The sequence below is a fragment of the Streptomyces sp. NPDC030799 genome, assembly GCF_055572255.1.
The window spans coordinates 56,635-112,587 of record NZ_JBVIDS010000013.1; the positions used below are offsets into that span (position 1 = coordinate 56,635).

At 72.0% G+C, this 55,953-nt stretch carries 52 protein-coding genes, 1 tRNA gene and 1 riboswitch (2 of these 54 cut by a window edge); of the genes, 20 read left to right on the forward strand and 33 right to left on the reverse strand.

Features of this window, described 5'->3' with window-relative positions:
• From ACZ41I_RS29740 to ACZ41I_RS29760, 5 genes are all read right to left on the reverse strand, one after another.
• A protein-coding gene (locus ACZ41I_RS29740; protein ID WP_468515509.1) for a COG1470 family protein crosses the window boundary here: on the reverse strand, positions 1–49 show its start. Its footprint begins 941 nt before the window's first position; the window shows 49 of its 990 coding nt (coding positions 1–49); it begins with the start codon at positions 47–49; its stop codon lies off the left edge, out of view.
• 99 nt (positions 50–148) lie between these two features.
• Positions 149–865 (reverse strand): LPXTG cell wall anchor domain-containing protein, encoded by a 717-nt coding sequence (locus ACZ41I_RS29745; RefSeq protein ID WP_468515510.1) that lies wholly within the window; start codon positions 863–865, stop codon positions 149–151.
• A gap of 176 nt (positions 866–1,041) precedes the next feature.
• On the reverse strand, positions 1,042–2,325 hold the full coding sequence (gene serS, locus ACZ41I_RS29750) for a serine--tRNA ligase (RefSeq protein WP_468515511.1): 1,284 nt from the start codon (positions 2,323–2,325) through the stop codon (positions 1,042–1,044).
• Between the two features lie 341 nt (positions 2,326–2,666).
• Positions 2,667–3,227 carry an ATP-binding protein gene (locus ACZ41I_RS29755; protein ID WP_363216462.1) on the reverse strand — a complete coding sequence of 187 codons (561 nt, stop codon included), beginning with the start codon at positions 3,225–3,227 and terminating at the stop codon, positions 2,667–2,669.
• A gap of 313 nt (positions 3,228–3,540) precedes the next feature.
• Positions 3,541–3,918, reverse strand: a complete 378-nt coding sequence (locus tag ACZ41I_RS29760; RefSeq protein WP_363216461.1) for an STAS domain-containing protein — start codon at positions 3,916–3,918, stop codon at positions 3,541–3,543.
• Between the two features lie 245 nt (positions 3,919–4,163).
• Here ACZ41I_RS29760 and ACZ41I_RS29765 point away from each other — a divergent pair, with 245 nt between their 5' ends.
• Both ACZ41I_RS29765 and ACZ41I_RS29770 read left to right on the forward strand, forming a co-directional pair.
• Positions 4,164–5,060: an RNA polymerase sigma factor SigF gene (locus ACZ41I_RS29765; RefSeq protein ID WP_399774009.1), complete on the forward strand. Its 897-nt coding sequence runs from the start codon at positions 4,164–4,166 to the stop codon at positions 5,058–5,060.
• Between the two features lie 300 nt (positions 5,061–5,360).
• Entirely contained in the window at positions 5,361–6,950 is a 1,590-nt protein-coding gene (locus ACZ41I_RS29770) for a ricin-type beta-trefoil lectin domain protein (RefSeq protein WP_468515512.1), read from the forward strand.
• A 29-nt stretch (positions 6,951–6,979) separates the two neighbouring features.
• On the opposite strand, the gene ACZ41I_RS29775 is transcribed toward ACZ41I_RS29770, so the two are convergent.
• The gene (locus tag ACZ41I_RS29775; RefSeq protein WP_363215505.1) at positions 6,980–7,201 is read right to left on the reverse strand and encodes a hypothetical protein; all 222 of its coding nucleotides are present in this window, start codon (positions 7,199–7,201) and stop codon (positions 6,980–6,982) included.
• Between the two features lie 115 nt (positions 7,202–7,316).
• Here ACZ41I_RS29775 and ACZ41I_RS29780 point away from each other — a divergent pair, with 115 nt between their 5' ends.
• On the forward strand, positions 7,317–8,963 hold the full coding sequence (locus ACZ41I_RS29780; protein WP_468515513.1) for a helix-turn-helix domain-containing protein: 1,647 nt from the start codon (positions 7,317–7,319) through the stop codon (positions 8,961–8,963).
• Between the two features lie 16 nt (positions 8,964–8,979).
• Here the strand turns inward: ACZ41I_RS29780 and hutI are convergent, their stop codons facing one another.
• From hutI to hutU, 4 genes are all read right to left on the reverse strand, one after another.
• Positions 8,980–10,155 carry an imidazolonepropionase gene (hutI, locus tag ACZ41I_RS29785; RefSeq protein WP_468324430.1) on the reverse strand — a complete coding sequence of 392 codons (1,176 nt, stop codon included), beginning with the start codon at positions 10,153–10,155 and terminating at the stop codon, positions 8,980–8,982.
• Positions 10,156–10,175: 20 nt separating this feature from the next.
• Positions 10,176–11,534, reverse strand: coding sequence for a formimidoylglutamate deiminase (locus ACZ41I_RS29790; protein ID WP_468515604.1), 1,359 nt, complete (start codon positions 11,532–11,534; stop codon positions 10,176–10,178).
• The gene (locus tag ACZ41I_RS29795; RefSeq protein ID WP_399774267.1) at positions 11,525–12,727 is read right to left on the reverse strand and encodes an allantoate amidohydrolase; all 1,203 of its coding nucleotides are present in this window, start codon (positions 12,725–12,727) and stop codon (positions 11,525–11,527) included. The genes ACZ41I_RS29790 and ACZ41I_RS29795 overlap by 10 nt, the downstream gene beginning before the upstream one ends.
• Positions 12,728–12,846: 119 nt before the next feature.
• Positions 12,847–14,511, reverse strand: a complete 1,665-nt coding sequence (hutU, locus tag ACZ41I_RS29800; RefSeq protein WP_399774024.1) for a urocanate hydratase — start codon at positions 14,509–14,511, stop codon at positions 12,847–12,849.
• 147 nt (positions 14,512–14,658) lie between these two features.
• Between hutU and ACZ41I_RS29805 the strand changes: the two genes are divergently transcribed.
• The 5 genes from ACZ41I_RS29805 to ACZ41I_RS29825 all read left to right on the forward strand — a co-directional run bounded on the left by ACZ41I_RS29805 (position 14,659) and on the right by ACZ41I_RS29825 (position 18,376).
• Positions 14,659–16,041 (forward strand): type III PLP-dependent enzyme domain-containing protein, encoded by a 1,383-nt coding sequence (locus ACZ41I_RS29805; RefSeq protein ID WP_468515514.1) that lies wholly within the window; start codon positions 14,659–14,661, stop codon positions 16,039–16,041.
• Positions 16,042–16,220: 179 nt separating this feature from the next.
• Positions 16,221–16,604 (forward strand): hypothetical protein, encoded by a 384-nt coding sequence (locus ACZ41I_RS29810; protein WP_363215500.1) that lies wholly within the window; start codon positions 16,221–16,223, stop codon positions 16,602–16,604.
• Positions 16,601–17,419, forward strand: a complete 819-nt coding sequence (locus ACZ41I_RS29815) for a transcriptional regulator (RefSeq protein WP_399774030.1) — start codon at positions 16,601–16,603, stop codon at positions 17,417–17,419. The genes ACZ41I_RS29810 and ACZ41I_RS29815 overlap by 4 nt, the downstream gene beginning before the upstream one ends.
• Positions 17,420–17,450: 31 nt before the next feature.
• A complete protein-coding gene (locus ACZ41I_RS29820) occupies positions 17,451–17,972 on the forward strand; it encodes a roadblock/LC7 domain-containing protein (protein WP_363215498.1) in 522 nt (173 codons plus the stop codon).
• A gap of 29 nt (positions 17,973–18,001) precedes the next feature.
• On the forward strand, positions 18,002–18,376 hold the full coding sequence (locus ACZ41I_RS29825) for a roadblock/LC7 domain-containing protein (protein ID WP_363215497.1): 375 nt from the start codon (positions 18,002–18,004) through the stop codon (positions 18,374–18,376).
• Here ACZ41I_RS29825 and ACZ41I_RS29830 read toward each other — a convergent pair whose 3' ends face one another.
• A complete protein-coding gene (locus ACZ41I_RS29830) occupies positions 18,377–18,961 on the reverse strand; it encodes a hypothetical protein (RefSeq protein WP_399774035.1) in 585 nt (194 codons plus the stop codon).
• A gap of 98 nt (positions 18,962–19,059) precedes the next feature.
• Complete coding sequence (locus tag ACZ41I_RS29835; RefSeq protein ID WP_363215495.1) at positions 19,060–19,965, reverse strand: MurR/RpiR family transcriptional regulator; 906 nt, start codon at positions 19,963–19,965, stop codon at positions 19,060–19,062.
• 273 nt (positions 19,966–20,238) lie between these two features.
• Between ACZ41I_RS29835 and ACZ41I_RS29840 the strand changes: the two genes are divergently transcribed.
• Positions 20,239–20,679: a hypothetical protein gene (locus ACZ41I_RS29840; RefSeq protein WP_399774038.1), complete on the forward strand. Its 441-nt coding sequence runs from the start codon at positions 20,239–20,241 to the stop codon at positions 20,677–20,679.
• Positions 20,680–20,685: 6 nt separating this feature from the next.
• Here the strand turns inward: ACZ41I_RS29840 and ACZ41I_RS29845 are convergent, their stop codons facing one another.
• Positions 20,686–21,447, reverse strand: a complete 762-nt coding sequence (locus tag ACZ41I_RS29845; RefSeq protein ID WP_363215493.1) for an SDR family oxidoreductase — start codon at positions 21,445–21,447, stop codon at positions 20,686–20,688.
• A gap of 149 nt (positions 21,448–21,596) precedes the next feature.
• Here ACZ41I_RS29845 and ACZ41I_RS29850 point away from each other — a divergent pair, with 149 nt between their 5' ends.
• A complete protein-coding gene (locus ACZ41I_RS29850; RefSeq protein WP_399774041.1) occupies positions 21,597–22,448 on the forward strand; it encodes a helix-turn-helix transcriptional regulator in 852 nt (283 codons plus the stop codon).
• A 296-nt stretch (positions 22,449–22,744) separates the two neighbouring features.
• On the opposite strand, the gene ACZ41I_RS29855 is transcribed toward ACZ41I_RS29850, so the two are convergent.
• Positions 22,745–24,136: a cystathionine beta-synthase gene (locus ACZ41I_RS29855; RefSeq protein ID WP_363215491.1), complete on the reverse strand. Its 1,392-nt coding sequence runs from the start codon at positions 24,134–24,136 to the stop codon at positions 22,745–22,747.
• A 160-nt stretch (positions 24,137–24,296) separates the two neighbouring features.
• Between ACZ41I_RS29855 and ACZ41I_RS29860 the strand changes: the two genes are divergently transcribed.
• From ACZ41I_RS29860 to ACZ41I_RS29870, 3 genes are all read left to right on the forward strand, one after another.
• Complete coding sequence (locus ACZ41I_RS29860; protein WP_363215490.1) at positions 24,297–25,316, forward strand: SGNH/GDSL hydrolase family protein; 1,020 nt, start codon at positions 24,297–24,299, stop codon at positions 25,314–25,316.
• 143 nt (positions 25,317–25,459) lie between these two features.
• A complete protein-coding gene (locus tag ACZ41I_RS29865; protein WP_363215489.1) occupies positions 25,460–26,677 on the forward strand; it encodes an acetyl-CoA C-acetyltransferase in 1,218 nt (405 codons plus the stop codon).
• Positions 26,678–26,960: 283 nt separating this feature from the next.
• A complete protein-coding gene (locus ACZ41I_RS29870; protein ID WP_363215488.1) occupies positions 26,961–27,743 on the forward strand; it encodes a hypothetical protein in 783 nt (260 codons plus the stop codon).
• An 84-nt stretch (positions 27,744–27,827) separates the two neighbouring features.
• Here the strand turns inward: ACZ41I_RS29870 and ACZ41I_RS29875 are convergent, their stop codons facing one another.
• Complete coding sequence (locus ACZ41I_RS29875) at positions 27,828–28,139, reverse strand: hypothetical protein (RefSeq protein ID WP_363215487.1); 312 nt, start codon at positions 28,137–28,139, stop codon at positions 27,828–27,830.
• 99 nt (positions 28,140–28,238) lie between these two features.
• On the opposite strand from ACZ41I_RS29875, the gene ACZ41I_RS29880 reads away from it, so the two are divergent.
• Positions 28,239–28,469 (forward strand): DUF4287 domain-containing protein, encoded by a 231-nt coding sequence (locus ACZ41I_RS29880; RefSeq protein WP_020940491.1) that lies wholly within the window; start codon positions 28,239–28,241, stop codon positions 28,467–28,469.
• A 56-nt stretch (positions 28,470–28,525) separates the two neighbouring features.
• On the opposite strand, the gene ACZ41I_RS29885 is transcribed toward ACZ41I_RS29880, so the two are convergent.
• Positions 28,526–29,386, reverse strand: a complete 861-nt coding sequence (locus ACZ41I_RS29885) for a Bax inhibitor-1/YccA family protein (protein ID WP_363215486.1) — start codon at positions 29,384–29,386, stop codon at positions 28,526–28,528.
• Between the two features lie 266 nt (positions 29,387–29,652).
• Positions 29,653–29,739: transfer RNA gene (locus ACZ41I_RS29890), tRNA-Leu, on the reverse strand.
• 439 nt (positions 29,740–30,178) lie between these two features.
• Here ACZ41I_RS29890 and ACZ41I_RS29895 point away from each other — a divergent pair.
• Positions 30,179–30,949 (forward strand): ABC transporter ATP-binding protein, encoded by a 771-nt coding sequence (locus ACZ41I_RS29895; RefSeq protein ID WP_468515515.1) that lies wholly within the window; start codon positions 30,179–30,181, stop codon positions 30,947–30,949.
• A complete protein-coding gene (locus ACZ41I_RS29900; RefSeq protein WP_399774050.1) occupies positions 30,949–33,477 on the forward strand; it encodes an ABC transporter permease in 2,529 nt (842 codons plus the stop codon). Before ACZ41I_RS29895 ends, ACZ41I_RS29900 begins: the two co-directional genes overlap by 1 nt.
• Before the next feature lie 72 nt (positions 33,478–33,549).
• On the opposite strand, the gene ACZ41I_RS29905 is transcribed toward ACZ41I_RS29900, so the two are convergent.
• From ACZ41I_RS29905 to ACZ41I_RS29970, 14 genes are all read right to left on the reverse strand, one after another.
• Positions 33,550–34,842 (reverse strand): class I SAM-dependent methyltransferase, encoded by a 1,293-nt coding sequence (locus ACZ41I_RS29905; protein ID WP_399774052.1) that lies wholly within the window; start codon positions 34,840–34,842, stop codon positions 33,550–33,552.
• Positions 34,843–35,004: 162 nt separating this feature from the next.
• Positions 35,005–36,396: an NAD(P)/FAD-dependent oxidoreductase gene (locus tag ACZ41I_RS29910; protein ID WP_363215482.1), complete on the reverse strand. Its 1,392-nt coding sequence runs from the start codon at positions 36,394–36,396 to the stop codon at positions 35,005–35,007.
• A gap of 445 nt (positions 36,397–36,841) precedes the next feature.
• Positions 36,842–37,783: a Ppx/GppA phosphatase family protein gene (locus tag ACZ41I_RS29915; protein ID WP_363215481.1), complete on the reverse strand. Its 942-nt coding sequence runs from the start codon at positions 37,781–37,783 to the stop codon at positions 36,842–36,844.
• Entirely contained in the window at positions 37,780–38,316 is a 537-nt protein-coding gene (locus ACZ41I_RS29920) for a DUF501 domain-containing protein (RefSeq protein ID WP_363215480.1), read from the reverse strand. The genes ACZ41I_RS29915 and ACZ41I_RS29920 overlap by 4 nt, the downstream gene beginning before the upstream one ends.
• Positions 38,317–38,369: 53 nt before the next feature.
• Positions 38,370–38,846, reverse strand: a complete 477-nt coding sequence (locus tag ACZ41I_RS29925) for an FtsB family cell division protein (RefSeq protein ID WP_363215479.1) — start codon at positions 38,844–38,846, stop codon at positions 38,370–38,372.
• A 118-nt stretch (positions 38,847–38,964) separates the two neighbouring features.
• The gene (gene eno / locus ACZ41I_RS29930) at positions 38,965–40,272 is read right to left on the reverse strand and encodes a phosphopyruvate hydratase (protein WP_363215478.1); all 1,308 of its coding nucleotides are present in this window, start codon (positions 40,270–40,272) and stop codon (positions 38,965–38,967) included.
• A 307-nt stretch (positions 40,273–40,579) separates the two neighbouring features.
• Positions 40,580–41,293 carry a transglycosylase family protein gene (locus ACZ41I_RS29935; protein WP_468515516.1) on the reverse strand — a complete coding sequence of 238 codons (714 nt, stop codon included), beginning with the start codon at positions 41,291–41,293 and terminating at the stop codon, positions 40,580–40,582.
• Between the two features lie 4 nt (positions 41,294–41,297).
• Positions 41,298–41,471: riboswitch (cyclic di-AMP (ydaO/yuaA leader) on the reverse strand.
• A 182-nt stretch (positions 41,472–41,653) separates the two neighbouring features.
• On the reverse strand, positions 41,654–42,805 hold the full coding sequence (locus ACZ41I_RS29940) for a transglycosylase family protein (RefSeq protein ID WP_468515517.1): 1,152 nt from the start codon (positions 42,803–42,805) through the stop codon (positions 41,654–41,656).
• Positions 42,806–42,955: 150 nt separating this feature from the next.
• The gene (locus ACZ41I_RS29945; protein WP_399774067.1) at positions 42,956–44,278 is read right to left on the reverse strand and encodes a cytochrome P450; all 1,323 of its coding nucleotides are present in this window, start codon (positions 44,276–44,278) and stop codon (positions 42,956–42,958) included.
• Entirely contained in the window at positions 44,275–45,354 is a 1,080-nt protein-coding gene (locus ACZ41I_RS29950) for a nucleoside triphosphate pyrophosphohydrolase (protein WP_468324460.1), read from the reverse strand. The genes ACZ41I_RS29945 and ACZ41I_RS29950 overlap by 4 nt, the downstream gene beginning before the upstream one ends.
• 110 nt (positions 45,355–45,464) lie before the next feature.
• Complete coding sequence (locus ACZ41I_RS29955; protein WP_399774270.1) at positions 45,465–46,115, reverse strand: SurA N-terminal domain-containing protein; 651 nt, start codon at positions 46,113–46,115, stop codon at positions 45,465–45,467.
• Between the two features lie 179 nt (positions 46,116–46,294).
• Positions 46,295–47,788: a serine/threonine-protein kinase gene (locus ACZ41I_RS29960; RefSeq protein ID WP_399774273.1), complete on the reverse strand. Its 1,494-nt coding sequence runs from the start codon at positions 47,786–47,788 to the stop codon at positions 46,295–46,297.
• A 38-nt stretch (positions 47,789–47,826) separates the two neighbouring features.
• Entirely contained in the window at positions 47,827–48,471 is a 645-nt protein-coding gene (locus ACZ41I_RS29965) for a hypothetical protein (protein ID WP_363215474.1), read from the reverse strand.
• 173 nt (positions 48,472–48,644) lie between these two features.
• Complete coding sequence (locus ACZ41I_RS29970; protein WP_468515518.1) at positions 48,645–50,924, reverse strand: N-6 DNA methylase; 2,280 nt, start codon at positions 50,922–50,924, stop codon at positions 48,645–48,647.
• A 188-nt stretch (positions 50,925–51,112) separates the two neighbouring features.
• On the opposite strand from ACZ41I_RS29970, the gene ACZ41I_RS29975 reads away from it, so the two are divergent.
• From ACZ41I_RS29975 to ACZ41I_RS29990, 4 genes are all read left to right on the forward strand, one after another.
• Positions 51,113–51,814: a hypothetical protein gene (locus tag ACZ41I_RS29975; RefSeq protein ID WP_468515519.1), complete on the forward strand. Its 702-nt coding sequence runs from the start codon at positions 51,113–51,115 to the stop codon at positions 51,812–51,814.
• 130 nt (positions 51,815–51,944) lie between these two features.
• Entirely contained in the window at positions 51,945–52,637 is a 693-nt protein-coding gene (locus ACZ41I_RS29980; protein ID WP_468515520.1) for a hypothetical protein, read from the forward strand.
• 71 nt (positions 52,638–52,708) lie between these two features.
• Positions 52,709–53,452 carry a hypothetical protein gene (locus ACZ41I_RS29985; protein ID WP_468515521.1) on the forward strand — a complete coding sequence of 248 codons (744 nt, stop codon included), beginning with the start codon at positions 52,709–52,711 and terminating at the stop codon, positions 53,450–53,452.
• A gap of 77 nt (positions 53,453–53,529) precedes the next feature.
• Positions 53,530–54,654 carry a hypothetical protein gene (locus ACZ41I_RS29990; protein WP_468515522.1) on the forward strand — a complete coding sequence of 375 codons (1,125 nt, stop codon included), beginning with the start codon at positions 53,530–53,532 and terminating at the stop codon, positions 54,652–54,654.
• A gap of 58 nt (positions 54,655–54,712) precedes the next feature.
• Here ACZ41I_RS29990 and ACZ41I_RS29995 read toward each other — a convergent pair whose 3' ends face one another.
• Positions 54,713–55,432 (reverse strand): HNH endonuclease family protein, encoded by a 720-nt coding sequence (locus ACZ41I_RS29995; RefSeq protein ID WP_468515523.1) that lies wholly within the window; start codon positions 55,430–55,432, stop codon positions 54,713–54,715.
• Between the two features lie 186 nt (positions 55,433–55,618).
• On the reverse strand, positions 55,619–55,953 hold the 3' end of the coding sequence (locus ACZ41I_RS30000; RefSeq protein WP_363215467.1) for an SCO6745 family protein. The gene runs 580 nt beyond the window's last position; only the last 335 of its 915 coding nucleotides appear in the window; the start codon falls outside the window, past its right edge; it ends in the stop codon at positions 55,619–55,621.

Genomic DNA, 55,953 nt, shown 5'->3' on the forward strand with positions numbered 1-55,953 from the left:
CCGGGGGCAGGCGCCGGTGGCGGATCAGGGCGCGGGCGGCGGACGGCATGGGCGGCTCCGGCGGGGCCTCGGTGCAGTGGGGCCTCGGGTCGAGTGGGGCCTCGGTTCGCGGGGTTCGGTGGGGCTCTGCTTCGGCGGGGCCCGGGCGTCAGCGCCGCACCGTCTGCCCCCGTCGGGTCAGCCAGAGCGCGCCCGCCGTGCCGGCGAGGAGCACCGTGCCGCCGAGTGTGCCGAGGGCGACGGCGGAGTCCTCGGGGCCGGTCTGCGGGAGCTGTCCGCCGGAGGAGGCACCGGAGGAACCACCGGAGGCCGAGGACGAAGAGGAAGACGACGAGGACGTGGACGAGGAGCCGCCGGCTGCGGTCACGGCCAGGGTCAGGCCCGGTTCGGGGCTGTTGGCCGGCGTGCAGGTCGTCGTCGTACCGAGCGCCTTGATGACGAGCGTGCCCGGCGTGAAGGTGACCTTGCCGGACTTCTTCGGCGTGTACGTGCCGCTCAAGTCGCTGATCCTGATGGGGGTGTTGGCGGGGATCGCGGCCGCGTTCGGGGGCCCGCTGACCGCGAGGGTGCCGCTGTCGGCACCGCCCAGCCTGATGGTGGCGCTCGGACTCATCGCGCCCTTGCCCAGCTCGACCGGGCTGGAGGAGACACCCTTCTGCCAGGTCATGGTGATCTTGTAGCCGCCGCCGCTCCTGACGCCCGTGATGTCGATGGGCGAGACGGCGCTCTTGACGCCGATCGGGGTGTGACAGCGGTAGTCGACGTCGACCACGTCGGCGTGGGCGGCCGGCGCGGACAGCAGCACCGCCGAGCCGGCCAGGGCCGCGGCGGACGCGAGCGTGGCGGTTCGTTTCGGGTACGACACGGTCGGTCCACCCCATTCGTTGCGGATTCGCTCCGGCGAGCAGTTCCTGACGGCACATCAGATTCGGCCGTCAAGGTACGCCCGGCGCCGTGAGGAGGGAAGACGCATCACACGCCGGAGTTGTGACGATCCGGCGTGTGTGACGGGTGGCCGGAGTGGAGGGTGGGCCGGGCCCCCTACGGCCGGCGCAGCACCTCCGGCAGCCCCCAGCGCCGTAGCACCTCGGGAACGACGACGGTGCCGTCGGGCCGCTGATGCTGTTCCAGCAGGGCCGGCACCAGGCGGCTGGTGGCCAGGCCCGAGGCGTTCAGGGTATGGACGTGGACCGCCCTGCCGCCGCCGGCCGGGCGGTACCGGATGCCGCCGCGCCGGGCCTGGTAGTCGCGGGCGTTCGACACCGAGCTGACCTCCGTGTAGGCGCCCAGGCTGGGCAGCCAGACCTCGACGTCGTACGTGCCGGCCTGGGCGGCGCTGGTGTCCCCGGCGGCGAGCCGGGTGACCCGGTAGTGCAGGCCCAGGCCGGCGACCGACTCCTCCGCCCGGGCGAGCAGTTCACGCTGGGCCGCCTCCGAGTCGGCGGGCCGGGTGAGCTGGAACAGTTCGACCTTGTTGAACTGGTGGCCGCGCAGGGTGCCCCGCTCCGCGGTGCGGTACCCGCCCGCCTCCTTGCGGTAGCAGGGGGTGTAGGCGACGTACTTGAGGGGCAGCTCGCGCTCGTCCAGGGTCTCGCCGTGGTGCAGGGCGGCGAGCGCGGTCTCGGCGGTGGGCAGCAGGAAGCGCTCGGGACGGCCGTCGGGCCCGTGGTCGGTGACGAAGACGTCGTCGGTGAACTTGGGGAACTGGCCCGCCGTGTAGCCGGCCTGCCAGGTCAGCAGGTGGGGCGGCAGTACGAAGGTGTAGCCGGCCCGGCGGTGGCCGTCCAGGAAGTGGTTGAGCAGCGCCCACTCCAGTGCGGCGCCCTCGCCCCGGTAGACCCAGTTGCCGCTGCCGGCGAGCGCGGCGCCGCGCCGGTGGTCGACCAGCGCGAGGTCCTCGGTGAGGCGGACGTGGTCGAGGGGCGGAAAGCCGAACTCCGGGCGGGCGCCCTCGGTACGGACGACCTGGTTGCGCTCCTTGCCGCCCGCGGGCACGTCCGGGTCGGGGAGGTTCGGCAGGCCGTCGAGGAACGCGCGGTGCCCGGCCTCCAGCCGGCCGTGCGCGGCGGTGGCCTCCGTGACCCGGTCGGCCAGTTCCGCCGCCCTGCCGAGGAGTTCCCCCGCCGGTTCGCCGGCCCGGCGCCGGGTCGCGATGTCCGCCGAGACGCGGCGCCGTTCCCCACGCAGCCGCTCCAGGGCCGTGCGGGCCTCGCGCAGCTGTCGGTCGAGGGCGAGGAAGGCGTCGAGGTCGACGTCCAGGCCGCGTTTGGCGAGGCCTTCGCGGACGCGTTCGGGGTGCTGCCGGATGAGGGTGATGTCAAGCATGGTGCTGCCCAACTGTGCGGCGGGGCGGCACAGTCCGCCCCGGGTCGGTTCCCTCGGGGCGTGGGCGAGAGGGTGCTCGCGGTGCCACCACGCCTTCGCCGTCGTACGACGGCCTCGTCGGGCCCGATGACGGGGGCCGGCCGGCGGGGCATTTCCTCCCCGCACTCGGGAGGGGATTCACCCCGGGGTGCGAGGCCGCCTTCACAGCGGGTGGCGGCTCTCTCGGCTCGCCGGCCCCGGGCTACTTGTCTCCGTCAGCGCGTTGCGCCCAGGCTAGGGGGTGCCGTACCCGGCGAAAACCGAATTTTCCGCGCGCCACGTACGGACGGGAACCCGATGGCCTACGCCGGTGCGCCCAGCTCCGCCCACACCGTCTTGCCCGGCCGGCCCGCGGCGCGGACGACGCCCCAGTCCAGGCACAGCCGCTGCACGATGAACATGCCGTGCCCGCCCGGGCGGCCGGCGCGGTGCGGGGTGCGGGGTGCCGGCTGGCCGGTGCCGCGGTCCGAGACCTCGACCCGGATCACCTTGTTGTCGCAGGCCAGGAGCAGCTCGTCGGGCCCCTCGGCGTGCAGGCAGGCGTTGGTGACCAGCTCGGAGACGACGAGCAGCACGTCCTCGGCGGCGGCCCGCTGGTCGGCGCCGGCGGCGGGCAGCCAGCCCCACGCGTACAGCGCCTGGCGGGCGAAGTCGCGGGCGAGCGGGACGACGCCGCTCTCGCCGCGCAGGCCGAGTCTGCGGACCTGCGGGCCGCCGGTGCCCTGAGTGCCGCCGGCAGGTCCGGACGGTGCGGCTGCCCCCGTGGGCACGCCTGCGACAGGCGCGCCCCCCTCGGACGCCCCGGAAGCGCCGCTGGGCTCCGGGCCGCGGTCGCCCGGCGAGTAAGGCCGGGTGGTGCTCATCAGCGCTTCACCTCACCGATTCACCAGTTCACGATTCAAAAGGCCGGCACCGGTCCGTGCCGACCGGTCCATAGGTCGTCCGCCCGGCGTCCGCCCGCCGCCCGCGCGGGGTGTTCTGCTCGCCCGTCCGTCGCACGTACGTCCTGTCCAGTCGTTTCGCCGGTCCCGGGGCGGTCCGGGGGCCGGCGGTCGTCGGGGGTCTCCCGCTTCCTGCCCTCTCCTGCCCGGCCGATCCGGCGCGACACCCCTGTCTTCGGCGTGACGAACGCAACGACCGGGGGCCGGCGGCACACGGGAGGGCGGGACGGCGGGCTCAGTCGGCGCCGTCGGTCAGGGCCGCCTCCACGGAGTCGTGCACGGTGAAGACCGCCTCGGCACCGGTGATCTCGAACACCCGGGCGACCACCGGCTGCATCCCTGCCAGATGGACCCCGCCACCGGCGGCCTCCGCCTTCAGCCGGGCGCCCAGCAGGACGTTCAGGCCCGTGGAGTCGCAGAACTCCAGGCGCGAGCAGTCCACGACGAGGCGCGAGAAGCCCTTGTCCAGGAGGTCGTCGAGGGGCTCACGCAAAAGATCGGCGGTGTGGTGGTCGAGTTCACCCGCCGGTGTCACAACGGCGCTGGAGCCCTCTTCCCGCACCTCCACCAGAAGCCGGCCCGACTGTGCGCTGCCGACCGTCCCGTGGTCCATGCCGTCTCTCTCCCGAGGTCGTGGACGCTGACTGCTCTCGAACATTACGCCCTCCATGCACACTCCGGCACCCGAAGAACCTCACAGAACCGGACATACCTGAACAGAACGCACTTGCGATCGTCTCGGTGAAGCGGGTAGGGCTAGTAAGGACACCTACCCCTACACGCCGGCTTCGGAGGCGCCGCACACCGCAGTGCACGCACGGCTTCGGCAGCCATATGCCGAGAACGATGGAGGACACCATGTCACCCCGGCTCGACGCATCGCATACCCCGTTCGCGACGTCGACACCCCCACCGGAACAACTGGATCATCCCATCGACGCCCTCGATGCCTTCGAGGGACTCCCGGAGATCCCCCCGTACGACGAGATCGGCCCGGTCGACGCGCGGGCCCTGTCCAAGACCCTCTTCGAGCGTCTGGAGTCGCTGGAGGAAGGGACGCACGAATACTCGTACGTCCGCAACACCCTCGTCGAGCTGAACCTCGCGCTCGTCAAGTTCGCCGCCTCCCGCTTCCGCTCCCGCAGCGAGCCGATGGAGGACATCATCCAGGTCGGCACCATCGGCCTGATCAAGGCGATCGACCGCTTCGAACTCGCCCGCGGTGTGGAGTTCCCCACCTTCGCGATGCCGACCATCATCGGCGAGATCAAGCGTTTCTTCCGCGACACCTCGTGGTCCGTGCGCGTGCCGCGCAGACTGCAGGAGCTGCGCCTGGACCTGGCCAAGGCCGGGGACGAGCTGGCCCAGCGGCTGGACCGCGCGCCGACGGTCGCGGAACTGGCCGAGCAGCTCGGCATCTCCAACGACCAGGTCGTCGAGGGCATGGCCGCCTCGAACGCCTACACGGCCTCCTCGCTGGACGCCCAGCCCGAGGAGGACGAGACGGAGGGCGCGCTCGCGGACCGCATCGGGTACGAGGACCACGGCCTGGAGGGCATCGAGTACATCGAGTCGCTCAAGCCGCTGATCGCCCAACTCCCGCAGCGGGACAGGAAGATCCTCTCCCTGCGTTTCGTGGCGAACATGACGCAGTCGGAGATCGGCGAGGAGCTCGGCATCTCCCAGATGCACGTCTCCCGGCTGCTGTCGCGCACCCTGGTACGGCTGCGCAAGGGGCTGACGCTCGAGGAGTGACCGGCGGGTCCCCGCCGCGGTGACGCCACCGGAAGCGGCCCGGCCGTCGGTGCCGGGCCGCTTCCGCGTGTGCGCCGCCCACCTCTCCAAGTGCGTGGGTATCCACGGTCCGTGCGGCCATTCCCGGATTCCGGCCGCAGCCCGGCCCAACTCGCCCTGAGGTCCCAACCGTTATGCGGTTACCCACGGAAACCCCTTTTCCCGGCCGTCCCCCTCGACCACTATGGCCCCCCATACCGGCTGGTTGGCCGGGCCGGGGCCGTGACGGCACGGTCGCCCGTGGTGCGAGGAGGCTGGACGATGGCTCAGGGGGACGGGGCCGGGACGGGCGGAACCGAGGCGGGCGCGGAGTACGAGGACGTACCGGACGCCCGGCTCACCGAACTGCTGCGCTCCTCGGCCGCGACGGCGTACCCCGCGCTGCAGGAACTGCGCCGCCGGCACCACCCGGCGGTGCTGGCCTACGCCCGGCTGTGCGCGGCGAGCGAGCCCGCCGCCCGTCGGCTGGCGGCCGAGGCCGTCACCACGGCGGCCCGCGAGACGGCCCGGGGGGTCGAGCCCGTCGTCCCGCTGCGCCACCGGCTCCTGCTGCTGACCGCCGGGCTGGCGGCCGCCTGGGCACGCGACGAGCGCGCCACCGGCCTCGACCCCGGACTGCTGCTGATACTGAACGCGTCCGGCCTGCCCGACGGCCCCACTCCGCCCCTCCTGCCCGCGTTCCAGTCGCTGCCGTCCCGCACCCAGGGCCTGATCTGGTACGGCGCGCTGGAGGAGGAGCCGCAGGAGCGGACCGCCGCCCTGCTCGGGCTGAGCCACGCGGACGTGGCCTACGGCACCCCGCAGGCCCTCAAGGCGCTGGCCCAGGCCTGCCTCCGCCTGCGCCTCGCCGGCTCCGACGACCCGCGCTGCGCCGACTTCCGGCGGCTGATCGAGGAGGCGGTACGGCCGGACGGGCCGCGCTACAGCACCGACCTGGACGCCCACATGGCCCGCTGTCCGCACTGCACGGCCGCGTTCGAGGAACTGCGGGCCCTGCGGGACGCGCCCCGGCAGACCCTGGCGGAGGGCCTGCTGCCGTGGAGAGGGACGGCGTACACAGGCGACGACGTCCGCACCGAGGAGCCGCCGGCCGTCCCCGCTCCGCCCGCCGTACGGGGGACCCGGCCGCCCCGGCGCCGCGTCCTGTTCACCTCGGCCGCCCTGGGCGTCGCCCTGACCCCGCTGCTGGTCTTCCTGCTCACCCCGGCGCACGGCGACGACCGGCAGCCGACGGCCGCGACACCCACGCCTCCCCCGGTGACGGTGACGGCGACGGTCTCCGTCACCCCGTCCCCCACCCCCTCCCCCACGAAGTCCCCGTCGAAGCCGTCGTCGAAGCCGCCGTCGAAGTCGCCGTCCCCGACGCGGACTTCGGCCCACCCGACGACCGCGCCCCCGTCACCCCGGCACACCACCACCCCCGGGCCGCCCCCCTCCTTCACGCCCCCGGGCACCTCCTTCGCCCAGGTGGTGAACGTGGCGACGGGCCGCTGCCTGGACATCCGCGACGGCGATCTGTCCGAGGGCAACGACGTCATCACGGCCCCCTGCTCCTTCGCCGACACCCAGCGCTGGCGCTTCGACCCCTACCTGGGCGTGCTCCGCTCGGCAGCCGACGACCGCTTCTGCCTGGACAGCCGGGGCTCCGTGGACCGGGGCGTCGGCATCTGGGAGTGCGACGCGGTCTACAGCGGCAACGGCGACAACCTGCGCTTCGCCATCGACCCCGACGGCACGATCCGCCCGGACATCGCCATCGAGACGGCGGTGACCCCCTACGGCCGGCACGGGGTGGCCCTGCAGCCGCTGGACGACAGCGAGGACCAGCGCTGGCGGGCCGGGGCCCGGTAGTGCCGGGACGGCTCGGGGAAGCCGGCGGGTCACCGGCTCCGGCTGGAGACCAGGGCGGTGCGGGTCCAGTGGATCAGCTGCTGGACGATGCCCCGGGCCCGGGCGCTGTGCTGCGGGAAGAACGGGAGCAGCATCAGCGCCGGCGCCGAGGCCACGGTGACCACGAGCAGCGGCACCAGCGCGAACAGGACGATCAGAACACGCTGTACCCAGCGGGCACCCGCCGTCAGAAACGTCCCCGAGGAGTGCATGGATGAGCAGTCCTTTCCGTGAGTGACGACCTGCCCACCACCCTCCGGCGGCTTCGGTAGGTTGCGGAACCGGCAACCGTTGCCATTCCAGGGCCAAGCACCGGGGGGATCACCGATGACCGAACTCGCCTGCCCGGCGGGGGTTTCCGGCGCCGTCGAGCGAGGAGTCGTACGCGAGGTTGCCGCGCTGGGCAACGCGTTGACCGAGCTGTTCAACACCCTGGGCCTGTCGCAGAACGCGTACGCGGTGCGGGTGTCCCTGGACAAGTCCGTCGTCTCCCGCTTCCTGCGGGGCCGCCGCATCGCGACGCAGGACTTCGTCGACCGGCTGGTGCGCGAGGTCGAGGAGAACCGGGGTGCTCCGGTCAAGCCCGAGGCCAAGGACCGCTTGGCCGAGCTCCGGCTGGCGGCACTCCGTGCGTGCGATCCGGATGTCTACGAACTGGAGTCCCTGCGCGCCGAGATGAGGAAGTCGCGGCGCGAGGTCGAGATGCTCGTGCGGCACCAGGAAGCCCTGCACGATCTGCTGGACAAGCGGGAGTCCGAGATCGACGCCGTCCAGGGCGAGTTGGAACGCGTCCGGCGCGACGGCGTCACGGAATACGTGCGCGCGGAGCGGGCGGAGGTGGAGCTGCGCGAGGCCACCGAACACCACTCGGCGGAACGGGGCCGGCTGGTTGACGAGGTCGCCCGGCTGAAGCGGGAACTCGCCGAGGTCGCCGCGATGAAGGAGCAGGCGGAACAGCGCTGCGAGGACCTGGAGACGCGCGTCCGGGAGATGGAGGAGGAGCTCGCCCGCAGCCGCGAGGGGGCCGGGGAGGCGTCACATCTGCCTTTCGAGGCGTTTCTGGCTCAGCTGGAGCACCAACTCGACGTGGGGGACCAGCGGGGGGTCACACTGGAGGCGACCCAGGCGGCATGGGAACGGCCGATCAAGGAAGTCGTCCGGCTCATGGCCTGGTTCGGGCAGCGGCAGGACTTCTCCCGGCGGGACCGCATCGTGGTGGACGTCGTTCACTCCCGCTCCCTCGACGACCTCGCCGCGTTCGGAACGGCGCTGCGCCCACTCGGCTTTCCGCGCCCCAGAAGCCGTGTGCTCACCCCGGCTGCGATCGTGCTGCTCAACGAGGAGGTGGTGGCCATCCGATCGGTCGAGGAGATCGCGACACTCCACACCCGCTGGGCGGAACCCGACCGGAAACGGCGCGTCACCAGGAGGGACCTGATGGCGACGCTGGTCAAGTCCGACAGGAGCGTGGGCGATGTGGCCCGGGTCATCGCCCGGCTCGGCCCCGACGACGAGCTGTCGAACCGGCACATCACCCAGGCCGCCGAAACGGTCGAGCCTGGGCGTCTCGCCGCCCTCATCCCCCTTCTCGCCGGGAGCGATCGGGAGGACCTGGTGGCTCCGCTCTGCCGTGCCCTGACCCAGCAGCTCCCCCTCAGGTCTGCGATCGCACTGGACATGCGGGGTCTGGAGAACATGAGCGAGGAGCACGCCGAGCTTCTCGTCAGGGCGCTGCTGCGGGCGGTCACCCTCGACGCGGTCGTCGTGTTTCTGGCGAGGATCTGTGACGCCTACGACGAGGGGCGTCGGGCAGAGCCCGTGGTGACCGCCTTCTTCGACGCCCTGAAGTCGGCCGGCGGACTCGCCGACGTGGCGTCGTTCGTGGCCAAGAACAAGGGGAGGCGGCTGGGCCTGCCGAGCGCGTGCACTCAGCTGCACATGCGCTTGAGGGCGTGGTCGGCCACCGGGAGCTGAGCCGGCTCGCTCCCTGTCACACCACCCGCACCCCGCGTCGCCACACCCCGCCGACCAGCGGCACGCCCGGCCGGTAGGCCAGGTGGACGTGGCTCGGGGCGTCCAGGAGGACGAGGTCGGCGTAGGCGCCGGGGGTGAGGTGGCCGATGTCGGTGCGGCGCAGGGCCGCCGCGCCGCCCGCCGTGGCCGACCAGACCGCCTCGTCCGGAGTCATCCGCATGTCACGGACGGCCAGAGCGATGCAGAAGGGCACGGAGGAGGTGAAGGAGGAGCCGGGGTTGCAGTCCGTGGACAGGGCGACCGTGACACCCGCGTCCAGCAGACGGCGGGCGTCCGGCCACTCGGCGCGGGTCGAGAACTCGGCGCCCGGCAGGAGCGTGGCCACCGTGCTGCCGCTCGCCAGGGCGTCCACGTCCGCGTCCGTGAGGTGGGTGCAGTGGTCGGCGCTGGCCGCGTCCAGCTCGACGGCCAGCTGGACGCCGGGGCCGTAGGAGAGCTGGTTGGCGTGGATGCGCGGGTGCAGGCCCTTCGCCTTGCCTGCGGTGAGGATCGCGCGGGCCTGGTCGCCGTCGAAGGCGCCCTTCTCGCAGAAGACGTCGATCCAGCGGGCGTGCGGCGCGCAGGCGTCCAGCATCTCGCCGGTGACGAGGGCGACATAGGCGGCCGGGTCGTCGGCGTAGTCCGGGGAGACGATGTGCGCGCCGAGGTAGGTCACCTCGTCGGTGTGCTTCGCCGCGAGGCGCAGCGCCCGGGACTCGTCCTCGACCGTGAGGCCGTATCCCGACTTGGTCTCGAAGGTGGTGGTGCCCTGGCGGAGGGCCTCGTCGAGGTAACGGGTCAGGTTCGCCTCCAGTTCCGCGTCCGTCGCGGCGCGGGTGGCGGCGACCGTGGTGCGGATGCCGCCCGCCGTGTAGGAGCGGCCGGACATGCGGGCGTTGAACTCCTGGGTGCGGTCCCCGGCGAAGACCAGGTGCGAGTGCGAGTCCACGAAGCCCGGCAGCACCGCCCGGCCGCCCGCGTCGACCCGATTGTCAGTGGCGGGTGCTTTGCTGGCTTCACCGGTCCACACGACGCGGTCGCCGTCGATGACGACGGCCGCGTCCTGGATCAGACCGAGGGGGGAGCTGTCACCGAGGGAGGGGTCATTGGTGACCAGCGTGGCGATGTTGGTGATGACGGTGCTGCTGCTCATGGTGTCCTCGTGGGTGGTCGTCAGGCGCGGAGGGCTTCGACTGCGCGCGCGAGAGCTTGCGGCACATCGGGTACGAGGGCGTGCGCGCCGTCGCGTACGACATGCCGGCCGCCCACGACCGTGTGCCGTACGTCTGCCGCCGTCGCCGCGAATACGGCCGTCTCGGCGCCGAGGCGCGGCACCGGCCCCGCTGTTCTGACGGAGTCCAGGGCGATGGTCGTGAAGTCGGCCAGTGCTCCCGCCTCCAGGGTGCCCGCATCCTCCCAGCCGAGAGCGGCGTGGCCGTCGGCGGTGGCGGCCCGCAGCAGCGCGGCAGCCGTCCAGTGTCCCCGGGTGCGGGTGCGCAGCCGCTCGTTCAGCTCCATGGCGCGCGCCTCTTCGAGCAGGTCGATGACGGCGTGGCTGTCGGAGCCCAGGCAGAGCGGTGAGCCGGCCCGCTGCAGGGCAACGGCCGGACCGATGCCGTCGGCGAGGTCCCGCTCGGTCGTCGGGCACATGCAGGTGCCGGTGCGGGAGCCGCCGAGCAGAGCGATGTCCTCGTCGGTGAGGTGGGTGTTGTGCACACCGGTGGTGCGCGCACCGAGGACACCGTGGTCGGCGAGCAGCCGGGTGGGCGTGCAGCCGTGCGCGGCGAGGCAGGCGTCGTTCTCGGCCGTCTGCTCCGACAGATGCACATGCAGCGGCGCCCGCCGCTCCTCGGCCCACCCGGCGACGGTCGCCAACTGGTCGGCCGGTACGGCCCGTACGGAGTGAATCGCCGCCCCGATCCGCGCGTGGTCCCGCTCCTTGAGAACTGCACAGCGTTCGGCCCAGGCCTCCGCGCTGCCGTCGGAGAAGCGCAGCTGGTGGGAGTTCGGGGCCTCGCCACGGTGCTTGTTCACGATGGCGGAGGAGAGATAGCAGGTGTCGAGGAGGGTGATCCTGATGCCGGCCTCGGCGGCGGCCGCGATCAGTGCCTCCCCCATGGCGTTGGGGTCGGCGTAGGGGGTGCCGCCGGGCGCGTGGTGCACGTAGTGGAACTCGCCGACAGCGGTGATGCCGGCCAGGGCCATCTCGGCGTACACCGCGCGCGCCAGGGCGTGGTAGGTGTCCGGGGTCAGGCGGTCGGCGACGGAGTACATCACCTCGCGCCAGGTCCAGAAGGTTCCGGAGCCGACCTGGACGGTGCCGCGCAGCGCACGGTGGAAGGCGTGGCTGTGGGCGTTGGCGAGCCCCGGCAGGGTGAGCCCGCGCAGTACCTCCGCACCGGGCGGCGCCATGGGCGTCCCGGTGCGGACCGCGCCGATCCGCCCGTCCTCGGCCTCCAGCACGACCCCCGGCTCGACGTGCGTGCCGAGCCAGGCGTGCTCCAACCAGTAGGTCCGCTTGGTCACCTGCAGGCCAGCCCTTCCAGTACGTCGGCGAGCGCGTGCACCCCGGCCACGCAGTCGTCCTCGGCTGCGAACTCGGCCGGGGAGTGCGAGACCCCGGTGGGGTTGCGTACGAACAGCATGGCGGTGGGGATGCTGCCGGAGAGGATTCCCGCGTCGTGTCCGGCCCCGGTTCCGAGCACGGGCACCTTCAGGCCGGTGTCCTTGCCCAGGATGCGGCCGAGTTCGTCGCGCAGGGCGTGGTCGAACTCGACGACCGGGGTGAAGGACTCGCGCACGACGTCCAGGTCGATGCCGTGGGCGTCGGCGTACTCGCGTGCGGCCTTCTCGATGCCGCCGACCACCGTGTCCAGGGTCTCCTGGTCGGCGGCGCGGGAGTCGAGCCACCCGCGCACGAGGGAGGGAATCGCGTTCACGCCGTTGGGCTCCACCGCGATCTTCCCGAACGTGGCGACGGCACCGGCGAGCGCGGCCTCCCGGCGGGCGGCGAGCACGGTCTCGGCATAGGACAGCATCGGGTCGCGCCGGTCGACCAGCCGGGTGGTGCCGGCGTGGTTGGCCTCGCCCCGGAAGTCGAACCGCCAGCGGCCGTGCGGCCAGATGGCACTGGCGATGCCCACCCGGTCGCCGGACAGGTCCAGCGCCCGTCCCTGCTCGACGTGCAGTTCGACGAAGGCGCCGATCCGGGCCAGCCGCTCGGGGTCGGCCCCGATGCCCTCGGGGTCGTGTCCGGCGGCCTCCATGGCCTGCGGGAGGCTGACCCCGTCCCCGTCGGTGAGCCGGTGGGCCTGCTCGACGCTCAGCTGCCCGGCGGTCAGCCGGGACCCGACACAGGCGAGCCCGAACCGGGCCCCTTCCTCGTCGCCGAAGTTGACGATGGCGAGGGGTTTGGTGAACCGCGCGCTCCTGCTCCGCAGCTCGTCCAGGGCGGCGAAGGAGGACACGACCCCGAGCGGCCCGTCGAAGGCCCCGCCGTCCGGCACGGAGTCGAGGTGCGACCCGGTGACCACCGCGTCTCCGGCCGCCGGGTCCCCGAGCCAGGCCCACTGGTTCCCGTTCCGGTCGACCTCGTACGCCAGCCCACGCCCCTCGGCCTGCTGCCTGAACCAGGCCCGGCAGTCGGCGTCGGCGCCGGTCCAGGCGTAACGGCGGTAGCCGCGGGACTCGGCGTGCCGCCCGATGGGGAGCAGCTCGCGCCACATCTCGTGGAAGGAACGCGAGCCAAGCTGAGAGTGGGGGAGGGTGGGCACGGCCGAACCCGCGGACGGCGACGAGGCCTCAGCCCCCACCGAGGAGGTGCCGTGCCCGACCTGGTCCTGCGTCACGCGCCGTCACCCTCGCGCATCGGCACTCGCACCCCGCGCTCGGCCGCGACCGACTCCGCGATGTCGTACCCGGCGTCGACATGCCGGATGACACCCATACCGGGGTCGTTGGTGAGAACGCGCCGGATCTTCTCGCCACCCAGCTTCGTACCGTCGGCCACGGTGACCTGACCGGCGTGGATGGAGCGGCCCATCCCCACACCGCCACCGTGGTGGATGGACACCCACGACGCACCGGAGGCCACGTTGACCATGGCGTTCAGCAGCGGCCAGTCGGCGATCGCGTCGGACCCGTCGAGCATGGCCTCGGTCTCGCGGTACGGCGAGGCCACCGACCCGCAGTCCAGGTGGTCGCGGCCGATCGCCAGCGGTGCCGCCAGCTCACCGGAGGCCACCATGTCGTTGAAGCGCTCGCCGGCCTTGTCGCGCTCGCCGTAGCCGAGCCAGCAGATACGCGCGGGCAGACCCTGGAAGTGGACGCGCTCGCCGGCCATCTTGATCCAGCGGGCCAGGGACTCGTTCTCCGGGAACAGCTCCAGGATCGCCTTGTCGGTCTTGGCGATGTCGGCGGGGTCGCCGGACAGGGCAGCCCAGCGGAACGGGCCCTTGCCCTCGCAGAACAGCGGGCGGATGTAGGCGGGCACGAAGCCGGGGAAGGCGAACGCCCGGTCGTATCCGGCCAGCTGGGCCTCGCCGCGGATGGAGTTGCCGTAGTCGAACACCTCGGCGCCGGCGTCCATGAAGCCGACCATGGCTTCCACATGGCGCGCCATGGACTCCCGCGCACGCGTGGTGAAACCGGCCGGGTCCTTCGCGGCGGCATCGGCCATGTCCTCGAAGGCCACGCCCACCGGCAGATAGGACAGCGGGTCGTGGGCGGAGGTCTGGTCGGTGACGATGTCGATGGGGGCGTTCATCGCGAGCAGCTGCGGGACCAGCTCGGCCGCGTTGCCGAGGACACCGATGGACAGCGGGCGGCGGGCGTCACGCGCCTCGGTGGCCAGCTGCAGCGCGTGGTCGAGCGAGTCGGCCTTCACGTCCAGGTAGCGGTGCTCGATGCGGCGCTCGATGGCGCGCGGGTCGCAGTCGATGCAGATGGCGACACCGTCGTTCATCGTCACCGCGAGCGGCTGGGCGCCGCCCATGCCGCCGAGGCCGGCGGTCAGGGTGATCGTGCCCGCGAGGGTGCCGTTGAACTTCTTCGCGGCGACGGCGGCGAAGGTCTCGTAGGTGCCCTGGAGGATGCCCTGGGTGCCGATGTAGATCCAGGAGCCGGCGGTCATCTGGCCGTACATGGTCAGACCGAGGGCCTCCAGGCGGCGGAACTCCTCCCAGTTGGCCCAGTCGCCGACGAGGTTGGAGTTGGCGATGAGGACGCGCGGGGCCCACTCGTGGGTCTGCATCACGCCGACCGGGCGGCCGGACTGGACCAGCATGGTCTCGTCCTGCTTGAGGGTCCTCAGCGTGCGCACCATGGCGTCGAAGGAGCGCCAGTCACGGGCGGCCTTACCGGTGCCGCCGTAGACGACGAGCTTGTCGGGGTGCTCGGCGACCTCGGGGTCGAGGTTGTTCTGCAGCATGCGCAGGGCGGCTTCCTGCTGCCATCCCAGGGCGCTGAGTTCCGTGCCGCGCGGTGCTCGTACGGGGCGGGGTCCCGACATCGTCTGCCTCCTGCTGTTACTACGTCTATTCACATCCTGAAGGTCTGAATAGAACTAGTCAATACATCGGGGCGCACCCGTCCGCGCGCCGTCGGTGTTTGGCTGGATGTACGCGAGACCGGCACGGGGGAAACGAGGGGAGAGGTTGTGGAGCAGGACATCGAGACGCAGCCCGGCGAGGCGCGGGAGCGCGCCGCCCGGCGGGACGACGCGGTGCGCGCCGCCGTCGAGCAGGGCCTGCTGGGGCCCGACGCCGCCGTGGTGGGGCTGCTGGACGTGACCGGGATCCGGGAGTCGGCGGCGGCCCTGCGGGCGGCGTTCGACGCGGTCCTGCCGCCCGGGACGCCGGTGCTGCACGCCTTCGCGGTGAAGGCGACCCCGCTGGTCCCGGTGCTGCGGCTGCTGCACGAGGCGGGGATCGGCGCGGAGGTGGCCAGCCCGGGGGAGCTGGCGCTGGCCCGCGCGGCCGGGGTGCCGGCCGCGCGGACCGTGCTGGACTCGCCCGCCAAGACCCCGGCGGAGCTGCGCGAGGCGCTGGCGCTGGGCATCGCGGTGAACGCCGACAATCCGCAGGAGCTGGACCGCCTGGACACCCTGGTGCGGTCCGCCCCGACCAGGTCCCCGCTCGGCATCCGGGTGAACCCGCAGATCGGCGGCGGCACGATCGGGGCGACCTCGACGGCGACCGAGACCTCGAAGTTCGGGGTGGCGCTGCGCGACGAGGGGGCGCGCGAGTGGGTCGTACGGGCTTACCTGGACCGCCCGTGGCTGACCCGGCTGCACGCGCACACCGGCTCGCAGGGCATTCCTCTGGCACTGCTGGCGCGGGGCGCGGCGGAGGCGTACGCGCTCGCGGAGGAGATCAACGAGCGGGCCGGGCGGCGGCAGATCGACACGCTCGACATCGGCGGCGGACTGCCGGTGAACTTCGCGGCCGAGGCGACGGCACCGTCGTACGCGGAGTACGCCCGGCTGCTGGCCGGTCAGGTGCCGGGGCTGTTCGACGGGCGGTACGGGCTGGTGACCGAGTTCGGGCGGTCGCTGCTGGCCAAGCACGGCACGGTGGTGGCCCGGGTGGAGTACACCAAGAGCGCGGGCGGGCGGCGGATCGCGGTGACGCACGCGGGCGTGCAGGTGGCGACGCGGACCGTCTACGCACCGGGGGCGTGGCCGCTGAGGATCGGCGCGTACGACGCCAAGGGGCGGCCGAAGCCGGGGCCGGACGTGGTGCAGGACGTGGCCGGGCCGGCCTGCTTCTCGGGGGACCTGCTGGCGGAGGGCCGCGCGCTGCCCCTGCTGGAGCAGGGCGACTACGCGGCGGCGCTGGACACGGGCGCGTACTACTTCGCCCACCACTACGCCTACAACTCCCTCGCCCGGCCCGGCATCCACGGTTTCGCACCGGACGGTTCGGGAGGGGTCGCCTTCGCCACCGTGCGGGAGCCGCAGACGGTCGCCGAGGTGGTCGCGGAGTCCGGCGGGGCGCACGCGTCGGCGCTCACCACCCTCCGGGCATCCGGAAGCCGTTGACGCACCTCCGGCACCTTCGAACAAATGGGCCAACCAGCCGGAGACACACGTCAGTTGACCCACTCTAGTACGCCGCATGCATGTTCCACTGGAAAATGCCAAAGGCTCCTCCTTTCGCGCGCACGGTGCGTAGTGTCACTGTCACTCAGCCGGAGGCCCAGGCGGGAGGGGAACCCACGGTGCCCGGAATCGACGAGTGCCTGCTGGAAGCGATGCGGTTACCCGGTGCGCGGGGAGCGGCACTGGTGGACTGGACGAGCGGACTGGCGCTCGGCACGGTCGGGGAGGCGCCCGGCGGCGATCACGAGACGACCGCCGCGGAGGCCGCCGAACTGGCCCGGATGGCCGCCGAGCACGGAGCCTTCGCGGCCCACGGGGACGGACACCCGCCGGTCGAGGACGTGATCGTCAGCAACCACGACAGCTATCACCTGCTGCGGTTCGTGGACACGTCCTTCGACAGCAGCGTCTTCCTGCACCTGTGGCTCGGCCGCGAGGAGGGCAATCTCGCGCTGGCCCGCATCCGGCTCGGCGAGATGGCGGCCAGGCTGGTGCTGGGATGACCGTGGTGCAGACACCCCCGCCGCCGCTGCCCGTGCGGGACAGGTCGGCCACCCGTGCGCTGTCGCCGATGCTGACCCGGCTCGCCGAGGAGCGGGCCACCGGCGTCCTGGTGCGCGAGCACGGCACCCTGTACCTCGCCGAGGGCCGGGTCGTGCACGCGGAGAGCCCGCTCGCCCCCGGTCTCGACGTGCTCCTCACGGCCCACGGCACCCTCGCGGCCGCCGCCTGGCAGCGGGCCGCCGCCCAGGCCGCCGGCTCGCTGCAGGCGGCCGAACTCCTCCTGGAGGCCGGGCTGTTACCGGCCGGCGCGCTGGAGCTGTGCCATCTGGACGCGTTGTACGACGCCGGGTACTTCACGCTGGCCCCGAGCAGCACCCCGGGACGCTTCCGCTACGACAACGCGCCCCGCATCGGCCCGCTGCCCTCGGTCCCGGTCGTCGCCCTGGAACGCGAGACGCTGCGCCGCCGCCTGATGCTGCACCGGCTGTGGCCGGACCCGGCCGCCGACAGTGCCCCGCTGATCCGCGCGGACCCGGTCGCCCGTCCGGCCGCCACCGCGCCCGTCACCCCCAGGCAGCGGGCGGTCCTGGACCGTGTGGACGGCGTCCGCACGGCCACCGCGATCGCCCGGAACCTGGGCCGGCAGGCCTTCCACACGCTGGTCGACGTACGCCGGCTCGCGGCGGCCGGCCAGGTCGCCCCCCTGGCACCCGTCGTCACGGAACCCGCCCTGCCGCCCCCACCCCCACCCCCGGTCACCGACCCCGACATCGCGCTGCTGAAGAGGCTCAGGGATGCGCTGGAGGCGCTTTGAACGGCACCGCCCCGCCGAGAGGAGAGAGCTGATGGTGTCCGAGGAGGACCTCCAGGCCGTCCTGGACGAGCTGCACCGGCTGCGCACCAGGGTGCCGCAGCTCACCGGTGCCCTGGCGGCAGGCGTCGACGGACTCGTCGTCGCCCACGACACTCCCGGAGTCGACCCGGAGGGCCTGTCCGCGCTCACCGCCGCCGCGCTCGGCGTCGCCGTGCGGATCACCGACGCAACCGGCAACGGCGGCTTCCGGGAACTGCTGGTGCGCGGCGAGCGCGGCTACATCGCCGGCTACGCGGCCGGCCGCACCGCCGTCCTGACCCTGCTCGCCGAGGGCCGGGTCAACGTGGGCCGGCTGCACCTGGAGGGCCGCCGGGCCGGCGCCCGCATCGGGGAGCTGCTGGACGCCGCCGAGGCCGCCGCACAGGAGGCCCGGCGGCCCGTGCGGCCCCTGGGCGCCGTCAGCGCCGCACCCCCGGCCCGTACCCGCACGGCCCGCACACCCCGCACGCCCCCTGTCACGAGTGCCGATACGCACACCCCGACCGACCGCTGAGACAACCCGACCGTTCCGAAAGGACCACCATGGCCAACACCGAGACCGCGCTGAAGGAAGCCCTCACCTCCATCGAGGGCGCCACCGGCGTCGCGCTCGTCGACTACACCAGCGGAATGGCGCTGGGCACGATGGGCGGCAACAAGACCTTCGACCTGAACGTGGCCGCGGCGGGCAACACCGACGTGATCCGCGCCAAGATGCGCACCATGGAGATGCTGGGCCTCAAGGGCGAGATCGAGGACATCCTGATCACGCTGACGGACCAGTACCACCTGATCCGCCTGCTCAGGAGCCGCGGCGGCAACGGCCTGTTCCTCTACCTGGTCCTCGACTCCTCCCGGGCCAACCTGGCGATGGCCCGGCACCAGCTGAAGAGGATCGAGGCAGAGCTGGAGGTCTAGTCAGACCAGGGCCGCGGTGCGGCGGCGGGTCCCGCCCGGGGCCGCGTCGCCGGCCGCGATGCCCGTACCGCGCAGGCCCTTCACGGCCTTGCCCGCCGGGCCTCCGCCGCGCCGGTCGAGCCAGTCGACACGGACCCACAGCAGCGTCTCCCCGTCCCGCTCCCACCGCCCGATCCAGGCGGCCTTGAGCCGCAGCCCGGTGCCGAGCCCGGCCAGCAGCATGCCGCCGGCCGCGGGTACGGCGAAGGCGGAGCCGAGGGCGGCGGCGCAGGCGAGCAGCAGCCACCAGCGGTGCCCCCGGCGCCAGTTGCGCACGGTCACCGCACGGTCCTGCAGCACGTCGTACTTGCCCGCGCGGGCCGCACCGCGGGCGAGGGCGCCGTACCGCCGGCGTCGTACGAGCGCCATGAGGGCCGCGCCCACGAGGAACAGCGCGGCCCCCGCGAGCACCCCGATCCGGCGCCCGGTCACCCCCTGCGGCAGCGCACCGATCCCGGCGGCGAACACCCCGGACCACCACAGCGGTGCGGCTCCCGCCCGTACGACCACGGCCACCCGGGCCAGACCCTGTCCTCCGCGCGCCACGTCAGCCTCCCGTGTCACGTGTCCGCGAACAAAACCTCGTGGCGAACCTAGCGGCAGAACGTGAGACGAATCTGAGAGCACACGCGGAAGGCGGCCGGTCACTCCACGAACAGACCCCGGGCCGCCGCCTTCGCGTCGAACTCCTCCAGCCGGGCCTGCGCCTCGGGCAGGTCGTCGCAGACCGCCTCCAGCAGCACCCGCCCGAGCAGCATCGGCGCGCACGCGGTGTCGAAGGCGAGCCCGGTGCCGACGGCGGCGGGCAGCAGCAGATCGGAGTGCTTGGCGACCGGCGCGAACGCGGAGTCGGCGACCGTGACGGTCGTCAGGCCCACGTCCTTGGCGTAGGCGAGGGTGTCGACGACCTCGCGGGGATGCCGGGGCAGCGCGAAGCACAGCAGCGCGGAGGCGCCCGCGCGGACGGCCGCGTCGATCCGGTCCTGGATCATCGTGCCGCCCTCGTTGAGCAACCGGACGTCCGGGTGCACCTTGGCGGCGAAGTAGGCGAAGCCGTACGCCTGGGAGGCGGCGGCGCGCAGGCCGAGGACCGGCAGCGGACGGGAGGCGGCCAGGATCCGGCCGGCCTTCTGCACCGGGCGGGGGTCGGCGAGCAGCTCGGCGAGGTGCCTCAGGTTCTCGATCTCGGCCTCGACGGCCTGCTGGTACTCGTTGAAGGCGCCCGCCTCGGCGGCCGGTTCGGCGGGGACGACCTCGCGCAGGTGCTTGCGCAGCGCCGGATAGCCGTCGAAGCCGAGCGCGACGGCGAACCGGGTCACCGAGGGCTGGCTGACCCCCGCCAGTTCGGCCAGCTCCACGCTGGACAGGAAGGGCACGTCGGCGGCCCGCCGCACCATGCTGTGCGCGATCCGGCGCTGGGTCGGCGTGAGCCGGTGCCCTTCGAAAAGCGCCTGCAGGCGGTTCGCGGGGCTGTCGGCCACACCACCCGAGGCCACACCACCGGGGGTGACAGCACCCGAGGTCACACCGGCACTCCTGTCCACGCTCATGACGCGCTCCCCCTCCAGAGGTCCGTGAACCGGTCGAGCGGTGCGCGGACGGCGGTGACGAGTCGGCAGCCGCCGACCAGACGATACGCAAGCGGCATCAAGCCCACACTCCCCTCACCCGGACATCCGATCCTGCCCTATGACCACCGGAACCTATTCAGTCACCAAGAACTCTGCATGACTCTATACAGCCAGGCAAGGGCCGGCGGCCCGGTGCGAAGAGGGGGGTTGTCCCCCGTGCGGGTGGAGTGATCGCTCCGTACGCTCGGGCCCATGAGCACACTGGACTCGCCGGACGCGAGCCTGAAGAAGGACGCGGAGCTGCGGAAGGAACTCGACGCCACCGTGCGGGCCCGCGCGGACCTGGGCGCCGACTACGACTCCGCGCTGGCCGACTCCTTCCTGGAGAAGGTCGAGCAGCGGATCGACGACGCGGTGGACCGCCGGGTGCGGCGGCACCTGGCCGAACAGCGGATGGAGACCGCGCGCGGCGCGCGGCGCCCGAAGGACGCCGACACCTGGCCGGAACGCTTCGGGTTCGCCATCGTCTCGCTGGTCCTGGCCATCCCGCTGACCGCCATCGGCGGTGGCATCGCGGGGACGGCCGGGACGCTGGTCACCTGGCTCGGCATCGTCGGCGTCAACGTCGCCCAGGCGGTGCGCACCAACCCGGAGCTGCTCACCGGGCGGCGCCGCACGTCGTCCGAGGACTGACCGTCCTCACGCCTGCCGGGTCGGCAGCACCATGATCTGGCGGAGGTTGACGTGCCGGGGCCGGCTGGTGGCGTAGGCGACGACGTCCGCGACCTCCGCCGCGGAGAGGGCGCCGATCGCCTCCAGCATGCCGTCCAGCTGCCCGGACAGCTCCGCGCTGTCGACATGGTCCTTCAGCTCGGTCTCCGTCAGCCCCGGCTCGATGTTCGTCACCCGCACGTCCTGCGGCCCGAACTCGGTGCGCAGGGACTGCGAGAGATGGGTGACGGCGGCCTTCGTGGCGCCGTACACGGCGTAGTGGGGGAAGGGGATGTGGGCGCCGATGGAGGAGACGTTGACGAGGTCCGCGGTGCGGCCCTCGGCGGCGGTGCCCACCAGGTCGGCGGTGAAGGCGCGGATGATCCGCAGTACGCCGGCGACGTTGGTGTCGAGCATCCGCTGCCACTCGTCGAGCCGGCCCTCGCCGACCGGGTTCGGCAGCATGACACCGGCGTTGTTGACGACGAGGTCGACGGGGCCGAACGTCTCGTGGACCAGGTCCCGGGCGGTGGTCACCGAGGTGTCGTCGGTGACGTCGGCGACCACGGCGAGCGCCTCGCCGCCCTCGGCCCGGATCTTCTCGACCACGCCGTCCAGCCGGTCCGCGCGCCGGGCGAGCAGCGCCACCCGGGCGCCCGCGGCGGCCAGTTGCCGGGCGACGGCCTCGCCGATGCCGCTGGCGGCTCCGGTGACGACGGCGGTGCGGCCGGACAGGTTCTCGTACGACATGGGTGTACCCCCTGGATGCTTCGCGCCGGGGCGGCTCCCCGGCGGCCGGCACCAGCCTCACCGCATCCGGCGGCCGTACCCAGGGATGCGGTTTTCCTGGGTCTGCCAGTACCAGGCCGGCGTCCGGCCGCTCCCCTACGATCGGGGGCATGGACGGGGACTGGCCGGTAGGGGAAGTCGGCGACTTCCTGCGCTCGCGACGTGCACGCATCCAGCCCGAGGAGGTGGGGCTGCCCGGCCATGGGCGGCGCCGCGTACCGGGCCTGCGCCGCGAGGAGGTGGCCCAGCTCGCGGGGGTGAGCGTCGACTACTACGTCCGTCTGGAGCAGGGCCGGGGGACGAGCGTCAGCGACGCCGTGCTGGACGCGATCGCCCGGGTGCTGCGGCTGGACGAGACCGAGCAGACGTATCTGCGGGCGGTGGCGCGTCCTGGCCGGCAGCGTCCGGGGCGGCGGCGGCCCGAGACGCGCCGGGTACGCCCCGGTGTGCAGATCCTGCTCGACACCATGGAGCGCAGCGCGGCGTTCGTGCTGGGCCCCCGCATGGACGTACTCGCGTGGAACGCCCTCGGCGACGCGGTGAACGGCTTCAGCCGCCTGGCACCGGCCGAGCGGAGCATGCCCCGGCAGGTCTTCCTGGACCCGGCCGGCCGGGACCACTACCCCGAGTGGCACGCGGTCGCCGCGCAGACGGTGGCCCATCTGCGCGTGAACGCGGGCCGGTACGCCGACGACCCCGAGCTGTGCGCGCTGGTCGGCGAACTCTCCCTGAAGAGCGAGGACTTCCGCCGGCTGTGGGCGGACCACGAGGTCAGGGAGTGCGCGTACGGCGTGAAGAAGATACGGCACCCGGTGGCGGGCCTGCTGACCCTGCCGTACGAGACCCTGACGATCCCGGCGTCCCCGGACCAGACCATCGTGGTGTACACGCCGGAAGCGGGATCGGAGACGGCGGAGCGCCTTGCGCTGCTGGGGAGTTGGGAATCCAGCAGCACGCGCTGAGCCCTGCGGGAAGCGGGTGCGCGGGGACCGCCGCACCCCCGTTGCCGGGGGGCGGGACGACGGCGGTCCCCGCGAGGGACGCGGGCCGGGTCAGGACCGGGCTTGCGCGTCCGTGGCGTCCATGGAGGTCCGGGAGCCGCTCCGGAGGTCCTTGGCGCCGTTCGGCGCCGGCCGGGGAGGGGAGCCGCTCCCTCCCTGCCGACAGGCACCAATGTGCCGGACGCGTGTTAAGCGGGTGCTGCGCGCACATGACACGCTCGTACCACTTCCGCGAACCCCGGTCCCCCCGAGGTCGGCTACTTGTTGCCGCCCTTGGCCAGGAAGGCCAGCAGGTCCTGCCGGCTGACCACGCCGGTCGGCTTGCCCTCGACCAGGACGATCGCCGCGTCGGCCGAGCCGAGCACGGACATCAGGTCGCCGACCGGCTCGCCGGAGCCGACCTGGGGCAGCGGGGCGGACATGTGCTTCTCCAGCGGGTCGTCGAGGGAGGCGCGCTTGCTGAAGAGCGCATCCAGCAACTCCCGCTCCACGACCGACCCGACGACCTCGGCGGCCATCACGTCCGGGTGACCGGCGCCCGGCTTGACGACCGGCATCTGCGAGACGCCGTACTCGCGCAGCACCTCGATGGCCTGGCCGACGGTCTCCTCGGGGTGCATGTGCACGAGCGAGGGGATGGTGCCGCCCGCCTTGTCGCTCAGGACGTCGGCGACACGGGCGCTCGGGCCCTCGTCCTCCAGGAAGCCGTAGTCGGCCATCCACTCGTCGTTGAAGATCTTCGAAAGGTACCCGCGGCCGCTGTCCGGCAGCAGTACGACCACGACGTCGTCCGGGCCGAGGCGCTCGGCGACCCGCAGCGCGGCGACGACGGCCATGCCGCAGGAGCCGCCGACGAGCAGCCCCTCTTCCTTGGCCAGGCGGCGGGTCATCTGGAAGGCGTCCTTGTCGGACACGGCGACGATCTCGTCGGCGACGGTGCGGTCGTAGGCGCTCGGCCAGAAGTCCTCACCGACACCCTCGATCAGGTACGGCCGCCCGGAGCCGCCGGAGTACACCGAGCCCTCGGGGTCGGCGCCGATGACCTGGACCTTGCCGTCGCTGGCGTCCTTCAGATAGCGGCCGGTACCGGAGATGGTCCCTCCCGTGCCCACGCCCGCCACGAAGTGGGTGATCCTGCCCTCGGTCTGCTCCCACAGCTCGGGACCGGTCGAGTGGTAGTGCGACAGCGGGTTGTTGGGGTTGGAGTACTGGTCGGGCTTCCAGGCGCCCGGGGTCTCCCGGACGAGCCGGTCGGAGACGTTGTAGTAGGAGTCCGGGTGCTCGGGCGCCACGGCGGTCGGGCAGACGACCACTTCGGCGCCGTACGCGCGCAGCACGTTGATCTTGTCGGTGGAGACCTTGTCAGGGCAGACGAAGATGCACTTGTAGCCCTTCTGCTGGGCGACGATCGCCAGTCCCACACCGGTGTTGCCACTGGTCGGCTCGACGATCGTGCCGCCGGGCTTGAGCTCCCCGCTCTCCTCGGCGGCCTCGATCATGCGCAGGGCGATGCGGTCCTTCACGGAGCCGCCCGGGTTGAAGTACTCCACCTTGGCCAGGACGGTGGCCTGGATGCCCTTGGTCACGTTGTTGAGCCGCACCAGCGGGGTGTTGCCGACGAGGCTGATCATCGAGTCGTGGAATTGCACCGTTGTCTCCGGTCGCTGCAAAAGATGGTGTTCGTAGTGGTGTCGCCAGCCTAAGGCCACGGGTGTGGCCGTGGCGGTCGTTCACTCCCCGTTGAGATTGGCACACGGCCTGTACGGGGCAAGGAGTGGATGTACGGCTATGAGGAGGTGGCGGCGACGCATGACGAGCATGTCGAGGGCGAGGGTGGCCCGCCGCATCGCGGCCGGAGCGGCGTACGGCGGAGGCGGGGTCGGGCTGATCGGTGCGGCCGCCGTCGGTCTGCTGCTGGCGGAGGTCCATCTGGCGCGGCGCCATGTGGGCAACGGCAGCGGCGGCCGCGTCCCGGTGGCCGACGGCGTCTACGGCCACGCGTACGACGTCCCCGGGGAACCGCCCCTGCGCCTGACCATGCTCGGCGACTCCACGGCGGCCGGGCAGGGCGTGCACCGGTCGGGCCAGACGCCGGGCGCGCTGCTGGCCTCGGGCCTCGCTGCGGTCGCGGAACGCCCGGTGGAACTCCGTACCGTGGCCCTGCCGGGCGCCCAGTCCGACGACCTGGACCGCCAGGTCGCTTCGGTGCTGTCGGGGGCGGCGCCCGTTCCCGACATCTGCGTGATCATGATCGGTGCGAACGACGTGACGCACCGGATGCCGCCGACCCGTTCGGTACGGCACCTGTCGGCGGCGGTACGACGGCTGCGCACGGCCGGTGCGGAGGTGGTGGTCGGCACGTGTCCCGACCTCGGCACCATCGAGCCGGTGCAGCAGCCGCTGCGCTGGCTGGCGCGGCGGGCCTCCCGGCAGCTGGCGGCGGCGCAGACGATCGGGGTGGTGGAGCAGGGGGGCCGGACCGTGTCCCTGGGCGATCTGCTCGGCCCCGAGTTCGAGGCGAATCCGCGGGAGCTGTTCGGCCCGGACAACTACCACCCCTCGGCCGAGGGGTACGCGACCGCCGCCATGGCCGTCCTGCCCACGGTGTGTGCGGCGCTGGGTCTGTGGCCGGCGGAGGAGGAACGGCCGGACGTGTCGCGGCGGGAGGGCTTCCTGCCGGTCGCTCGCGCGGCGGCGGAGGCGGCGTCGGAGGCGGGCACGGAGGTCACCGCGGCGATGCCCACGGGGCCGCGGGGGCCGTGGGCGCTGCTCAAGCGGAGGCGGCGGCGCCGGGTACCGGAGGCCGAGCCGGCACGCCCGTCGGTGTGACCCGCCCGGGCGGGGGCACCCCGACCCAAGCAAGCGCTTAGTAAATTGCGGTCAGTGTCACACCGCGACACCGGTGACCTGGGCCATACGGAGCGGTAACTTCCCAACCGGCCCTGCCCAATCCCGTTCACATGGAGCCCGTGATGCCCGAAGCCGTCATCGTCTCGACCGCCCGCTCCCCCATCGGCCGCGCAGGCAAGGGCTCCCTGAAGGACCTGCGCCCCGACGACCTGACCGCCACGATCATCCAGGCCGCGCTCGCCAAGATCCCCGAGCTGGACCCCAGGGACATCGACGACCTGATGCTCGGCTGCGGCCTGCCCGGCGGCGAGCAGGGCCACAACCTCGGCCGGATCGTCGCCGTACAGATGGGCATGGACCACCTGCCGGGCTGCACGATCACCCGCTACTGCTCCTCTTCCCTGCAGACCTCGCGCATGGCCCTGCACGCCATCAAGGCCGGCGAGGGCGACGTCTTCATCTCGGCCGGTGTCGAGACGGTCTCCCGCTACGTCAACGGCAGCTCCGACATGCCGGGCACCTACAACCCGCTGTTCGCCGAGGCGCAGGCCCGCACCGAGGCCGTCGCCCAGCAGGAGGGCACGACCTGGCACGACCCGCGCGAGGACGGCCTGCTGCCCGACCCGTACATCGCGATGGGCCAGACCGCCGAGAACCTGGCCCGCGCCAAGGGCATCACCCGCCAGGAGATGGACGAGTTCGGCGTCCGCTCGCAGAACCTCGCCGAGCAGGCCATCAAGAACGGCTTCTGGGAGCGCGAGATCACCCCGGTCACGCTTCCCGACGGCACGGTCGTCAGCAAGGACGACGGCCCCCGCCCCGGCGTCACCCTGGAGGGCGTCGCCGGTCTGAAGCCGGTCTTCCGCCCGGACGGACTCGTCACCGCCGGCAACTGCTGCCCGCTCAACGACGGTGCCGCGGCCGTCGTCATCATGTCCGACACCAAGGCCCGCGAGCTGGGCCTGACCCCGCTGGCCCGGATCGTGTCCACCGGTGTCTCCGGCCTCTCCCCCGAGATCATGGGCCTCGGCCCGGTCGAGGCGAGCAAGCAGGCGCTGCAGCGCGCCGGCCTGACCATCGGCGACATCGACCTGGTCGAGATCAACGAGGCCTTCGCCGCCCAGGTGATCCCCTCCTACCAGGAGCTCGGCATCGACATCGACCGGCTGAACGTCAACGGCGGCGCCATCGCCGTCGGCCACCCCTTCGGCATGACCGGCGCCCGGATCACCGGCACGCTCATCAACTCCCTGCAGTGGCACGACAAGCAGTTCGGCCTGGAGACGATGTGCGTCGGCGGCGGCCAGGGCATGGCGATGGTCATCGAGCGGCTCAGCTGACGCACCGTCCGTAGCGGAGCGGGCACAACACGTCAGGAACCGGCCCGGAACCGAGGAAACTCCAAGGTTCTGGGCCTTTCCGTGATCCAATCTCGCCCAGGATGTGACCTATCTCGCTCGCCGGACACATCGGTGCAGGTCAGCGCAGGTCAGCATGGTCGGTGGCTCGGGCGCGAACCCAAAGTCCTGTCCGTTTCGTGACGTTACGCACTGACAGCTGGATAGTCCGCCCTTCAAGCTGATGTAGGAAGTCGGGGGTCGACTTTGAACCGGGAGTATGTCAGTGAGCGCCATGCCGATCGCCCTGCTGCTCATCACGGCCGCCACCGGCGCCGTGGGCGTCGCCGTCCTGCGCACCGTTCTGAAGCTGCGCCGCCAGCTCGGGGAGCTGCAGGCCCAGCTCGCGGAGAACCAGTCAGCCGCCATGCGTGCGCTGCTGCCGCACGCCCGCAGCGGCTCGGACGCCGACCAGATACGCGCCGCCGTGGCCGAGGCGCTCGCCGAGGAGCGGGAGCGGGAGCTGGCCGAGGCGCGCGCCTTCTGGGCCGCCCAGGAGGCCCGTGACGCCTCCGACACCCCGACTCTGCTCGGCCTGCCCGACGCCGACCTGTTCCTGCCCCGGCAGACCGACTTCATGGGCCTGGAGCCGGTGTCCGAGCCGACCGCCGAGACCGACGAGTTCGCCGGGGAGTCCCCGGAGCTGGCCGCGGCCCGCCGCCGCCACCCCTCGCACCCCGACTTCGTCCCGGTGCAGTCGCCGGCGGTGAACGACCACGAGCGCACGGCGACCACGCTGGAACAGCTGTCCGCGGACCGCGTCGAACTCTCCGACGTCCGCCCGGGCCCGCTCGGCACCCTCGACGTCTACGTCTTCGCCGACGGCACCACCCTGTGCCTGACTCCGGGCCACCGCGACACCGCCGAGCGCCTGGCGGCAGCCGTGGACGCGGGCGAGGCCCCGTATCTGCTGGGCGGCTCGGGCATCTCCGGCGCCTACACCCTCACCTTCGCCTGCGGCGAGGACATGGTCTACATCCTGGCGGACAGGGTCATCGCCTCGCTGTGAGACACCGGCGAGCCCCAGCGCCCCCCCAAGGGGCGCGGGGAACGGCGCGAGCAGCCACGAACGGCCGGCACCCGCCAACGCGCCTCAGACCCCCGCCCTCTCCCGCGCCTCCTCGACCAGCCTCACCGCTTCGGTGACTTCCGCCTCGCTCTCCAGCACGGTCGCCAAGTCGTGCGCGGCAACCAGAAGCTGGTCGGCCGCCGCGAACATCCCCGCATCCGGCATGTCCCGAGGCTCGCCGTCGGGCTCTTCCAGCAACTGAGCCCGCCGGGAAAGCTCCCGGGCCACGGCCAGGGCCTCAGCGGCAGCGCCCCGCTGCAGCCGGCTCTGCGGAGCAGCCCGCAACCGGTCGGCGAAGTGATCCACTGCTTGGGTCAAGGGCGTCGTATCAACCACGCGCCGAGCGTAACGTGCCGCACTGTTGCCAATACGCGAACGCTCAGGCACGGTGACGTGAAGGACCGGCTTACATCCCCTTTGCGTTCGGAGGCGCCGATGTCCCAGCTCTTCTCGGAGGAGACCCACCGCAACCTGCTCGCCCGCATCCCCCACTGCACCGGTCGTGAAGTCTCCGACTGGCTGCGCACCGTTGAAGAAGGCCCCGCCCTGTTCCGCTTCGAGGAGAAGGTCAGCTGGCTCCGGCACGAGTACGACCTCGCGTACGGCCACGCGAAGGCGATCGTCCACGAGTACGACCTGAGGAGGGCAGCGCGCAAGCTGCTCTAGACGGGAAAGGGCCCCGGAGCGGAACTCCGGGGCCCTTCTCATGACCGGCGCGGACGCTAGTCGTTGTTGGTGAAGATCGCCACCAGACGCAGCATCTCCAGGTAGATCCACACCAGATGCACGGTGAGACCGAACGCGGCGAGCCAGGACTCGTTGCGCGGGGCGCCGTACGCGATGCCGTCCTCGATCTGCTTGAAGTCGAGGGTCAGGAAGAACGCGCCGAGCAGGATCGCGAAGATGCCGACGAGCGCGCCCAGCGGGCCGAAGCTGCGCAGCCCGCCGTCCGCGGCGACACCGGTGACGACCAGGAGCAGATTGACCGCCATGACCACCAGGAAGGCCAGGGCGATGGCGATGCCGACGCGGGCGTAGCGGGCGGTGACGCGGATCCAGCCGGCCTTGTAGACCAGCAGGGTCGCGCCCGCGACCGCCATGGTGCCGAGCACCGCCTGGAAAGGTGCGCCCTGCCAGCGGCTGTTGTAGATCTCGCTGACGACCCCGAGGAAGACGCCCTCGAAGGCGGCGTACCCGAGGATCAGCGCGGGCGACGGGGTGCGCTTGAAGCTCTGGACCAACGCCAGGACCATCGCGACCAGCCCGGAGCCGAAGGCAAGGCCGAAGCCGGTCGCCGTGACCGGCAGCAGCGTCCAGGCGAGGACGGCGCCGACGGCGACGGTACCGAGCGTGATGGCCGAGCGGACGACGACGTCGTCCATCGTCATCCGGCCGGTGCTGACGGGGGCCTGGGGCGGTGCGCCGTACTGGACGCCCTGCTGGGCGTACGGGTTCTGGGCGTAGGGGTTCTGCGCGTACGGGTTGCCCTGTGCGTACCCGGCCTGCGGTGCGGTGTTGAAGCCGGCGTAGCCGTTGTCGCGGCTGAACCCCCGTCGCGAGAAGACCGGGTTACTGCTCCTCATTTCACTCCTCCACGGCTGCCGTGCGCAGCCTTGGCTCAAGAGTAATGGATTGGCAAAGGACCGACCATGATACTTGAGGAGGATCTTTCCCCTGCCGTGCTGCGCAACACGCTACGTCGGCCGGTGATTCCCGGCCATGGCTGATCGCATTCCCTGACGAACCTGCGACCTAACCGATGCGGACCGGGGAACCGGTCTCCTTCTCGTGGGCGAGTGCGCCACACCGGTGGGAGCCGTGCGCTGAACCCCTGTCGCAGGGGCGCGGGTGGTGCCCGGAGCCGGACTTGAACCGGCACGCCCGCGAAGGGGCAGCGAGGTTTAAGCTCGCCGTGTCTGCATTCCACCATCCGGGCAGGCCATTGGGCTCCGCTTCGAGGTCCGAGCCTATCGGGACGCATCCCCCGAACAGCGGACGGGCGGACCGATGTTGTCTTATTTTATTGACGTCTGAGGGTGCATCAGCCCGCGGAACGGGCCATCCGCACTTGCCAACAGCGTGCCGTGACGGGGGTACGGCCGTACGTGGAATGACGGAATTTCACCGTCCTAACGAGGGTGTTCCACCCGTTCTCGACATCGTTCGACACCGGTTCGACACCGGTTCGGCCGCGCACGTTGTCAGGGCCGGTGCTCAGGGTCGGCCGTCCTCCCCAGGTATGACACGGCGCCCGCCCGTCCGACCCGAGTCGCCCTCCGGAACCGGAACAGCGGCTGACTCCACGCGCCCCTGGCACCGAGACGATGGAGCGGTCCCCCATGGAACACACGTCGTCCCGACAGGAGCACCGTCCCGTGACCACCACACCCACCGCCGGCCGGACCACCGCCGTGGCCGCACGCGCCACGGAGCTGTCGAAGATCTACGGGCAGGGTGAGACCCGGGTGGTCGCCCTGGACCGGGTCTCCGTCGACTTCCGGCAGGCCGAGTTCACCGCGATCATGGGCCCGTCCGGCTCGGGCAAGTCCACCCTGATGCACTGCGTGGCCGGCCTCGACACCTTCTCCTCCGGGTCCGTGCGCATCGGCGAGACGGAGCTGGGCTCCCTGAAGGACAAGCAGCTCACCAGGCTCCGCCGGGACAAGATCGGCTTCATCTTCCAGGCGTTCAACCTGCTGCCGACGCTGACCGCCCTGGAGAACATCACCCTGCCGATGGACATCGCGGGCCGGAAGGCCGACAAGGCGTGGCTCGACCAGGTCATCCAGATGGTCGGCCTGTCCGGGCGGCTCAGCCACCGGCCCTCGCAGCTCTCCGGCGGTCAGCAGCAGCGCGTGGCCGTCGCCCGTGCCCTCGCCTCCAAGCCCGACATCATCTTCGGTGACGAGCCGACCGGAAACCTCGACTCGCGCTCCGGCGCCGAGGTGCTCGGCTTCCTGCGCAACTCCGTGCGCGAACTGGGCCAGACCGTCGTCATGGTGACCCACGACCCGGTCGCCGCCGCCTACGCCGACCGTGTGGTCTTCCTCGCCGACGGCCGGATCGTCGACGAGATCCACGGCCCCACGGCCGACTCCGTCCTCGACCTCATGAAGCAGTTCGACGCGAAGGGCCGTACCAGCTGATGTTCCGCACCGCCCTGCGCAACGTGCTCGCGCACAAGGCCCGGCTGCTGATGACCGTGCTCGCCGTCATGCTCGGCGTGGCCTTCGTCTCCGGGACGCTCGTCTTCACCAACACCATCTCCGACGCCTACCAGAAGAGCTCCGCCAAGGGCTTCGACCAGGTCGACGTCGCCGTACGGCCGAAGTTCCAGGACTCCACGGGCGACAAGGTCGGCCGGACGGCCGAGCTGACCCGGGCCATGCTGGACAAGGCCGGCAAGGTCCGGGGCGCGGCCTCCGCGACCGGTGTCGTCAGCGGCTTCACCGCCGTCGCCGACCAGGACGGAAAGCTGGCCGGCGGCGACTGGCAGTCGGCCGGCGGCAACTACTGGGGCACCAAGGACGCCCGTTACCCGCTGGTCGGCGGCCACGCCCCGCACGGCAGGGGCGAGGTGCTGCTCGACTCCAGGACCGCGAAGCGCGCCGGCTACCAGGTCGGCGACACCGTGCGCCTGTCGGTGAACGGCCCGGTCCTCACCCCGACCCTCGCCGGCATCTTCACCACCGACGACGGCAACGTGTCCGCCGGCGGCAGCCTCGCCCTGTTCGACACGCCGACGGCGCAGAAGCTCTTCGGCAAGAAGGGCACGTACGACGAGATCGACGTCAAGGCCGCGTCCGGCACCAGCCAGTCCGCGCTGAAGGCCGAACTGGACAAGGCCCTGCCGTCACACCTGGTGGAGACCACCACCGGCAAGCAGCTCGCCGACGACCAGGCGAAGATGATCTCCGACCAGATGAGCAGCCTGAAGCAGAGCCTGCTGGTGTTCGCCGGCATCGCGCTGTTCGTCGGCACGTTCATCATCGCCAACACCTTCACCATGCTGGTCGCCCAGCGCACCCGGGAACTGGCCCTGCTGCGCGCGGTCGGTGCCTCCCGCCGCCAGGTGACCCGCTCGGTGCTCGTCGAGGCGTTCGCGGTCGGCGCGGTCGCCGGAGTGGCGGGGCTCGCCGCCGGTATCGGCATCGGCGCGGGCCTGCGCTCCCTGCTGGGTTCCTTCGGCGCAAGCGTCCCGGACGGGCCGCTGGTGATCAGCCCCGGCACCGTGGTGGCCGCTCTCGCGGTCGGCATCCTCATCACCATGCTGGCCGCCTGGCTGCCCGGCCGCCGCGCCGCGAAGATCCCGCCGGTGGCGGCGATGAGCAGCGTGCACGCCAAGGCGACGGCCAAGTCGCTGGTGCTGCGCAACACGCTCGGCGCGCTGTTCGCGGCGGCCGGTGTCGCGGTGGTCCTCGCGGCCACGTCGATGGACGCCGACTCCGCGCAGGGCCCGATGGGTATCGGTGCGGTCCTGCTGATCATCGGCGTGTTCATCCTGACCCCGCTGCTGTCCCGGCCGCTGATCGCGGCTGCCGCCCCGGTCATGCGCGCCTTCGGCGTCTCGGGCAAGCTGGCCCGCCAGAACTCGGTGCGCAACCCGCGCCGTACGGCGGCCACCGCCTCCGCGCTGATGATCGGCCTGACCCTGATCACCGGCATGACGGTGATGGCGGGCAGCCTGCAGACATCCATCGACAGGATGGCCTCCTCGGCGATCCGCGCGGACTACGTCGTCTCGATGGCCAACCGCGGCCCGCTCTCCCCCGATGTGGCGGACAGGATCTCCGCCACCGAGGGTGTCACCGCCAGCAGCCCGCTGCGCAACGCGGAGTCCCGGATCGACGGCAGGACCGAGTTCCTGACCGGCGTGAACGGTTCGTCCATCGGCAAGCTGACGGACCTGAAGGTGGACGACGGCACCTTCGAGGTGGGCGGCTCGCAGGTCGTCGTGGACAAGGACCGGGCCAAGGAGTACGGCTGGACGCCCGGTTCGCACTTCACCGCGCACTTCGAGGACGGCAGGGCACGCACCCTGACGGTCGCCGGTGTCTACGAGGGCAACGAGATGATCAACGGGATCATGCTCGACAACAAGGTCCTCACCCCGCACCTGAGGGACCCGGCCGACATGCAGGTCATGGTCAAGACGGCGGACGGCGCCTCCGACGCGGCCAAGGACAGGCTGACCAAGGCCCTCGGCCTGAACCCGGCGATCAAGATCCAGGACAAGCAGGACATCTCCAACGACATCGCGAAGATGTTCACGACGATGCTGAACATGCTCTACGGCCTGCTCGGCATGGCGGTGATCGTCGCGGTCCTCGGGGTCATCAACACCCTGGCCATGTCGGTCTTCGAGCGCTCCCAGGAGATCGGCATGCTCCGCGCGATCGGCCTGGACCGCAGGGCGGTCAAGCGCATGGTCCGCCTGGAGTCCCTGGTGATCTCCCTGTTCGGCGGCGTGCTCGGCATCGGTCTGGGCGTGTTCTTCGGCTGGGCGGCCGGTGAGCTGCTGGGCACGAAGATGCCGACGTACGAACTGGTCCTGCCCTGGGGGCGGATGGCGGTCTTCCTGCTGCTGGCGGGCCTGGTCGGGGTCCTGGCCGCCCTGTGGCCGGCCCGGCGCGCGGCCCGGCTGAACATGCTGGCGGCGATCAAGGCCGAGTAGCCGTACGACGGCAGGGGCCCCCGTTCCGGTCGCGGAGCGGGGGCCCCTGCCGTGCCGGCCGTCCGGCCCGGGTCAGCCGTGCCAGGTGCGCGGGCGCAGCGGCAGCCCGGAGGCACCGGACTCCGGTGCGCGGATCGCCAGGACCTGGTTGACGCCGATCCGGTTGCGTTCGAAGGCGAGCGCCGAGGCGGCCATGTACAGCCGCCAGACGCGGGCACGGCCGGGGCTGGTGAGGCGGACCGCGTGGTCCCAGTCCGCCTCCAGGTTGGCCACCCAGCGGCGCAGGGTGCGGGCGTAGTGCTCCCGGATGGACTCCACGTCCCGCACCTCGAACCCGGCGCGCTCCAGCTGGGTGACGGTGCTGCCGATCGGTGCCAGTTCGCCGTCCGGGAAGACGTAGGCGTCGATGAACGGGTCCACCCGGTACGACGATTCGTCGTGCTGGGGGCGGCGGGCGATCTGGTGGTTGAGCAGCCGCCCGCCGGGCTTCAGCAGGCCGTACAGCTGCTGCGCGTACTCCAGATAGCGTTCGGCGCCGACGTGCTCGGCCATGCCGATGGAGGAGATCGCGTCGAAGGGGCCGTCCGTGACGTCCCGGTAGTCCTGGACCCGGATCTCCACCCGGTCGGTCAGCCCCTCGTCGGCGACGCGCTTACGGGCGTACGCCGCCTGCTCCTGCGACAGCGTGACCCCGACGACGCTCACGCCGTGCTCGCGGGCCGCGTGGATGGCCATCGAGCCCCACCCGCAGCCGACGTCCAGCAGCCGCTGTCCCGGTGTCAGGCCGAGCTTGAGGCTGATGAGTTCGAGCTTGTCGCGCTGGGCGCTCTCCAGAGTTCCGCCGTCCTCCCAGTAAGCGCATGAATAGACCATGGACGGGCCGAGGACGAGCTCGTAGAAGTCGTTGCCGACGTCGTAGTGGTGGCTGATGGCCCGCTTGTCGGTGCGCCGGGTGTGCAGGTTCCGGCGCGGCCTGCGGGCCTCCTCGCGCGGCGGGGCGGGCGGGATCGGCGGCCCCGCCAGCTTCAGCAGCTCACGGACGGCGGCCCGTACGGCGGGGTCGCGCACGGACTCGATCAGACCGCGGGCGTCCTCCCCGCGCTCCCACAACAGACCCGCCATCGCGTCCAGTGCGGTGTACAGGTCTCCCTCGATCTCCAGGTCGCCGGAGACCCAGGCGCGGGCGACACCCAGCTCGCCCGGCTTGAACAGCATGCGGCGCAGGGCGCGGCGGTTGCGCACGACGAGGGCCGGCGCGTCCGGCGGCCCGGCCTGCGAACCGTCCCAGGCCCGCAGGCGGACCGGGAGCGGGACTCCCAGCAACTGCTCGGCAAGACTCCTCAGCCGCGATGCGGCGTCGGCCATGACGCACACCTCCAAGACGACGATCCCGGATGCCGGTTACCAGGTAAACACCGCTGACCACTGAAAGTAGTCCCGCAGGCCGTTTTTCCCGGAAAAGCCCGAAGGACCCCCCGCACCACGGATGGCGGGAGGTCCTTCGGATCGGTCGGCGACCGGGGGAGGTCAGGAGGCCTTGGCCTTCGCCCCGGTCTTGTCGGCCGTGCTCGCGGCGGCGACCGGCGCGGGCTTGGCGGCCTCGTAGAACTCCTCGCGCGGGTTCTCCATGGCGCCCAGGGAGACGACCTCGCGCTTGAGGAACATGCCGAGCGTCCAGTCGGCGAAGACGCGGATCTTGCGGTTCCAGGTCGGCATCGCCATGCCGTGGTAGCCGCGGTGCATGTACCAGGCGAGGCGGCCCTTGAGCTTGATCTTCATCTTGCCCATGACGATCATCGCCACGCCCTTGTGCAGGCCGAGACCGGCGACCGCACCCTTGTTGGCGTGCTCGTAGTTCTTCTGCGGGAAGCCCCGCATGCCGGAGACCACGTTGTCGCCGAGGACGCGGGCCTGGCGCAGCGCGTGCTGGGCGTTCGGCGGGCACCAGGCGTTCTCGTTGCCCGCCTTGCGGCCGACGAGGTCCGGCACCTGGGCGTTGTCGCCGGCGGCCCAGATGTAGTCCGTGCCCTTGACCTGGAGGGTGGGCTCGCAGTCGACGTGGCCGCGCGGGCCGAGCGGCAGACCGAAGCGGGAGAGGGCCGGGTTCGGCTTGACGCCGGCGGTCCACACGATCGTGTTCGAGTCGACCTCGAGGCCGTTCTTCAGCACCACGTGGCCGTCGACGCAGGAGTCCATCGAGGTGGAGAGGTAGATCTCCACACCGCGGCCCTCCAGGTGCTCCTTGCCGTACTGGCCGAGCTTGGGGCCGACCTCGGGCAGGATCTTGTCGGCGGCGTCGACCAGGATGAAGCGCATGTCCTCACGGGACACGTTCTTGTAGTACTTGGCCGCGTCCCGGGCCATGTCCTCGACCTCGCCGATGGTCTCCGCGCCCGCGAAGCCACCGCCGATGAAGACGAAGGTGAGCGCCTTGCGGCGGATCTCCTCGTCGGTGGTCGAGTCGGCCTTGTCGAGCTGCTCGAGGACGTGGTTGCGCAGGCCGATGGACTCCTCGATGCCCTTCATGCCGATGCCCTGCTCGGCGAGGCCGGGGATCGGGAAGGTGCGGGAGACCGCGCCGAGCGCGATGACGAGGTAGTCGAAGGGCAGCTCGTACGCCTCGCCCACCAGCGGGGCGATCGTGGCGACCTTGCGGTCCTGGTCGATGGTGGTGACCCGGCCGGTGAGGACCTCCGCCTTCGGCAGCACGCGTCGCAGCGGCACGACGACATGGCGAGGGGAGATGTTGCCGGCGGCGGCTTCGGGGAGGAAGGGCTGGTAGGTCATGTACGACCGGGGGTCGACGACCGTGACGGTCGCCTCGCCGTAGCGCATCTTCTTGAGAATGCGCCGAGCTGCGTACAGGCCTACGTACCCACCGCCTACTACGAGGATCCTGGGACGCTCCGTGGTGCTCATGCCATCGAGTATCCCCCTGCCTCGGAGGGGTCGCTCGTGCGCCCCTTCACAAGCTCCGGCAGGGCCTGTGCTACACTCCGCGGCTCGCGTGACGCAGATCATGACGGGCGAAGGGAACCGCAGCACCCTCGGAGCCGTTGTCAATGCCGCGTGAGCTGCCTCTCTCGGCCGCAAGCCGGTGTGTGAGCGCTTCGCAACACCTCCGTCGCCACGCGATCCGCAGGTGTCGTACGACCCTCATCTGAACACGTTCAAAGGCGTCTTGGGCCCCCGAAAGGGCCAACGGACACCCTTCTGTGACCCGACCGGGCCGAATTCCTTGTGAAGAACTTCACGAACTTTTCCGGTGCGGTTGCGACAGAGGGGCCCCGAAGGGCCCCTCGCCACCGCTCAAACGTTATCCGACCTGCTCAGCAGGCGGCTACCCGCGAGTAACAAAAGAGAGCTACGCCACCGACCACGCGATGCCGTCGAGGATGTCGTGCTCGCTGACGACGACCTCCTCGGCGCCGATCCGCTCCATGATCGCGAGCAGGACCAGGGCGCCCGCGCCGATGACGTCGACCCGGCCGGGGTGCATCGACGGGACCGCGGCGCGCTCCGCGTGCGTCGAGCGCAGCAGCCACGCGGTGATCTCACGGACGCGGTCGCGGGAGATCCGGGAGTGGTGGATGCGCGCGGAGTCGTACTCGGGCAGCTCCTGGGCGATCGCGGAGACGGTGGTGACCGAGCCGGCCAGGCCCACCAGGGTGTGCGCCTCGCGCAGCGGGACCGTCTGCTCCGCGAGGTCCAGGGCGGCCTCGATGTCGGCCCTCATCGCGGCGATCTGCTCCTCGGTGGGCGGGTCGGCGACCTTGCCGTCGTGCACCAGGTGACGTTCCGTCATCCGCACGCAGCCGACGTCCACCGAACGCGCCGCCCGGACATGGTCGTCACCGACGACGAACTCGGTGGAACCGCCGCCGATGTCCACGACGAGGTAGGGCCTGGTGAGGTCGTCCCGCCCCGTCAGCTCCCTGGTCGCGCCGGTGAAGGAGAACTCCGCCTCCTGGTCGCCGGTGATGACCTCCGGCTCGACCCCGAGGATGTCCAGCACGCCGCGCACGAAGTCGTCCCGGTTCTCGGCGTCGCGGGAGGCGGAGGTGGCCACGAAGCGCAGCCGCTCGGCACCGTGCTCCTTGATCACGGCCGCGTACTCACGGCAGGCCGCGAACGTGCGCTCCAGCGCCTCCGGGGCGAGCCGGCCGGTGCGGTCGACGCCCTGGCCGAGCCGCACGATCGTCATCCGGCGGTCCAGCTCGACGAGTTCGCCGGTGCCGGGGTGCACATCGGCGACCAGCAGGCGGATGGAGTTCGTACCGCAGTCGACGGCGGCGACCCGCGTCACTTCTCGTCCCCCTCGGTGTGCTGGAGCGTCACACAGGCACCCTTGCTCCACCACTCCGGCAGCATGGCGATCGCCTCGTCGCCGAGCGGGTTCACGCCGGGGCCGGCGGCCAGCGAGTGGGCCACCAGGACGTGCAGGCACTTGACCCGGTCCGGCATACCGCCCGCGCTCGGGAAGCCCGTCAGCTCCTCGATCTCGTCCCGGCGCCGGATGTAGTCCTCGTGCGCGGCCCGGTAGGCGGCGGCCAGCTCGGGGTCCGTCTGCAGCCGCTCGGACATCTCCTTCATCACGCCGTTCGCCTCCAGCGTGCCGATGGCGGAGGACGCCTTCGGGCACGTGAGGTAGTACAGCGTCGGGAAGGGTGTTCCGTCGGGCAGCCGCGGTGCGGTCTCCACGACGTCCGGCTGGCCGCACGGGCAACGGTGCGCGATGGCCCGCAGGCCCCGCGGCGGGCGGCCGAGCTGCTGCTTGAAGGCCTCGACGTCCGCGTCGGTGGGCTCGGTGCGCGAAGTCGGCGGCGGGGGCGTTTCCATGGCTGCTCTTCGAAGGCTTTCTGTCGGTCACGGCCAAAGGCCGGAGTTACTGCTCACTGGTCGGAGGCGTCGGACTTGTCGACCCCGTCCCAGACGTTCGCGTACCAGGGCCGGTGGGCGGCCCCGAGGTCGGCGCGGGACTGCTGGGCCGCGCCCGGGTCGACGACCACGTACCCGGTCTCGCCGGGCTTCACATAGTGCAGCCGGCGCCGGATCTGCTGCTCGGCGTAGGAGTCGTCCTGCCAGCGTGCCTTGAGGTCGCGCAGCTGCTCCACCCGCTTGCGGGCCTGGTCCTGCTGCCGCTGGAGGTCGGCGATCTCCGCGCGCTGGGAGACGTACTGCCGCATCGGGTAGGCGAGCGCGACGATCATCGAGCACAGCACCAGCGCGAGCAGCGCCGCCCGGCCGGTGAGCCGGGAGCGACGGGCCTGCCGCTTGGTCTGGGAGCGGTAGACCCGGGCCGCCGTCTGCTCGCCGAGCAGCCGCAGCCTGGTCGCGGTGGAGAAACGGTCCCGGTCCTTCACGGCCATGTGGCTCTCCCGCCTCCCCTTGCCCTGCGCTTCACACACGTGCGTACGTCCCCGGACACGGTACGGGACCGGGTACGGGGACGTACGTATGACTGGCTAAGACTTAGCCCAGGTTGCGTCAGCCCTTGGAGACCTCGATGTGGCCGCGGAAGCGCGGGAACGCGCTGCGGCCCGCGTACACCGCGGCGTCGTCGAGGATCTCCTCGATGCGCAGCAGCTGGTTGTACTTGGCGACGCGCTCGGAGCGGGCCGGGGCGCCGGTCTTGATCTGGCCGCAGTTGGTGGCGACGGCGAGGTCGGCGATGGTGACGTCCTCGGTCTCGCCGGAGCGGTGGGACATCATGCACTTGAAGCCGTTGCGCTGGGCCAGCTCGACGGCGTCCAGGGTCTCGGTCAGCGAGCCGATCTGGTTGACCTTGACCAGCAGGGCGTTGGCGGTGCCCTCCTCGATGCCGCGGGCCAGGCGCTCGGGGTTGGTGACGAACAGGTCGTCGCCGACCAGCTGGACCTTGTCGCCCAGACGGTCGGTGATGACCTTCCAGCCGGCCCAGTCGTCCTCGAACAGCGGGTCCTCGATGGAGACGAGCGGGTAGGCCGCCACGAGCTCCTCGTAGTACTCCGTCATCTCGGCGGCGGAGCGCTCCTTGCCCTCGAAGAGGTACGTGCCGTCCTTGTAGAACTCGGAGGCGGCCACGTCGAGCGCGAGGGCGATCTGCTGGCCGGGGACGTAGCCGGCCTCCTTGATCGCCTCAAGGATGAGGTCGAGGGCCTCACGGTTGGAGCCGAGGTTCGGGGCGAAGCCGCCCTCGTCGCCCAGACCGGTGGACAGGCCCTTGCTCTTCAGGACCTTCTTCAGGGTGTGGTAGACCTCGGTGCCCCAGCGCAGCGCCTCGGAGAAGGACTCCGCGCCGATCGGGGCGATCATGAACTCCTGGATGTCCACGTTGGAGTCCGCGTGCGAGCCGCCATTGAGGATGTTCATCATCGGCACCGGCAGCAGGTGCGCGTTCGGGCCGCCCAGGTAGCGGAAGAGGGGGAGGTCGGAGGCCTCGGAGGCGGCGTGGGCGACGGCGAGGGAGACACCGAGGATGGCGTTGGCGCCGAGGGAGCCCTTGTTGTCGGTGGCGTCCAGGTCGAACATGGCCTGGTCGATCAGGCGCTGCTCGGTGGCGTCGTAGCCGACCAGCTCCGGGCCGATCTGCTCGATGACGGCGAGGACGGCCTTCTCGACGCCCTTGCCCTGGTAACGGTTGGGGTCACCGTCGCGCAGCTCGATGGCCTCGAAGGCGCCGGTCGAGGCGCCGGACGGGACGGCGGCACGACCCGTGCTGCCGTCGTCGAGGCCGACCTCGACCTCGACCGTGGGGTTGCCTCGGGAGTCCAGGATTTCCCGGGCTACGACGACGTCGATGGACGGCACGAGCATCTCCTTCTTGGATGTGACGCTGGAAGTGCGGGGCTTGCTGCCTTACGGCTGCGCCTTGCGACTAGAGCCTAACCGTCTCCGGGGGATCGGCCACCGACCGACCGTCCCGTGGACGGGGAGGACACGCAGACGGTACCCATTGTTCACGTGCGGAACAAAGGGTGGATGCAGAGGGCACACAGAAAAGGCGAGCGGCGCACGGAAAAGGCGGGGCGCAGAAAAGACCCCGCCCCGGCGCGTACGGGGGAACACGCGCCGGGGCGGGGAGCCCGTGGGGACGGGGGGCGGACCCGAAGGCCGCTGTCGCTTACTTCAGGTGCAGCTGCTGTCCCGGGTAGATGAGGTTGGCGTCCTCGACGATGTCCTTGTTCAGCTTGAACAGCTTCTGCCAGCCGCCGGCGACGTGGTGCTTCTCGGCGATGGTGCTGAGGGTGTCGCCCGTGACGACCTTGTACTCGCCGTCGCCCTTCTTGACCTTCTTGCCGGTCGGGGTGGTGACGGTCTTGCTCGCGGACGGGGCCGTGCGCTCGGCGGAGCGGGAGGCGGCCTGCTGGTCGGAGCGCGTGGTGGTGCTGGGCGCGGTGGTGTTCGAGGTGGTGCTGGGCGCGGTGGTCTTCGAGGTGGTGCTGGGCGCGGAGCCGTTGTAGGCGGCGCTCGACAGACCCGTGCCGCAGACCGGCCAGGCGCCCTTGCCCTGCGCGGCGAGGACCTTCTCGGCGACGGCTATCTGCTGCGCCTTGGTGGCCTGGTTGGCCTGCGGGGCGTAGGCGGTGCCGCCGTACGCGGCCCAGGTGGAGGCGGAGAACTGCAGACCGCCGTAGAAGCCGTTGCCGGTGTTGATGGACCAGTTGCCGCCCGACTCGCACTGGGCGACCGCGTCCCACTCGGAGGCGGTGGCGGCGGAGGCGTTGCCGGCCGCCATCAGCGGGGCGGCGACGGCGGCGCCGGTGACACCGGCGAGCGTGATGGCGCGGACGGCCTTGGACGGACGACGGTGCTTGCCCTTGCCGGAGAACAGCATGGATCGATCCCCTCACCGACGCCTGCGAGGTGAGCTGTCGGGTTCGGGCCGGTTGAGTTGCCCGGCCGCACGCTCGCTTGCGCGAGGTGCGGCTTCACCCCCAGCCGGTGCCGGCGTCAACCGCCGGGACCGGCACTTACCTTGGGTCCCCCGCTCCTGCCCACGGCGCTTGACGCGACGACTGTTCCCGGGCAACCGCTGGCAGGATTCGGCGTTGCGACTGCCGGGGCTCGTGGTGACGAGCGGTCCTGACCGTAGACACGTGATCGGGGGAATTTCAAAGACGATCAGGGCTTCTGAGACTCATCCCACACTTTCACCGAATCGGACATCACCGGCGAAACAGGGCGTCAACTGCCGCTACTTTGCACCCTTTTCGGAACCGACTTCCAGGGTCTGACCGGCGGTGATGTGGTTCGGGTCGGCGCCGATGACGCCCTTGTTCCCGTCGTAGAGCGCATGCCATCCGCCGTCGACGCCCAGGGAGTCGGCGATGGAGGCGAGGGTGTCCCCCTCGCGCACGGTATAGGTGTCCGCCGCACGGCCGGCATGGCGGCCGGAAGAGGGGGCGTTCTGACCGTTTGTCACGCTTTCGTCCGCACTGTCACCGCGGTGACGTCCGCCACTGCTGAGCGCGCCGGTGTCGACCAGACTCCAAGAACCGGCGGGCTGCTGGTAATTGTCCGATTCGTCGGTACCGGGGGTTGCCGTCGGCGAGCTGTCGCCGCCCTGCGAGTCGCCATTGCCGGACGAGCCGGGCGTGTCGGTCTTGTCGGACTTGGGGTTGCCGGTTCCGGTGGGGCCGCCGGTCGCGTCCGGGGTCTTCGTGGCGTGGTGGCTCTGGTGCGGAGACGGCGAGGCGCCGGAACCCGAGGGGGAGCCGGAGGAATCGGGGCCCGAGGAATCCGGACCGGAGGAGTCCGAACCGGAGGCGGAGTTGGCGCCCGAGTCGGTGCCCGAGCGAGAACCGGAACCGGATCCGGAGCCGGTCCCGGAGTTGGACGCGGACGAATCCGGCAGACCGGACGAGTCGGAGCTGCCGGCCGAGCCGGAGGTGTCACCCGGGCCACCGGTGTCACCCGACCCGCCGGTGTCGCCGGGGTTGCCGACGCCGGTGTCGACATCGACCGAACCGGAGTCGGAGGTCAGTCCGGAGAGCACGGCGCAGGTGGCCCACGGCCTGGTGCCCTGGTCGGCCAGGATCTTCTCGGCGACGGCTATCTGCTGCGAGCGGCTGGCCTGGTCGGCGCTGTCGGCGTACTGCGTGCCGCCGTACTTGCCCCAGTCGTCCAAGGAGATCTGCAGGCCGCCGTAGTAGCCGTTCCCGGTGTCCGCGCTCCAGGAACCGCCGCTCTCGCACTCGGCGACCTTGTCCCAGGTGGTGCCGTCGGCCGCGTTGGCACTCGCGGCGCCGAGCAGCGGGATCGCGATGGCCGAGCCGGTCACTCCGGCTGCGACGAGGAGGGCCGGAGCCTGGCGGGGGCGACGGTGACGACCGTTCCCGGAGAGCATGCGGAAGCCTTTCGTGCGACAGCAAGACCGGCGCGGCGCGCTGAAATCCTTCGCCACGCTGATGGGTGAACGTATCGGCAGACGATCACTTGTCACAAGTTAATGCCGCGCAGATCACGTGAAGATCACAAAGTTGAACGCCCTTCACGTTCAGCCTTCCGCTGCTGTGCCGGCCGCGGGGGTGAACTCGACCGGCAGGGTGCGCAGGCCGCGCATGATGAGCCCGCCGCGCCAGCGCAACTCCTCCGGGTCCACGGCGAGCCGCAGGTCGGGCAGCCGGGTGAGCAGGGTGGCGAGCGCGGTCTGGCCCTCCAGCCGGGCGAGCGGCGCGCCGAGGCAGTAGTGGATGCCGTGGCCGTAGCCGAGGTGCTGGTTGTCGCGGCGGGCGAGGTCCAGGACGTCCGGGTCGGAAAACCGCTCCGGGTCCCGGTCGGCCGCCGCGAGCACCACGAGCACCGGGTCCCCCGGCGCGATGTCCTGTCCGCCGATGGTGAGCGGCTCGGTGGCGAACCGCCAGGTGGCCAGCTCCACCGGGCCGTCGTAGCGCAGGAGTTCCTCCACCCCGGTCTCCAGCAGCTCCCTCTTCCCCTCGGCCAGGCAGTCCTGCAGCCGCGCACGCTGCCCGGGGTGGGTGAGCAGGGCGTAGGTGCCGTTGCCGATGAGGTTGACGGTCGTCTCGAAGCCGGCGAACAGCAGGATGAACGCCATCGCCGCGGCCTCGTTCTCGGTGAGGTGCTCGCCGTGGTCGGAGGCCCGGATGAGCCCGGAGATGAGGTCCTCACCGGGCGCGGGCTCGGCGGGCAGCGCCTCGCGCTTCCTGTGGATCAGCTCGGCGAGGTAGCCGCGCATCTTCTTGACGGACCGGGCGACCCCGCCCCGCGGCCCTCCGCCGTGCCGGATCATCATGCCCGCCCAGTCCCGGAAGTCGTCCTGGTCCTCGCGCGGGACACCGAGCAGGTCGCAGATGGCGTAGATGGGCAGCGGGAACGCGAACTCGTGGATGAGGTCGGCCGAGCCGGTCGCGGCGAACCGGTCGATGAGACGGTCGGTCAGCTCCTGCACCCGGGGCGCGAACTCGGCGACCCGGCGCGGGGTGAACGCCTTGCTGACCAGCCGGCGCAGCCGGGTGTGGTCCGGCGGGTCGATGTTCAGCAGATGGGTCATCAGCTCGGCCTTGCGCTCGCCGGGGATGCCGGTCTTGCCCTTGGCGTGCGCGGGCTCGTCGTGATGTGCCGGGTTCTTGCTCAGCCGCTGGTCGGCCAGCGCCTGCCTGGCGTCGGCGTACCGGGTGACCAGCCAGGCCTCGACCCCGCTGGGCAACCGTGTCCGGTGCACCGGCGCGTGCTCGCGCAGCCAGGCGTAGGCGGGGTAGGGGTCGGTGGCGAACTCCCAGGTGAACAGGGCCGGAGCGGAGTCCGGGGCGGAGTCCGTGGTGGAGCCGGGGGCGGTCCGGGGATGGTGCTGGTCGGTCACTCCCCGACCGTATCCGCACCCGGGTGGGCCTCCGCGTCCCGGTGGCCGTCGCGGGCCGCGCGTATCGCCTCGGTCCCGGCACCCTCCGCCTCCCGTATCGCGTCCCGGTACGCCCGCGCCGCCGCCCGCAGGGCCGCCTCCGGGTCCACACCGTCCGCCTCGGCACGGACCGCCAGGGCGAGCAGTTCGTAGCCGATGCCCTCGCCGCGCGGCAGGCGGACGTCGAGGCCGGCCGTCCGGGCGCGGGAGGCGAGCTTGGCGGCGAGGGCCAGTCCGGGCTGGCCGAGCGGAACGCCCTCCGTGACCGATGTGCGCTGCTTCTCCTCGGCCTTGGTGCGCAGCCAGTGCTCCTTGACGTCCTCCGGCGTCTCGGCCTTCTCGTCACCGAAGACATGCGGGTGCCGGTGGACGAGCTTGGCGACGATGCCGCCGGCCACGTCGTCGACGGAGAACGGCGCCTCCGGGTGCTCCTCGGCGATCCGGGCGTGGAAGACGACCTGGAGCAGGACGTCACCCAGCTCCTCGCGCAGCTCCTCCCGGTCGCCGGCCTCGATCGCCTCGACCAGCTCGTACGCCTCCTCGATGCCGTACTTGGCGAGGCCCTCGTGGGTCTGCCGGGACGACCAGGGGCATTCGGCGCGAATGCGGTCCATGACCTGCACGAGGTCCAGCAGGCGGGCGCCGGGCAGGTCGTAGGAGGCCGGCAGCAGCTCCAGCTCCGGCATGGAGACGCGGCCGGAGCCGGCCAGCCGGGCCAGGCCGTCGGTGAGCGCGGGCTCTCCCTCACCGGTGGCCACGACCACCACGGTCCGCCCTCCGGCGCAGGCGTCGACCAGCTCCTGCGCGGTGGGGGACGCCTCCTGCACGGCTGTTCCGGCCTCGCGCAGATACGGCAGCTGCGGGTGCGCCCCGTCCGCGCACAGCACGGCATCGGCGGCGCGCAGGACCTGCCAGGCGGGCCAGGACAGCAGGCCGGGGGCGACGCGGTGGCTGGTGGTGAGCAGGACGATGCGGCCGGGGTCGGGCGTGGCGGCGAGGTCGGAGCTGGATGCGTTCACGATCCGAACGTAACCCACGGCGGGAGGGAGCGGATCGGGTTGTCCACAGGGCGGGGGTGATCGTGTGATCGTATGACTGATGCGTGGCCCTCGAACGTACTCGTCCGGCGGCGACCGGGCCGGCCGTGCTAGGCCGTCACCGGCTGCCCGCCGTCCGCCGCCGTGACCTCCCGCACCCACGGCGTCCCGGCGTCCACCCGGCTGCTCTTCTGCACGTCCCACGTGCCGTAGCGCGGGTTGAGGTCGACCCGGAGCTCCTGGGAGGCCTTCGACAGAGCCTTCCAGAAGTCGGGCCGGCTGGTGTCGGTGCCGAGCTTCCCTGCCAGCTTCTGCGCCTCCAGCTGGAGGCGCAGGTTCTCGTCGAGGTGGGCCGGGGCGATGCCGTACTTCTGCAGCCAGGCGGTCTGAAGCCCCTTGGCGCCGCCGGCCTGCTCCTGAAGGCCGGTGCGCATCCGCTGGACCTCCTTACGGGTCACCGTGATGCCCTCGTCCTGCGCGGCACGGTGCAGCACCCGGTCGAGGACCATGTTGTGCAGGGTGTCCCGGGTGAGGCTGCTGGTGGAGGCGAGGACCTGCTGGTACTGGGTCTCGTCCGGCACCGCGGCCCGCTGTGCCCTGCGGACCTCGTCGACCCGGCTCTCCAGCTGGGCAACAGTGATCCGCTGCCCTCCGACGACGGCTGCGGCGCCCGGGTGCGCGTCGCTTCCGCAGGCGGTCAGCAGGGGTGCCGCGGCGGCGATCGCGGCGGTGAGGACGAGCGCGGTGCGGCGGCGGTGCAAGGAGACCTCCAAGGGGAGATTGTGCGACGGTGCACAAAGTCTTGCGGTGATCGATGGTAGGCAGTGGGCGGGCCGGGGCCAACCCATTCGACCAACGATTCGCACCCGCTGGAGGCACCGCCGCACCCACCGCATCGGCTCAGCCGGTGGCACACGCCCTGTTCGCGCTGTCGTACGCGCTAACCGCGCACCTGTCCGAGCCACTGCAGGGTGCGCCGGATCTCCAGGGCCATCGGGTGACCGGGGCCGTGCAGCCGCTCCAGGTCCATCAGCAGCCGGGCCAGGGTGTCGTGGGCGGACGGCCGGTCGCCGAGGGCGAGCAGCAGATGGCCGATGCGCCGGCGGACGTCGTGGGCGAGCTGCGGGTCGCCGGAGACGTACTGGTTCTCGTAGTACGGCAGCAGCGCGCGGTACTCGGCGAGCGCCGCCGCCGGCTCGCCCAGCTGCTCCAGGCACTGCGCGGCCTCGTAGCGGTAGCGCAGGGACTGCGGGTCGGCGTGGCCGGCCTCGGCGGCGCGTTCGTCGGCGAGCCGGCGCAGTTCGGGCAGCGCGCGCCGGTACTGGCCGTCGTCCATGAGCGTCGCCGCGTACTGCTTGCGCAGCGTGCGCACCACCGGCGAGTGTTCGCCGTGCTGTTCGGCGGCGGCGGGCAGGATCGCGCCCAGGATGTCCACGGCCTGGGTGATGCGCCCCTCCCCCAGCAGGCGCTTGACCTCGTCCACGGCCGCGGCGACGTCCGGCTTCTCGGCCACCGGCGGCGCCGGCGCGACGGGGGCGGGCCGGGGCGCGGGGGTCCGCGCACGGTCCGGCCAGGGGGCGTGCGGGCGCAGGAAGGGGCGCGTGGGGTCCAAGGGCGCCCCGGTGGGCGTCCCGCGCGCGGGCAGGAGCGCCGCCAGGTCCTCGTACACCTCCTGCGCGGAGCCCGGCCGGTGCTGCGGGTCCTTGGCGAGCAGCCGCAGGACGAGTGTCTCCAGCGCCTCGGGGACCTCGGGGCGGATCCGGCGCACGGGCACCGGGGGCTCGTACAGGTGCCGGTGCAGCACACCGAGCGCCGTGGAGCCCGCGAACGGCACGTCACCGCTGAGCAGTTCGTGCATCAGCACACCGAGCGCGTACAGGTCGGTGTACGGGCCGACCGCGCCGCCCATCGCCTGCTCCGGCGCCATGTAGGCGGGCGAGCCGATCGGGGAGCCGGTGTGGGTGAGGCGGGTGGTGTCGGTGTCCATGACGGACGCCACGCCGAGGTCGAGCACGGTGACCGTGCCGTCCTGCTTCACCATCACGTTGCGCGGCTTGAGGTCGCGGTGCACGATCGGCACGGCGTGCACGGCGCTCAGCACGGCGCACAGCTGCGCGGCCACCGCGACCGCCCACGGCCACGGGTACGGATCGTGCTCGGCGAGATGGTCGGACAGGTCGGCGCCGTCGACGTACTGCATGACGAGGAACAGCTCCTCGCCCTCACTGCCCGCGTCGTGCACGGTCACCAGACCGGGGTGGTCCACCTGCGCGGTCACCCGGCACTCGCGCAGGAAGCGGCGGCGCAGCTCGTCCGCCTCCTGGCCCGCCACCTTGTCGGGGCGCAGCAGCTTCACCGCCACGCGCCGGTCCAGCCGCCGGTCGTACGCCGTCCACACCTGGCCCATGCCGCCCTGTCCGATGAGCGTGGACAGTTCGTACCGGCCGGCGACGACTCGTCCTGTCGCCACGCTCACCTTCCGCCCTCGTGGCTGTCGGGCCGGCCGTCATGCTTGCGCAGATAGTCGCTCAGCTCGTCCAGTTCGGCGCGTACCTGCTCGATATGGGTGGGCGCCGGGCGCTGCGGCGGCTGGGGCACGGGCGTGCGCGGCATCGGGGGCGGCGTGTGCGGGACGGCCGGGGCCGGGGGAAACGGCGTGTCGTGGCCCGCTCGGCCGATCGGCACGGCCGGGGCGGGCGCCGCCGTGTACGGGTGCGCGGGGCCCGGGTAGCCGTACCCGGCCTGCGCCGGCCGCTGTGCCGCGTACGACTGCTGCCGCAGCATGAAGTGCCGGATGTCCGCGGCGAGGTAGTACGCGATCGCGGCCACCAGCGTGCCGAGCAACAGGAACATGCCGAAGTAGCCGCCCGGGGTGTGCACGTCGTCACCGGACTCGGTGCCTATCAGCACCAGGCTGAGGATGTCGGCGACCAGCGCGGCGACGAACAGGCCCCAGTCCAGCGACCGTCGCGTGACGATCGCCAGCCGCAGCAGCATCACCCAGGCCAGCAGGCCGACGCTGAAAAACCCGGTCGCCACGAACAGCACACGCAGCAGAACCAGCCACGCGGTGTGCGGCGGCCGCTTCACCGGCTGTCCGTAGCCGAGGCCTTGCATGACTGCTCCTGATGCCTGATGTGGGCGTACGTGTCCGCCCGGCGCGTTCCGCCGGGCGGAGGACGCCGGTCGTGCGATTGTCGCTTCGAGCATATGACCCGACACGGACAAGGACACGGACAAGCGTCCCGGTTGTACCGAACCGTTGTCCTGCGCGCTCCGTCGGCGGGCGGTCAGTCGGGCGCCACCGTACCGTCGGTGAGGCCGTCGTACATCCCGCGCACGAGCTGCTCCCCGAGCCGGCTCGTATGGCGCAGCGCCCGCTCGAACTCGTCGAGTGCCCGGAAACGCGCGCCGTAGCGCCCCTGTTCGTCCAGCGGGAGCCGGGGCAGCTGCAGGCGGCGCACGTCCAGCCGGGTCGCGGTGGAGGCGTAGCTGCTGGCCTGCCGGTTGTTCGCGGTGCCGCGCAGGAAGCCGGCGAGGAACCACGGGTCGAGCGCCGTGCGATCGGGGCGCAGGAGCACGAGGTTGCGCCCCAGGGCGGCGCCCCCCGTCGCCTCGTCGATCACGCGCGCCACCGAGCCGCCGCCCAGCACCGGTACGACGACGTCACCCGGCTCGGTCAGCACCGCCTCCTCCTCGCTCTCCGGAAGCGTCCCGGACGGCGCCGAGCCGGCGAGGACGTCATGGTCGGTGAGCACGGGCACGCGCGCGTGGCCGCCGTTTCCGCCGGTGCGCATCACCAGCGCGCCCCCGCGCGCGAGTTCACCGATGGTGGTGAGCGGCCAGCGCGCGCCCGGCGCGGGCGCGGCGGGCGGCGGAGTGAGGCCGGCGGTCAGGCGCAGGGTCGCACCGAGGCGCTCGCGCACCGCCGTGAGCTGCTCCGCCCCGTCGGCCACGGCCGCCGGCGGCAGATGACGGGCGGGGGCGAGGTCGACGTCGTCGTCGAGGAGTTCGATGACCGGCACGGACCGGGCAAGCCCGGGCCGCTCCGCCAGCCGTCCCGCGCGTTCGAAGGCACGCCAGGCGTCCAGGACGGTCTCTCGCACCGCCGCCCAGTCCGGCCCGCCGCGCCCCTCCCCGGCGAACCTCCCCGAGTCCACGAGCAGCACCTCGGGCGCCGCCGGCGTCCGGTCGGGCCGGCGCAGCACCCATACGTGCAGCGGGATGTTGTACGGCGGTGCCGCCCCGACCGGCAGCGCGATCACGGCCCTGAGCGCGCCCCGGCGCAGCAGGTCGGCGCGGATCCGGCGCCCGGAACGGCGGGAGGCGGCGGCCGGCGGCATGAGCAGCACGGCGAAGCCGCCGTCGGCCAGCCGGGCCAGCGCATGCTGCACCCAGGCCAGCTCGGACTCGGTGCGGGCCGGGAAGCCGTACTCCCAGCGGGGGTCGTAGGCGAGTTCGTCGTGGCCCCAGTTGCGCTCGTTGAACGGCGGATGGCACAGCACGGCGTCGGCGCGCAGCTCGGGGTGGGCGTCGGCGCGCAGGGTGTCACCGGCGGCGCCGCGCACGCCGGCCCGGGAGTGCAGCGCGAGCCGCAGCGCGGTGAGCGCGGCCAGGTCGGGCGCGCTGTCCTGGGCGTACAGCTCCTGGTCGGGGCGGGTGCCGACGGCCCGCAGCAGGGCGCCGGTGCCGCAGGCGGGGTCCAGGACGGTACGGGCGGGGCCGGCGAGGTCGGCCATGAGCTCGGCGAGGCCGGCGGGGGTCAGCGTGTACTGGCGGGGGTTGGCGTCCAGGTGCCGGCCCAGCAGGAACTCGAAGGCCTGTCGCGCCCCCAGCTCGGCGGCCAGCTCGGCCGCGCCGCGCAAGAGGGGGGCGGAGAGGAGGAGTTGAGGGCCGGAGGGGGTGCGCAGGGCGGGGGCGGGGAGTGAGGTTGGGGTGGGGGCCGGGCTTGGGGCCGTGGGGGTGGCCGAGGCGTTCACAGCAGGTCCCGTGTGACCCGAGTTCACATCCGGGGCCGTAGCGGGCCCGTTCACACCGGGCAGGGTTGGCCCGTCGGACGCGGCGTCCACCACGCCCTGCCCACCCGGAGTGTTCACACCCTCCGCGCCACCGGACCTGTTCACCCCCGCCCCGCGGCCCGCGGTCGGGCCGCCGCGCGCCCCGCGGCCCGGCACACCGCCGAAGCGCGCCGCCAGCACCTGCTCCAGCGCACCCGACAGCACCGCGGCCAGGCGCGCGTCGGAACCGGCGCTCGCGTCGAGCCAGACGGTGGGGCGCTCATGGATCAGCAGGAGGACGCATCCCGCCTGCACCAGGGCGCTCAGGGGACCCTCAGGATGTCCGACGAGCTGCTGCCAGACGCGTTCGCGCAGCGGGACCTCGGCGAGTTTGCCCTGCTTGCGCAGCCATGCCTCGACCTCGGCGAGCGCGAAGGACGGGCTGGTCTCGGTGCCGCCGACCGGCTTGGGGAAGTCGGCGTGCCGGCGCCGCCAGTTGCTCACGGCCGCCCGGCCCACCCCGGCGAGCCGGGCGATTCCGGCCGCGGTCACTTCTGTCGCGTTGTCCTGCACCGGCCCCGCTCCCCTCGTCCCGTGTGTGGACCGAGCATACCGGCGTACACAAGATCCAAGGCTTCACGGCCGTGTACAAGTCTAACTCTGTGAACAGTGTTGACTCGGTTCACAGCCTCTGCTCTTATTGACCCAGCGAACGAGCGGCCACCGGAGGGGGCGGCCGCCGCTTTGGGAGGGGATTCGCCATGGGCATGAAGGCCAAGGTCGCGCTGGGCGCCGTCGTGGGAGTCGTCGTCATCGGTGCCGTGTCCGCCAACGCCGGCAGTGACGGCAAGGACGGCGGCTCGGGCGGCAGCGGCAAGGACTCGTCCGCCTCCGCCCAGCACACGCCCGGCGGTACCAAGGGCAAGAAGAACCCGGGGGACGGCCAGGCGGCCGGGAAGCGGAAGGCAGCCGTCGCCGGCGACGGCGAGTTCCAGGTCGGCTCGGACCTGAAGCCGGGCACCTACCGCACGACCGGCAACACCGACGACATGTGCTACTGGGAGCGCGCCAAGGACGCCAAGGGCGAGACGGACTCGCTGCTGGCCAACGACAACGTCACCGGCACGAGTTACGTGGCCGTCAAGCCCACGGACAAGATCTTCAAGTCCAGCGGCTGCAAGGACTGGGAGGCCGTCGACCCCAAGGCGAAGGGCACGCCCGCCTCCTCGATGGACGGCGACGGAGGCATGTACAAGGTCGGCACGGACATCGCGCCGGGCACGTACAAGTCCGCCGGCAACAAGGACGACTCCTGCTACTGGGAGCGCACCAAGGACGCCGAGCACGGGCTGGACTCGATCATCGCCAACAACAACGTGACCGGCACGGCCGTCGTCACCATCAGCCCGGGCGACGCCTACTTCAAGACCACCGGCTGCGGCGACTGGAAGAAGGCCGCCTGATCCGGCCCTGAGCCGGCCCTGAACCGGCTCCGAGCCACCCAGCACCGCCACCCCCCACCCCCAGCCCCACCCCCCGACCCCACCCCCCATCACCGCTCACCTGTTCACCCACCCCTGTTCAAGGACTGTCATGCACCTCTCTCCCCGTGTCGCCACGCTGCTCGCCGTCGCGGTGCTGCCGCTGGCCCTCACCGCCTGCTCCCCCGACGACGGGGGCGCGAGCGCCAAGCCGGCCAAGGAGAAGAACCTGAACGCCGGTCTCGTCACCGGTGCGAGGCTGAAGAAGGCACTGGCGCCCGCCTCGGCCTTTCCGTCCGCGCTCACCCTTGAGGCCGCCGGTGCCGCGGACAGCGGCGGCGCCTTCCTCTCCCCGTCCAGCAGGAAGACCGGGAAGCCGGACTGCACCAGGCTGGAGGCGACCTCCTGGATCCAGCTGAGCGGCTTCAAGGGGGGCGTGTCGTTCGCGCAGAACGACTACGCCAACCAGGACAAGACGGAGGAAGTAGCCCAGGAGATCGACCAGTTCCAGGGCACCACGGCGACCGAGGTGATGAAGGGCCTGCGGGACGTCGCCGCCCGGTGCGCCACGTTCACGGACACCGACACGCACGCCAAGGTGAAGCTCACGGGCACGTCCACGGCCGGGCTCGGCGACGAGGCGTACACGATGACGCTGAAGAGCGGCGCCTGGGAGAACGGCACGACGCTGATCGCGGCGCGCTCGGGCAGGTCCGTGGTCACCGTGCTGTCCACGGCGGGCTCCGACAACGGCGCCGCGTCCGCGAAGAAGGTAACGACGGCGATCCTGGCGGCGCTGAAGTAGGAGGCACAGCCGGGCGGCCGGGCCTGAACTCCGCCCGCCCGGCAGCCACCCGTCCCCCGTGAAAGACGCCGATGCCCGTGACGTCCCGCCCCGCCGACAGGACGGCCGCCGAAGAAGCCGCCGCACGAGACCGGGGCCTCCCCGGAACCTCGCTGCGTGCCGCGCTCGGTCTCGGCCTGCTTTGGCCGGACGACGGACGCACCGCCACCCGTGTACGGCGCCCCGTCTTCGCGACGCTCCGGGCACCGGACGGCCTGCTGGCCGGGCTGGAGCGGGTCGTACTGGGCCCGCAGGCCCTGTCCACGCGGCGGGTGCCGTGGGCCGAACTGCCGTCGCAGATCCGGCGGGCGAGCTGTGCTCGGGGTGCGCAGCCGCTGCTGCGGGCCATGGCCCAGGCGGCCGGCGCGAGGGACGTCGCCCCGCCCGGAGTCACGCACCCCGACCGTCTCCTGGACATGGTCGACCACGGCCTGCTGTACGACATCGCCGGCCGGCTGCCCAGGTCGGAGCAGGCCGGCCGGAGCAGTGGCCGGGCGGCGCGCGAGTTCGCCAGGACGGCCTTCCGCTCGGCCCTGCGCCAACTGGCCCTGCTCGCCGCGCTGGACGCGGGACGGTGCCGGTGGGAGCTGTGCTGGGCGGGTCCCCCGGTGCGCCAGGTGGCACCCGACGGGTCGGCCGAGGCACTGGCGGAGGCCCTGGACCACGCGGTCGCCGAGCCACCGGACACGGCACCACTGCGCGCCCTGCTGTCCGGCGGGGGCGGGGGCCGTTCTCCGGCAGGCGGCACGGCACTGCCATCCCACGCCATGCCCTGACGGCCTCCCGCTCTCCTTCTCTCCGCCCGCAGCCTCTTCGGTCACCTCTTCAGGCGGCCCGACTCGGAAAGACCCGTATGAACGTCCTGATCGACATAGCCGGTGCCGGCGCCCTCGTCTACGCGGCCGTCACCATCCCGCGCAACGCCCGCAAGGCGCGCGCCGCCCGCGCCGAGGCGAAGGCCAAGGCGCCGGTGAACATCGACCCCGCCCAGTACGGGCTGGTGCCCGCCGCACAGCTCGACACCCGTTTCGCGGGCCCCGATCCGGAGGCCGACGCGGTCGCGGCGGCCGCGCTCGCCGGTGACTGGCGGCGGGCCGCCGCCTACCTGGCCGGGGCGGGTCGCGACTGGGACCTGCGGTGGTACCGGCTCGGCATCCTCACGCACGCCGCCGCCGAGGACGACAGCTGGGTCAAGGCATGGAGAACCGAGCACCCCGACGACCCGTCCGCCGCGCTGGTGCACGCCGACGCGCTCGTCGTGCTCGCGGGCAACGTCCGCGGTGACAAGGGGGCGAAGCACACCACGGCGGAGCAGTTCGAGGGCTTCCGCAGGCTGCTGGCCCAGGCGCTGCCCGCCTGCCAGGAGGCCGCGCGGATGGCACCCGACGATCCCTGCCCCTGGATCGCGCAGATCACCATCGCTCTGGGGCTCGGCTGGTCGCACGACGAGTTCCGGGCGCTGTGGGCCGAGGTCACCGCACGCGACCCGCACCACTTCGGTGCCCACGTCAGCGCCTTGCAGTACTGGTGCGCCAAGTGGCGCGGTTCGCACGAGCTGATGTACGCGTTCGCCGAGCAGGCCGCCGCCTCCGCTCCGCCGGGAAGCCTGCTGCCCGTACTGCGCCTGTACGCGCTGCTGGAGCACGGCACCCGGGAACGCGACGAGCCGGTGTACCACCAGCCGTTCGTGCAGGCGGCCGTGGACGCCACCCTGGACGCCGTGGACCGGGTGCCGGCCGGACACCACCGGCTGCCGGTGGTCCGGCACCTGCTGGCGGACACCCTGTTCCTGACGAAGCGGTACGCGGAGGCCGTCGAGCAGTTCCGGGCGGTCGGCGGACACATCGGCAGCGTGCCCTGGACGTACTCCGGCAACCCGGTCAAGGCCTTCGTCCACGCCCGCACCAACACCTTCGTCCTCTGGGAGAAGGCGGGCCGCCCCGCCCCTCCGCCCCGCGGCCGCGCGACCGGGCGCTGAGGGGACACCCGCGGCTGCAGCGCGTGCCGTCACGAGGCCGCGGGCGCGGGCCCGCGGCTCACCGCGCGCGGAAACGGTCCGGTGCCTTGGTGGGGTTGCCGCCCGTGGGGAGTTTCCGGCCGGGGCAGCCGGTGAGGACCTTCTTCATGGCGGCCTGCTCGGCGGCGGTGACCCACAGGCCGTACTTCTTCTTCACGGCGACCTGGGCGGCCACATAGGTGCAGCGGTACTTCTGGTTGGGCGGCAGCCAGGTGGCCGCGTCGCCGTCTCCCTTGCCGCGGTTGGTGCTCGCGTCGACGGCGATGAGGTTGAGGGGGTCGTTGGCCAGCGCTATGCGTTTGCTCGGGTCCCAGTACTTGGCGCCCTTCTGCCAGGCGTCGGAGAGGGCGACGACATGGTCGATGTCGACCTGGCTGCTGCCGCGCCGGTAGGTGATGTCCTTGCCGGAGTAGGGGTCGGGTTCGAGCAGGCCGTAGGAGACCTTGCAGGCGCCGCCGGTGAACTTCACGTCCTTCAGGTCGCGTTTGAGTATGTCGTCGCGGGTGTCGCAGGAGTTGGAGTCGGTGTCCGCCCACGCGGTGCCGAAGCGGGCCCGGGAATATCCGGTCTTCGGGGCGCGTCCCTTGACGGTCAGTGAGTCGACGGCGGCCAGCGCCGCTCCCCCGACCTGCGTCCTTCCGGGTCCCGAGGACCCCTTGGTCTGCTCGCTCTTGCAGCCGGTCACGGCGACGGCCATGACGACCACCGCGGTGACCACCCCGCACCTCAGACGCGTCACGGTACGTCCCCCTCGCTCGCCCTTGTCCGCCCTGCCGGCCGTGGCGGATCGTTCCTGTGCCCACGGTAACGGACCGCTGACTTCCGCCAGATGGGCACAAAGGGCACCGTCAGGTGCAATTCCGGCCCGACTTGGGGCACCTGAGAGCTTGGCGGGGGAGCCCGGGGAGTGCGGCCGTGCGCCCGCTCACACCTTGCCTATGCCCAGGGTGGATTCCGAGGGCAGCAGATGGGAGGAGAGGATCGCGACCCAGTAGTCGCCGAGCAGGTCGGCGAGGCGGTCGGTGTCCGTGCGGCCGAGGGTCTGCCAGGGGCGGGCGGCCAGGCGGTCGGTGTGCTCCTCCACACCGCGGCGCAGGGCGCGGCCCGCCTCCGTGGCCGTACCGTCCGCCTCGACCAGGCCTCGGGCGGCCAGCCGGGCGCGGGCCGCCGACCACTGGCCGCTGCTCCAGCCCCGGCTCTCGAACCGTTCGACGGACGCGGCGCCGATCGCGGCGAACGACACCAGCGCCTCGACGGGGT

Bases quoted from the DNA above. Each gene is read 5' to 3' on its own strand.
- ACZ41I_RS29985 (WP_468515521.1), top strand. From the start codon at position 52,709: ATGCCCGTGACGTCCCGCCCCGCCGACAGGACGGCCGCCGAAGAAGCC.
- ACZ41I_RS29940 (WP_468515517.1), bottom strand. From the start codon at position 42,805: ATGCTCTCCGGGAACGGTCGTCACCGTCGCCCCCGCCAGGCTCCGGCC.
- ACZ41I_RS29880 (WP_020940491.1), top strand. From the start codon at position 28,239: ATGTCCCAGCTCTTCTCGGAGGAGACCCACCGCAACCTGCTCGCCCGC.
- ACZ41I_RS29990 (WP_468515522.1), top strand. From the start codon at position 53,530: ATGAACGTCCTGATCGACATAGCCGGTGCCGGCGCCCTCGTCTACGCG.
- ACZ41I_RS29780 (WP_468515513.1), top strand. From the start codon at position 7,317: ATGACCGAACTCGCCTGCCCGGCGGGGGTTTCCGGCGCCGTCGAGCGA.
- ACZ41I_RS29975 (WP_468515519.1), top strand. From the start codon at position 51,113: ATGGGCATGAAGGCCAAGGTCGCGCTGGGCGCCGTCGTGGGAGTCGTC.
- ACZ41I_RS29980 (WP_468515520.1), top strand. From the start codon at position 51,945: ATGCACCTCTCTCCCCGTGTCGCCACGCTGCTCGCCGTCGCGGTGCTG.
- ACZ41I_RS29845 (WP_363215493.1), bottom strand. From the start codon at position 21,447: ATGTCGTACGAGAACCTGTCCGGCCGCACCGCCGTCGTCACCGGAGCC.
- ACZ41I_RS29865 (WP_363215489.1), top strand. From the start codon at position 25,460: ATGCCCGAAGCCGTCATCGTCTCGACCGCCCGCTCCCCCATCGGCCGC.
- ACZ41I_RS29925 (WP_363215479.1), bottom strand. From the start codon at position 38,846: ATGGCCGTGAAGGACCGGGACCGTTTCTCCACCGCGACCAGGCTGCGG.
- ACZ41I_RS29935 (WP_468515516.1), bottom strand. From the start codon at position 41,293: ATGCTGTTCTCCGGCAAGGGCAAGCACCGTCGTCCGTCCAAGGCCGTC.
- ACZ41I_RS29825 (WP_363215497.1), top strand. From the start codon at position 18,002: ATGGCCAACACCGAGACCGCGCTGAAGGAAGCCCTCACCTCCATCGAG.
- ACZ41I_RS29820 (WP_363215498.1), top strand. From the start codon at position 17,451: ATGGTGTCCGAGGAGGACCTCCAGGCCGTCCTGGACGAGCTGCACCGG.
- ACZ41I_RS29770 (WP_468515512.1), top strand. From the start codon at position 5,361: ATGGCTCAGGGGGACGGGGCCGGGACGGGCGGAACCGAGGCGGGCGCG.
- ACZ41I_RS29905 (WP_399774052.1), bottom strand. From the start codon at position 34,842: ATGGCCGACGCCGCATCGCGGCTGAGGAGTCTTGCCGAGCAGTTGCTG.
- ACZ41I_RS29815 (WP_399774030.1), top strand. From the start codon at position 16,601: ATGACCGTGGTGCAGACACCCCCGCCGCCGCTGCCCGTGCGGGACAGG.
- ACZ41I_RS29885 (WP_363215486.1), bottom strand. From the start codon at position 29,386: ATGAGGAGCAGTAACCCGGTCTTCTCGCGACGGGGGTTCAGCCGCGAC.
- ACZ41I_RS29840 (WP_399774038.1), top strand. From the start codon at position 20,239: ATGAGCACACTGGACTCGCCGGACGCGAGCCTGAAGAAGGACGCGGAG.
- ACZ41I_RS29775 (WP_363215505.1), bottom strand. From the start codon at position 7,201: ATGCACTCCTCGGGGACGTTTCTGACGGCGGGTGCCCGCTGGGTACAG.
- ACZ41I_RS29965 (WP_363215474.1), bottom strand. From the start codon at position 48,471: ATGCAAGGCCTCGGCTACGGACAGCCGGTGAAGCGGCCGCCGCACACC.
- ACZ41I_RS29760 (WP_363216461.1), bottom strand. From the start codon at position 3,918: ATGGACCACGGGACGGTCGGCAGCGCACAGTCGGGCCGGCTTCTGGTG.
- ACZ41I_RS29755 (WP_363216462.1), bottom strand. From the start codon at position 3,227: ATGAGCACCACCCGGCCTTACTCGCCGGGCGACCGCGGCCCGGAGCCC.
- ACZ41I_RS29910 (WP_363215482.1), bottom strand. From the start codon at position 36,396: ATGAGCACCACGGAGCGTCCCAGGATCCTCGTAGTAGGCGGTGGGTAC.
- ACZ41I_RS29900 (WP_399774050.1), top strand. From the start codon at position 30,949: ATGTTCCGCACCGCCCTGCGCAACGTGCTCGCGCACAAGGCCCGGCTG.
- ACZ41I_RS29765 (WP_399774009.1), top strand. From the start codon at position 4,164: ATGTCACCCCGGCTCGACGCATCGCATACCCCGTTCGCGACGTCGACA.
- ACZ41I_RS29795 (WP_399774267.1), bottom strand. From the start codon at position 12,727: ATGTGGCGCGAGCTGCTCCCCATCGGGCGGCACGCCGAGTCCCGCGGC.
- serS (WP_468515511.1), bottom strand. From the start codon at position 2,325: ATGCTTGACATCACCCTCATCCGGCAGCACCCCGAACGCGTCCGCGAA.
- ACZ41I_RS29835 (WP_363215495.1), bottom strand. From the start codon at position 19,965: ATGAGCGTGGACAGGAGTGCCGGTGTGACCTCGGGTGCTGTCACCCCC.
- hutI (WP_468324430.1), bottom strand. From the start codon at position 10,155: ATGAGCAGCAGCACCGTCATCACCAACATCGCCACGCTGGTCACCAAT.
- ACZ41I_RS29920 (WP_363215480.1), bottom strand. From the start codon at position 38,316: ATGGAAACGCCCCCGCCGCCGACTTCGCGCACCGAGCCCACCGACGCG.
- eno (WP_363215478.1), bottom strand. From the start codon at position 40,272: ATGCTCGTGCCGTCCATCGACGTCGTCGTAGCCCGGGAAATCCTGGAC.
- ACZ41I_RS29860 (WP_363215490.1), top strand. From the start codon at position 24,297: ATGACGAGCATGTCGAGGGCGAGGGTGGCCCGCCGCATCGCGGCCGGA.
- hutU (WP_399774024.1), bottom strand. From the start codon at position 14,511: ATGTCGGGACCCCGCCCCGTACGAGCACCGCGCGGCACGGAACTCAGC.
- ACZ41I_RS29850 (WP_399774041.1), top strand. From the start codon at position 21,597: ATGGACGGGGACTGGCCGGTAGGGGAAGTCGGCGACTTCCTGCGCTCG.